Raw genomic sequence first — 57,671 nt, forward strand, 5'->3', positions numbered from 1 at the left:
AGAGAAAGAAGCTGTTTTATCCTATACTTCCTATATGACTTGTGATGAACATAATACGATTATGGGTATCGTCGTGTGTGAGCATAGTATTGATTATAGTTCTTTGAAACGAGATGACGGGATTGGGTGCTTGACAGTTATTTATGATGCTTTAGCTTTTGGAAAAATATACTTACCTGATCTGAGGAAGAGACAAGATTGGGGACTTTGGCTAAAAATTATGAAAAAATGTAAGGTAGCTTATGGGATGAAAGAACCTCTCGCTATCTACAGAGTCCATAGAAATTCTATTTCACATAATAAATTCTCTCTTATAAATTATAATGTAGCGATTTATCAACAAGTTTTGGGGTATTCATTGTTTAAAGCGTATTTAGCATTTATTTTTAGTTATGTACCTTCCTATTTCTTGAAAAAGTTGCGCTTGTATATTATCAATTTGTAATATCGGAATATTCGTTTTTGTATTTAACGATTAGTCTGAACGATTTTAATTAGCTTATGAATATATTAGTTTCCGGAATCCATGGCTTTGTGGGTTCCAATCTTGTTGTTGCTTTAAAGGAATGTCATGATCTTTACGGCTTGGATATTGTCGATCCGAAAAAGGAGGGGGTGATAAAGACTTTCGGTTGGAAAGATTTTGATCTGGCATCTTTGTCGATACAACAATTATCAGCCTTTGATGCTATTATTCATCTTGCGGGTAAGGCTCATGATACAAAAAATCAATTAGCAGCACAGGAATACTTTGATATCAATACGGGATTGACTCAAAAGATATTCGATTTCTTTTTGAAATCATCGGCAAAGAAATTTATCTTCTTTAGTTCCGTGAAAGCCGCTGCTGATAGCGTGATAGGTAATGTGTTGACGGAAGATGTGATACCGACTCCAAAAGGACCTTATGGAGAGAGTAAAATCAAGGCGGAAGAGTATATACTTAGCAAATTGAAAGTTGAAAATGGAGAGTTGAGAGTTCCGGGACAAGGGGAGAAAAAAGTTTATATTCTTCGTCCTTGTATGATTCATGGTCCGGGAAATAAGGGAAATTTGAATTTACTATATAATGTAGTAAAAAAAGATTTTCCCTGGCCTTTAGGAGATTTTGAAAATCATCGTTCGTTTACTTCGATTGATAATCTTTGTTATGTAATAAATGAGTTATTGGTAAGAAATATCCCTTCGGGAGTTTATCATATGGCGGATGATGAAGCTCTTTCAACAAATGAGTTAATTTCAATAATGTGTGAAGCTATAGGACAAAAGCCTCATATCTGGAAAGTAAATAAAGGATTGATAGAGAAAAGTGCCGGATTGGGAACACTGTTGCATTTGCCATTGAATATTGATCGTTTACGTAAACTAACCGAAAATTATGTCGTAAGTAATTCAAAAATAAAACAAGCATTGGATATCGATCGAATGCCTGTTACAGCCCGCGAAGGACTTATTAAAACTATTCAGTCTTTTGAAAAGATAAAGTGATGTATTATTCTGTAATTTTTATACTGCTTTTTCTTATAGAGCTTTCTTATTTTAGTATTGCTGATAAGTTCAATATCATTGATAAGCCAAACGAACGAAGTTCACATACTTATGTAACCCTACGGGGAGGAGGAATCATATTTTATTTTGGTGCTCTTGCCTATTTTCTTGTGAGTGGATTTGAATATCCTTGGTTTATGTTGGCATTGACTTTGATCTCTTTTATCAGTTTTGTAGATGATGCTCATTCTGTTAGTAATTGGATACGGTTGGTATTTCATTTTTTAGCTATGACGTTGATGCTTTATCAATGGGGGGGATTTTTGTTTCCTTGGTGGACTATTTTACTCGCATTGATTCTTTGTACAGGTATTATCAATGCTTATAATTTTATGGATGGGATAAATGGTATAACTGGAGGATATTCATTAGTTGTTCTCACAGCATTCGCTTATATAAATAATGTAATTGTTTATTTCGTAGAACAGGATTTTATTTATACGGTACTTTGTGCGGTGTTGGTGTTCAACTTTTTCAACTTTCGGAAACAGGCTAAATGTTTTGCAGGAGATGTCGGTGCAGTTGGTATTGCATTTATTATTTTGTTTTTGATGGGATTGTTGATTATTAAAACACAAAACCTAAGTTGGATCATTCTGCTGGTGGTTTATGGAGTGGATAGTGTATTGACTATCATTCACCGTTTAATGCTTCATGAAAATATAGGATTGCCACATCGTAAGCATTTATATCAGATAATGGCGAACGAATTAAAGATACCACATTTGGTTGTGGCTACTATTTATATGGTTGTACAAGGGTTGATAATAATTGGTTTTATTTATTTTTATACATACAGTTATTACTACCTGGCTAGTACAATCATTATATTGTCCTTGTGTTATATAGCATTTATGAAAAAGTATTTTCGTTTGCATCATTGTTGTGAAATACATAGTTACTGATCTTTGAGATATCACGGTTGGTAATCCCGGAGAGATCTATACTTTCGGAATGCTTTTAGTAAGCCTTCAATATACAGTCATAGATGGTATATGCTAAGAGAGGACAAAATAATAAATGCAGCTTTTTTACTCTTTCATAAAGATGATAATATTATCTCAACAGTAGAGTTGGGGCGTTTTCAAACGGATATTATTATTAAAGATTCTGCCCGTTCGAAGTCGGATGTACTAACCCAAATCAATGAGGTTTTGGATTTTGTACGAAAGCATATTAACAAAGAAATAATTATTACCGGCAGTGCTTATAATACCGAACGTTGGCAATATCCCCTTGAAGCAATAAGAGAAATTGTTTTGAACATGATCATTCATCGTGATTATCGTTCAGCTTCGGATTCGATCGTGAAAGTGTACGATAATAAAATTGAATTTTTCAATCCGGGTATGCTTCCTGATGATATTACGGTCGATGATTTAATGAATAATCGTTATAAATCGACACCACGTAATAAAATGGTTGCTGATTTCTGTAAAGATTTGGGTTTGATAGAGAAATATGGTTCGGGGATTCGCCGGGTTATCACCTTATTTAAAGAGGCAGGATTGCCATTACCGGAATTCGAACAAATTTCAGGCGGATTGAATGTAACGGTATATTCAAAGACTTTTGAAAGGATAAGTGATAATAAGGTCGGTGATAAGGTCATAGATAAGGTCATAGATAAAGTCATAGATAAGGTCATAGATGATTTAAGTGAAAATCAATCAAAAATCATCTCGTTAATGCGTCAAAAGCCTTCAATTTCAACAAGCGATATGGCTAGTGTAATTGGTATCTCTCAAAGAAAAGTTTTTGAAAATATCCGCATTTTGAAACAAAAAGGAAAAATTATACGAGAAGGAAGTGCAAAATCAGGTCATTGGACAGTTTTGGATTAACTCATACAGAAAAACCTGTCGCCCCTAAATCTAAGGAAGCAACAGGCTTTTCACAATCAAATTACTTTTTCCATTTCTTCCCATCCCGGCTCCGGAAAATACTCGTCAAGGATGAGATAGAACAGATGATACTTGCGGATCACATGCCGAATCCAACGTTCGCTGACCAGGAGTATTTCACTGATAGCGGTAATATCACGTTCGGTGATGCCCGATAGATCTGTTTCCCGGCAATGCCGGTCGTAGGCCAGCAACAGGCAATGATAGATAGCATATCCGGTTGCATTGTTACAACAGATCATACGTTGATAATTTTCTTTGTAGCTCATGCAGTAAATAATTTGTACAGACCACCGATTAGTCCCGCAGCCATCAGACTGTAACCGGCGATGTCTATGGGTTCGACACGTTGTTTGGTTCCCCGGTCGCCCTGGTTGAGAGCGAGAGTATCGCTCCGATAGCTGTCAGCGTCACTTCCGTTTGCTCCATCAGGAGAGACAGCAGGGTGATCGCCATCAGGAAGAGGACGAGGGTAGGGATGGGGACAAGGACAGTCACCGGCTGTCGACTTTTGCTTGCGGGGAAAGATGATCCGGGCAAGGCTGGTGAGGAAGGTGAGAATGGTTTCAAGAACATTCATATGAATTTGAAATTAAAAGTTGAAAATTAATGAGTATAGATCAATGGAATTATCGTATCTTTATCAGATAACCAAATAAAAAGTATTGTCTTATGAAAAAATTGAATGAATACCCAATTCAAGATGAAACATCTTCGGTTAAGGAACCGGAGATAACATATCAACGGGGCAATTCTTCAGAAACATATCCTATTATGCCTTTGGAGGAAGCGTTGAAGACTGGAATGTATTTAGAAGAATCCAGACGATTGATCCTTGAACGAATTCATAAAGACTTTCATCGATAATTATAATTTGTCATGAAAGTCGTTGTTGACCAAAACGTTCTTTTCGATCGACCTGCAGATCGACACCAACATCCTTTGGTAAGCCGCGCGGTTGTCACCGTTCACTTCGCTGATGTATTTGCTGTAAGCGATCTCTTTGGCATAAGCTGAAGGACGGGTGCTTAGTGAGGCAGCTACCGGATAAGCGGTGTGGATCAGACGGGCGAAGTCCATGAAACTGTCTTCCGGCGATTCGTAGGTGCGGAACCATAAGGAAGTATGACCGCAGTTTTCAGAAAGATCGGTCTTTGTTCCTTTCCAGAAAGCATTGAGATGTCCATAGGCGGTGATGCCGAAGAAATTGTTATGTTCCTTTGCCAGGGTACTTTCTCCCCAACCGGTTTCGATGGCCGACTGGGCAAGGATAACGACCGGATTGATTCCGAAACATTCCCCCGCCTTTCGGGCGGGGAAAAGGTACTGTTTGATGTATTCCTGTTTTATCATACTGAATAATTATTACTCGATTTCCGGACGGTCGCTACTGCCACCTTCTTCCGGTTTGCTTTCCGTGCCGGGGATGATGTATTTTTCGAAACTGGCATTGCGGATCGTGTCCGTCAGCATTGTACCCGGATAGAAAACGATATGTGCCCGGTGGAACAGAGATGTATTGAAATCCTTTTCCGTAGAAGAGCCTTTGCTGCCGGCAACCATACGGAAACTACCGAAATCGCCCAGGTGCACCGATTCACCGTCACCCAACGATTCATTCATGACGGACAAGAGGCCGTCGAGTACCAGCAGGATATCACCACGGCTTGCCGTACTGTATTTGCTGATACGGCTGCAAATACGGTTCAGATCGACCTTTTTGGTGATGCTTGTTTGTGCATAGTAAAGTTCGGCTCCTTCGGCCGCATCCTTACTCATGTCCCTTCTTTTGACAAGTCTGAATTTTAATGGCATGGGAAATAATTATTTAATGTGGATAATATGCCAATGTGCCAATGAAAAAACTTTTCCGGCATTCTGGCGGTTAGTTGGTTATCGATAACATTACAAAGATAAATACAGCCGAAAAGTGCCTGCGGGATAGGAGCAGATAGCGATGGTTAACGGCGGATAAAGACAGTTATTTTTGAAAGAAAAAGGAATGAAAAACGCTGTTGAAACATAGGTGTTTTAACGGCAAAACATATATGGTTTGCGAACGAAACATATATGTTTTGAGGAATGAAGAATAGGGTATTTCACAAGAATAAAACCAAGATTACGATTTAAAATCAGAGAATTATGAATACAAATAAAATAAATCGTATAGTGAATAATTTAATTGACGTTTTAAAAAAACAATCAGGGCAATAACAGGAAATCATTTGTCCTTGGAATCCTTGTCAAATTGGCTTGAAAAGCTACCGGATAAAGGACGCTATGTGATGTTGTTGGCGTGGCTTCTGGGAGAACCGGCTATAAAGCAATATGCGACCTGGGAGGTGTTGAGGAAACGTTTTAATAAACACCATCGGGATGATATTCTGGAATATTGCGAAATCGATGCCTGCCGTTTGCTGATCGAACGTATTGTGGTGAACGAGCCGGATTTATTTATCGCTTATATATCGGCTATGCTTCGTTGCGGAATACTGGACGGGACGTATGAACATGTGGCCGATCATATCGATCTGGTTTTTCGTACCGGTAAGGAAATAAATACCATTTGCAACCATCTGAGCGATGCGGATGATGTGTATTTTGACATTTGTGAAGCGGTTAGAGAGACGAAAAGGAAACATAAGAAAAATTGAAGTGACAGATATATTATTTAAACAACTGTAATCGAAGGATTTATAATTGAGAGATACCCTCAAGATATATTTTTCAAGGCGAGTGGTAATGACTAAGTTTGTATCAGAGCGCAAGAGAACGGTTCTGATATCAAAAAATGTTGAGAAGTCGCTAATTATAAATTCTATATAAAAGATACTTCTATCTATATTTAAAGAGAGACCGGCCCATTCGTATAAAGTGTGTTTGAGGATTTATATCAGGCTTTTAAAATTCAACAGTTTCGGCGTATAAGATCCGTATAACTCAGCGTATAATTAGTAACCTAAATTGAATGGATTATGAATGAGATGAAGGAAAGGGTAGAACGCAAATTGGAAAGCCTGGGAAATTCTTTTGTGAAAATGCCTCGCAAAGTGCTTCTCATGTCTTTCAGCCTACAAAAGAAAGACCGCCTGTATGCAAGAATTTTCATGGCCTTGGTTTCTATGTGTTATTTCAAGGATGGTATGGTGAAGCTGGGTAAATATTTTTATACATGCCACCGTGGTGAGTATCTGGGTAACTATCGTGAACTGGCTGACCGTACCGATATCAGTTTCGGATCGGTCGGGCATTATCTGAAAGCATTGTCGGATGACTGCCTGATCGAGTACGAAGCAATAGCCGGAGGCACCCGGATCAAGGTCTGCAATTATGATTTTTTCTCGGGGTATCTGACAGAAAATACGGTAGACAACGGAAACGATATTTCAGCAGCTCAGGCAATGGCTGCCGCTGAACAGACTATGGGAGGACGCAGCAAACAATTTACACCGAAAGGAAAAGGAGGCGAAGCATGAAAGAGGCTGTCGATGAACAGAAAGATTTGACTTTGGCGGAGGTGGAGAACACATTGGTGTGCTGCCTGCTGACCAGTGTGGAGGCACCGGGTCTGGTATCATCCTTATTGCGTAGGGAAATGTTTTCGGATGCCGCGGCAGGATTTGTTTTCCAGGCGATAATGAATTTATACGAACAGGGTGTGCAACCGGATATGATATCGGTCGAAACGGAGATGCGGCGGATGGATGAGGCCCGTTGGAAGGAACTGGACGGGGTGTCGTTTCTGCTTACTACGATGCTGAATGTGCGCCACGGAGGTAATGTGTTGCATTATGCCGGGGAAATCAAGCGGCAGTATACTTTGCGCTGCCTGGCACAGTTGTTTGCTATGCTGAATTTTAAGAGCAGTACTTTCGAAGCCGATCCGGGAGCCATTATTTCGGAAGCGGAGGATTCGCTGCTGAAACTGCAGACGGAAGTGGCCGGAAGCGAACCGATACGTCCGGTGGGTGTGTTGGCTGCCGAAACGGTGGCGTGGCACCGGGAGCGGTTGGACGGGGCGTACGACCGGAACCGTATACGGAGCGGGTTGGGTGAGTTCGATTACGTCACCGGTGGTTTTCATAAAGGCGAACTGTCGGTGTTGGCCGGCCATTCGAGCGATGGAAAGACGGCTGTAGCACTGCATATTGCCGTCCAGGCGGCACGTGCCGGAAAGTATGTCTGCCTTTTCAGTCTGGAGATGTCGAACCTGCAAATGCTGAACCGTATCCTGGCGGGTATGACGGATGTCGATCCGGATCATCTGCGTATCTCGGGACTGACGGCTCGCGATCTGGAAAAATTGGAAAAAGCGGGCAAAGACCTGGAACATCTGCCTTTGTATATCGATTATAAGGCTTGTAATACTTTGGCGGATATCCGTTCGAAAGTAATATTGAAAAGCAAGAAGGGAGAGTGTGATTTCATGATCCTCGATTATTTGCATCTTCTGGGAAGTATCCGCCAGAAAAATGAAACGCAGGAGCAGGTGGTAGGACGTAACATCACGGCATTGAAGCAGCTGGCTTTGGATGCCGATTGTCCGGTCCTTGTCGTTTCGCAGGTGAACCGTGCCAGCGATCAGCGTGCCGACAAGGCGCATATTCCGGTGATGAGCGACCTGCGTGATTCCGGCACTATCGAACAGGTGGCCGATTGTGTATTTTTTGTCTACCGCCCGGAACGTTACGGGATCGTCAAGGACGAACGTACAGAGGAGGACCTCAAAGGAGTAGGCAAACTCTATATTGTGAAAAACAGGAACGGGGCAACCGGCATTGCCCGTTTCCGTTATAATGCTTCCTTTACGAAAATAACGGATTATTAATACCCGGAACGAAATGGCACAATATAATATCGATCATATAAAACGGTCGGTCCGCCTGGAAGAGGTGGCCGGACGTTACGTCAAACTGTCACGCCGGGGGAAGTTGTTTATCGGACTTTGTCCGTTCCACGCTGACCATCATCCGTCGTTGACTGTCGATCCGCAAAAGCAGACTTTCACCTGTTATGCCTGTGGCGAACATGGGGATGTGATTGCTTTTGTACAGAAAGCGGAGAAATGCAGTTTTGCGGAAGCTGCGAGAAAGTTGACAATTGACAGTGGACAGATGACAGATACGGTTACAGGTGGAAGAAAGAAGAAAATAAATAGTGACGCGAAGCAACTGTCACCTGTCACTTGTCCACTGTCACCTGAAAAAAACGTGCAGTTTTTTTCCTCCCTTCTGCCTTACGCTTGTGGTAATTCGGAATTGACACCTGCTTATCTGGATTTTGAGGTGGGCATTTCGCCGGGGCTGGTTCCGAAAGAATGGTATAAGATGCGGAACCGCATCGTTTTTCCGATCCGTGATGAGATGGGACGGTTGATTGCTTTTGCAGCCCGGAAACAATCCGGAGGGAAGCCCGGCGATCCGAAATACATCAATACCTCAGTGGAGGAAGGTTACCGGAAAAGTGAGAACTTGTATGCCCTGAACCTGGCGAAAGGGGCGATCGGGCAGGAGGGGTTTGTTTTTGTGGTGGAAGGGTATAAAGATGCCATAGCCATGCATGCCGCAGGTTTCAGGAATACGGTTGCTTTGTGCGGGACGGCTGTGTGTGACGGGCATGTCGCATTGCTGAAGAAATATACTTCGCAGGTGACAGTCTTGCTGGACGGGGACGGACCGGGCGAGAAGGCTTCGGTTGAGGCCGTGGCAATTCTTCGCAGGGAAGGTCTTTGGGCTGTCAGAGGACATTTGCCTGACGGGGAAGATCCTGATTCGCTGTTCAGGAGCCGTGGCAAAGAGGCTTTTGTCTCTTTTATCCGCGGGGTACGGAGGCAATTGTTATCGTCGGAAGAGTTGGCTTTATTCAACCGGATAAGCGGGCAGGTCCAACGGTTGTTACAGAAGCGTACTGCCGGAGAAAGGGAAGTGTTGCTCGATGGTTTGACGAAGATGCTTGCCTACCGGACAGGATTATCGCTCAGGGATAATTGGCCTGCTACATCAGACTGGAGGTGGCTATGAAAGAGGATCGGGAAAAAAAGCATCCGTTATCGGAGGATGAAGAGGAGGAAAAATGGAAAAACCGTAGTTTCAGTTGGCTGGAACTGGGGATTCTGTACAGTCCGACGCTCACACCTGCCGCAGCATCCCGCCGGTTGAAGGCATGGGTATTGGCTAACAAGGTACTGGTCTCTCTTCTGAATACCGCCGGATGGAACAGGCAGCAACGGATCATGACTCCGAAACAGGTAGAATGTATTGTCGAGATACTGGGGAGACCTTAACAGGTTCATTTGCCAATATGGCAATAGAGATAGTAATAGATTCAGTATTTATCAAAATTGAATGTAGTGTCGTTGGTAGGGGCGGGGTCTGCCCGCCCTTCTCCATCTGTTGTTATATTATTGTCGCAAAGGGCGGGTAAACCCCGCCCCTACAAAACCTGTCATTTGGGTTCAATATTTTCTATTATTGCAACATTGGCTCAAATCTTTCTAAATCGAAAATAAATGAAATTAATATCAAACTTACTTCTTTGGGGAGGTATTTTACTGCTTCCCTGGAATACGTATGCTCAGTTTGCCAAAGGACTGAGTTACCGGGCAGAAACCGGGATCAGCTTTAGCGGAGGGAAACATACGCCTTTCTGGCTGGCGGCTAATAAACAAGGACTTTCATCGATCGAAAAGAATAACGGTTATCTGCGTGCCGGGGTTTTCCGGGATATGGAAGAAGATAAACGCTTTTCGTATGCTTTTGGGGCGGATCTGGCTGTAGCCTATAATTTTACGTCAACATTCATTGTCCAGCAATTATATGCCGATTTGAAATATCGTTGCCTGGGACTGAGTATCGGCAGCAAGGAACGGTATGGTGAATTTAATAATCCGCTTTTAAGTAGCGGGGGATTGACGTTTTCGGGGAATGCCCGACCGATTCCGCAAGTGCGTATCGGTATTCCGGAATACACCGTTATACCGGGGACAAAAGGCTGGCTGGCCTTCAAAGGGCATATTGCTTATGGCATGTTTACGGATGATGATTGGCAGAAGGATTTCGTGGCTCCGGGAAATAAATATACGGAACATGTGCTTTATCATTCCAAAGATCTGTATGTGAAGGTTGGCAATCGGGAGAAATTCCCACTGATCTTTGAAGGAGGACTGGAGATGGCAGCACAGTTCGGAGGGAATGCGTTTATTGGGAATGAGAAGATCGATATGCCGAATGGGATCAAGGATTTCTTTAAAGTATTTATTCCGAGCGGAGGAAGTAGTGAAACTCCGATGGGAGAGCAAACCAACATTTACGGGAATCATTTGGGAAGCTGGAATTTTTCACTCACCTGGTACGCTCCGCAGGATTGGACGGTTCGTCCTTATTATGAGCATTATTTTGAAGACCACTCGCAGATGTTCGGTGAGTATGGCTGGAAGGACTGCCTGGCAGGGATAGAGATAACATTTCCCAAAAATCCCGTCATTAGTCGTTTTGTGTATGAATATCTGTCGACAAAAGATCAGACGGGGCCTGTTTATTGGGACCATACGCCGGAGATACCAGAGCAGGTAAGTGGGGCGGATAATTATTATAATCATGGTATTTATACCGGTTGGCAACATTGGGGAATGGGTATCGGAAATCCTTTGGTGATGTCTCCTGTCTATAATACTGACGGTGATATCAGTTTTAAAAGTTCACGTATGCAGGGACATCATTTCGGGGTGATGGGGAATCCGGTTAGCGACTTACAGTATCGTATTCTTCTGTCGGTTACTCGTAACTGGGGAACATATAGTATGCCTTTTTATGAGATCAAAAAGAACGGGAATGCGTTGATTGAATTACAATATACACCGCATCAACTGAAAGGCTGGAGCTTTACAGCGTCGTTGGGTATGGACCGGGGTGCGATGTTGGGGAAAAGTGCCGGAGGAATGCTAACAATCAGAAAAACAGGATGGATACGATGAAAAGATATATGATAGCAATATTGCTGATGTTGATAGTCGGAGCTTGTGGTAAAATGCCGATCAATGGGGATCTGGATGGCCGTTGGCAGATCATGAAGATAAAATATGCTTCCGGAGAGGAAGAAACACCGGAACGGGCATATTATAGTGTGGCATTGCATACGATCAATCTGATGCAAGTCGGTGTGACAAGTCAGACAGGAAATATGGAATATACCGGGGATTCATTGTTCGTCGAAATGCCCATCAGTAAAATTGAAAATCTATTGCCTTTCGGCATGAACGGAACGGAACAACGTTTCGGAGTAAAAGAATTAACCTCTAAACAGTTGGTTTTGCAATCGGATTATGCCCGGTTGGAGTTCAGAAAGTTTTGAAAACAACAAAAACAAATAACAATATGAATACCGTAATCAGAAATGTATTATTAGGGGGATTGGTGTGGCTGGCTGTACCATTGGTGGCACAGGTACCCCAGGAGTTGATAGACAAGGCGAAAGCCTCGGGTATGACGGACGATCAGATCCGTCAGGAGATAAATAAACGGATGGGGCAGTCTGGTGCTGAACAGAGTAGCCGTACGGCATCGGATGCTGTGGTTACCGATCGTACGGTTATGGCTCCGGAAGGTAAGGAAATACCTCCTTTGGAGATCCAGCGGGAAGCCAATCGTCCGGCAGGAGATTTAAGCGGAACGGTGTTCGGGCGTGAAATATTTTCGAACAAGAACCTGTCTTTCGAACCGGATTTGAATGTGCCGACTCCCAAAGGGTATATTCTGTCTGCCGGAGATGAGTTACTGATCAATGTATGGGGCGATTCCGAGTTGAATCTGAAACTGAAGATTTCCCCCGAAGGAACGATCCTGATCCCTAACCTGGGACCTGTCTCTATCAGCGGATTGACGATCGGTGCAGCCGAGAACCGTATCCGCCAGGAGTTGGGACGGATTATGTCGACCTTGTCCGGAGATACGGACGGGGCCAATACGTTTGTATCGGTCAGTTTGGGCCAGATACGCAGCATCAAAGTGAATATAGTGGGAGAGGTGGTTGCTCCGGGAACCTATACGCTTCCATCTTTTGCGACCTTATTCAATGCGTTGTATGCTGCCGGAGGGGTGAATGAGATCGGTTCGCTTCGCGGAATCAAAGTATACCGGAATAGTAAGGAAGTCGCCTGTCTGGATGTGTATGATTATCTGCTTAATGGCAAATACGATACGAATATCCGCCTGGAAGAGAACGATATGGTGATCGTTTCCCCTTACGATCAGTTGGCGGTCGTGCGGGGGAAGGTGAAGCGTAACCGTATTTTTGAGTTGAAGAAGGGGGAAACGTTGTCACGGCTATTGAATATGGCAGGTGGTTTCACAGGAGATGCCTATACGAAAGATGTCCGTGTAAAGCGTAAGGCGGGTAGCCGTTACCAGATCGCCACTGTTACAGCGGATAAATATCCCACTTTTGCGATGATGGACGGCGATTCTTTGTTGGTGGATTCTGTGATTCCTTTCTATGAAAATCGCCTGATAGTGACAGGTGCAGTCTGGCGTCCGGGAGAATACGAATTAAATGCGAACGTGCATACAGTAAAAGAATTGATCGACCAGGCAGCCGGTCTGAAAGGAGATGAGTTTACCGGCCGTGCCCAGATCATCCGGTTGAATCCGGATTTCACAACGACTGTTATAGCCGTCGATATCCGCAGTATCCTCAATGGAACTTCTCCGGATATGGAACTCAAGCCGGAAGACCAACTGAATATCCCCTCTCTGTTTGACCTTCGCGAACCTTATACGATCAAAGTGAGCGGAGCTGTCAATTATACGGACACGGTTCTTCCTTACCGGAATAATCTGACGGTGGAAGATGCTATTATGATGGCAGGAGGGTTGAAGGAATCGGCAGCGACTGTTAATGTGGAAGTTGCCCGTCGGATAAAAGATGCGAAGACTCACGAGAATACGAACCGTACGGCCGAGGTCTTCAATTTTGAATTGAACGACAATCTGGGGTTGATATCTATAGATGGAAAGAAGAGTGATACAATTTTTACGTTGGAGCCGTTTGATGAAGTTTATGTGCGTTTCTCACCGGGATATCAGGAACAACAGGTGGTAAAGGTCGATGGTGAAATCACTTTCTCCGGCGATTATGTGTTGGCGGAAAAGAACTCCCGTCTGAGTGATATCATTGCTAAAGCCGGAGGGATAACTCCGGATGCTTATGTAAAAGGAGCGAGCTTGAAACGTCGGTTGACAGAGGATGAAATGCGCCGCCTTGAAACCTTGCTACAATTGAGTTCCAATAAACAAAGCCGTGACTCGGTTGCCTTGTCTCTGGAAAATATTAAAGACTATTCAGTCGGTATCGATCTGGAAAAGGCCTTGGCTAGTCCGGGAAGTGCCCATGACGTTGTGCTTCGTGATGGGGATGCACTTTATATCCCGCAGTTACAAAGTACGGTTAAGATAAACGGTGCTGTCACTTACCCGAACAGTGTCACTTATACAAAGGGTATGTCAGTAGGGAAATGCCTGTCTCAGGCAGGAGGATATAATGATATTGCCCGTAAATATCCGATCGTGATCTATATGAACGGGAAGGTGGCGACAACCAAAAGGTGTTTTATCTTCTTCAAACGTTATCCGAAGGTAGAGCCGGGTTGTGAGATCGTTGTCCCGACCAAGACACAACGCGATCGGAAGACAAGCCTGGCGGAAGTATTGAGTATTGCCAGTTCAACGACTTCAATGGCTGCAATGGTAACATCCATTATAAATACTCTCAAGTAATTTTCAATTTTCAATTATCAATTAGAAAGATGTCTATGGTTCAAAATAATGTTCCTGATGTAGAAAACGATGCTCAGGAGATCGATTTGGTAGAGTTGGCAAAACGGTTATGGGGTGAACGCCGGTTTCTTTTGAAATGTGGCGGTATAGCTGTTGTTGTCGGTTTGGTGGTGGCTTTCAGTATTCCAAAAGAATATAGTACGACTGTAAAACTGGCCCCCGAAACTTCCGACCCATCCAAGAAGATGGGAAACCTGGGAGGATTGGCTGCGATGGCTGGGATCAATTTGAATACATCTTCCGGAGCGGATGCTATCTCTCCGGATTTGTATCCGGATGTGGTCGGCAGTGTTCCTTTTTTGCTGGAATTGTTTCCGGTACAAGTGACGGATGAGGATGCGACACTTTCTACTTCTTTTTACGAATATATGGATGAACATCAGAAAAGTGCATGGTGGAGTTTTGTTTTGCGGGCTCCGTTCAAACTGCTGGGTGTAGTGAAAGACATGTTCTCCAAAGAGAAAGAAAAAGATAGTAATGAGTTATCCTCTTTTCTGTTGACTCAGGAGCAATCGGATGTCATTGAGGATTTGCAGGAACGTATATCGGTGTCCGTCGATAAAAAAACGTTGGTTATAACCGTATCTGTTCAGATGCAGGATCCTTTGATATCGGCTAACGTTACGCAGGTCGTTTTGAATAACCTTCAGAACTATATCACCAGTTACCGTACGCAGAAAGCCAAACAGGATTTGGAGTTTACAGAGAAGGTATTCGGTGAGGCACGCGAATCTTACTATAAAGCACAACGTGCATATGCAGCTTTTGAAGATGCCAATAAAAATATCATTTCCGCCAGTTACCGGACAGAACAGGAACGACTGAAGAATGAAATGACACTGACCTTCAATGTTTACAACACATTAGCCCAGAAGCTGGAACAGGATAAACTCCGTGTTCAGGAGCAGACACCGGTTTATACCGTCATACAGCCTGCCACTGTCCCGCTGAAAGCATCATCCCCAAAGAAACCACTGATATTGATAGGCTTTGTGTTCTTGGCCATATTCGGAGCAGTAGGATATTTATTCATCAAAGACATGTTCAAACCAGAGGAGTTTAAATAATTTTCTAATACTGTAATGTGCCAATATGCAATATGCCAATGGGGATGGCAATAGGTTCAGTATTTATCAGAAATGAATGTAGTGTCGTTGGTAGGGGCGGGGTCTGCCCGCCCTTCTCCATCGGTTGTTATATTATTGTCGCAAAGGGCGGGTAAACCCCGCCCCTACAAAACCTGTCATTTGGGTTCAATATTTTCTATAATTGGCACATTGCCACATTATTTTCAATGTCCCTTCGCGATCTTTACCATTCTTATAATTATTTTGTAACCGAAGAGTCCGGCTGTTTGCTGGTTGGGTTCAGGGAAGATTCCGTTACTTTCATTGTGAAAGAAATATGGAATAAGGAGCCTGTCGGTTTGACGGAAGTGGACCAGTTGTATACTGAAATGCAACAGGTAGGGGAAATGTGCGGCTGTAACCAGTTCCGTATCCTGGCTCATGGAGGGTATTTGCCGGAAGCTCTTTCTTTTGAGCTGCACGGACTGACAGTATCGGATGAGAGCTATTTGGAAAGCCTTGCCGGTGGAGAGCATGTTGAACTGTTTTCACATAATGAAGCTGCTTACCGGGCAATTGAAGAAGGGTTTAAAACGAACCGTATCGGAGCTGTCGTACAGGCAACCGGAACGGGAAAATCTTACCTGATTGCCAGGTATATCGTGAATCACGCGGCAGACGATATATTGGTTGTAGCTCCCAACGTGACGATCATCGAGGAGATCAAAAAAGCAATCGGCAGAACGATGCCACAGGTTACCTACCGGACTTTTCAGGCACTGGTCCTGAATCGGGAGAATGCCGGAAAACTCAAGGCGGATCATATCATTATCGACGAGTTTCATCATTTCGGGGCGGAAGTATGGGGAAAAGCCGTACAGGAGGTGATCGATCTTAATCCCGATGCCCGTGTACTGGGAATGTCGGCTACTCCGATACGTCCCGAAGAGATGCTCGACACTGTGGAGGTCTATTTTAAAGGTAACCTGTTTCATGAGTTATCCCTCTCGATGGCCTGGTATTATAAGATACTTCCTGTCCCTGTCCTGGTACAGAGTGTGTTCGACCTGAACAACCAGTTGGATAAGGTGCAACGGATATTGAACAGGAGTGACTGTACTTCTGAAAGACGGAAACGTATTCAGGATAAGATAGATTTTGCCCGGTTGGATTTTCGCGGATCGTTGAGTGCTTCGGAACTGATCCGGCGGTATCTGCCGAAAGAGGTAAAGAAGATGCTGGTCTTTTGTAAAGATAAGGAGGATCTTCGGAATATGATCCCGGAAGTGTCCCGTTGGCTTGGACAGGCCGGATTTGAAACGGAGACCTTCGAGATCCATAACGGATTGAGTAGCCGGGAGAATGAAAAGACACTACGGGGTTTCCGCCGGGAAACAGGAAAACTACATGTCCTTTTCTCTATCAATATGCTGATCGAAGGACTGCATGTGGAAGGGGTGGATGCCGCCATGTTCCTGCGCCGGACAGAATCGTATGTGGTTGCCTTGCAGCAGCTGGGCCGTTGTCTGAAAGCCGGGTCGGACCGTCATCCGGTGGTACTCGATTTTGTGAATAACCTTTCCGGGCGTTCGGTTTATGAGGCCATGTCGAGGGAACTGGCCTATCATCCGGCCATCCGTGCCCCGAAGAGTTTTAAAGGCTTTGTGGAGTTTCAGGTGACCGGATTCCTTTCCGATATCCGTGCCCGGGTGGATGATATGCTGTCGGAGCTGGATGCCTGGCCGGTGATGTATGAACGGCTGGTCGAATATAAGGAGCAGGAAGGCCGCTGGCCGCTGGTAGCTGAAGGGAAGCTGGGTAACTGGTGCAACACACAACGGATTGCCCGGAAGAAAGGGACGCTGTCGGACAATTATATCTCACATCTGGACCGGATCGGTTTTGAGTGGGAAGTGCAGGACAGCCGTTGGATGAATTGCTTTGAAGAACTGAAAGCATTTATGGCATCGGAACACCGTTGTCCCAAACGTGGCGAACACAATCTGAATACCTGGTGCAACACGCAACGTCAGGCATGGAAAAAAGGACTTTTGTCGGACGAAAGAACCCGGTTGCTCGATTCGATCGGTTTCAGGTGGGAGCAGGATCTGGATTCACTCTGGACGGAGAACTGGCAGCAGGTGCTTGCTTACTACAAGAAATATGAACGCTGGCCCAAAAGCAGGGAAGGGCGTTTGGGGGCGTGGTGTAATACGCAACGCAAAGCCCGTAAACAGGGATTGCTGTCTGCGGTTCGTATCGCCCAAATGGATGCGGAAGGTTTTATCTGGACAGTAGATGAAAAATGGCAGGAGAATTATGAGATGCTTAAACGTTTTTATGCGGATAATAAACGTTGGCCAACTGCCCGTGAAAACAAACTGGGCAGTTGGTGTTTTGTACAACGAAGAAGCCGGAAGAAAGGCGAGCTTTCTCCCGAACGTAAGGAACAGCTTGAACGAATCGGCTTTCCCTGGAGCCTAAAGTGATCTGCTTAACCTGTTATGCGTTGATCCCTTTATAATGTAAGGGCAGTGTAAACCAGAAAGTAGAACCTTCACCTTTCACCGAATCCACCCCGATAGTACCTCCCAGATATTCGATGATCGTTTTGCTGATCGTCAATCCGAGGCCTGTGCCCTGATGGAAATCGTTGATCTTGATGAAACGTTCGAATACACGCGGCCTGTTCTCTTCCGAAATACCGATCCCGGTATCTTTGACACTGACTTTCAGTGTATCCTCTGCCGTCTCGTAATAAATAGTAATACTGCCTTCCTCGGTAAATTTGATTGCATTGTTGAGGAAGTTTGTAACTACCTGTGTAATTCGTTGCGGGTCTGTCCGGACAATGACCTGGGGCGAATTTCTGTCATAGAGAAGTTTTACCCCCGGTTTTACTTTCAATGTGCCCCCCATGTAGACCTCCGTACACAGATCCCTGATGCTGACATCTTCGATATTGTATTTCAGCATACCAGACTCTATTTTTGAAAAGTCCAGAATGTCCCCGATCAGGTTCAGCAGCAGATCATTGTTTTTATGGATAATATCCAGGTAAGTAGCCTGTTCCTCCGGGTCGTCCGCCTCCGCTACCAGGTCGGAGAAGCCGACGATCGCATTCAAGGGAGTGCGTATTTCATGACTCATGTTTGCCAGGAAAGCCGACTTCAATTTGTCTGCTTCCTTCACTTTCAGCAGTTCCAGCTCTATCTCGCGTTGATCTGTAATATTGGATGTATAGCTGATTATCTTGCTGGGCTTCCCGTCTTCGGTATATCTGTAAGCGCGGACATTTGAGTTAAGCCAGTACACTTTGCCATCGAATATCCTGCGGTATACCGACACATATTTATCGATCTCTCCGGTGAGGAGACGTTTAAACTGACGGTTGTAAACTTTGTACTGGTCATCCGGATGCAAAGTCTCTATGAAGTCAGCCATACAACCGAATCTGTCCTGTTTCAGGTAAGTCAGGAAGAGGCTGTTTTCCACGTCGTCATTCAGGCTGAAATCCACTGACAGACTATCTGTTGCGATATCATATTCCCAGATAACTGATTCGCCGGTATCGACGGCCGCTTTCAGTTTGGTCAGGTTATATTGTATTTCTTCGGTCTTATGGTAACTTTCGGTATCGTCAAAAACGATATAGAAGAAACCGAGTTGTTGTCCCTGCGTATCTTTCAAAACGACACCTTTCACCCTTAAATGTTTGATCTGGTCGGTTACGGTGCTGGAATAATATCCTTTTTCCGCTACTTTTTTGAAGTTATATTTCAAAAGGAACTCAACGTCTTCCCCGTTTTTAAGCTTTACGTTGGCCCAATCCGGGATATTGGGATTTTCAAAGGCATTCAATCCGATCGCCTCTTCGCGTGTAGTCCCGAATATTTCCAGGTCGGCATTATTGATATCCAGTAGAATACCTTTTTCATCATACAGTTCGACCCCCCATGGGAGTTTGTCGAAAATGATCTGGAACTTGGCTTCACTTCTCAACACTTGTTTCATGGAGTGTTCCATCATTCCTTGCGCCATCTCGCGCTCGATAGCGATAGATATGATATCGGTAAGCATCCGCAGGTTCTCTACATCCAACGCACTCCAGTTACGTCGTTTTTTTACTGAATCCAGTCCGATAAAACCATTGATGTCCCCTTCGAAGAAGATAGGGATCACAAGCAATGATTTCACTTCCTGGAGCATTAATATCTTCTGTTCGGCGATAGCCTCTTCCGGCATCCGGGTAACGTCGTCGATGACAATATCTTTCCTGTCGTTGATCGTTTTTATCCACCAGGGAAAATCTTTCTTGGGCATGCCTACCAACAGATCTTCACGCATGGAAATAACACCTTGTCCGGTTACTTCATGCGTGAAGTCGAAAGTTGGTTTATCATCTTCGTAATTTCCGATATATACTCTGTCTACATCAAAAAATTTCAAGACGATCAGGAGTGACTGGTCAATGACATCTTTTTGTCCGGACTTCATTAATAATGACAAAACATCCGAGAAGGTTTTCCTCAATGCTATTGCATTGTTCAGAATACGATTTCTATATGCTTTTTCATCAGTAACGGAGGAGCCTTTTGCTTCTAATCTCTCGATTTCGCGGATCAGGTCTTCTCTCGAATAATTAGCATATACGCTGCTCATTTAGGTATATCAAGTTTATATGTTCGTGTATAAGGAACAAATGTACATATAATAATTGATTTTCAAATGATGTTCAACGTTTTCATGCTAATTATATTTTGTTTCTTACAATTTCGGCAATTCCCAGGGTGCCCGATAATAGGCCTTCGATAAGGCAGTCGCTTCATTATCACCGATAAACACGCTGTTGGTGTCATCCCATCGTACTTCGCGTTGCAGGCGGCAGGATATATTCGCCAGGTGCGACATCTTGGCTACCCGTGCGCCGATAGCAATGTCGGCATGAGGCAATTCCCGGCTCTTGATGCAACTCAGGAAGTTCCCGACATGATTATACAATCCTTTCCCTTCCCCTTTTTTGAACGGTACAGCTTCCATACGCGCTTCTTTTCCGGCAATGACAGGAAGGACTTCCCAGCCGGCACGGGTAAGTACCAATGTACCGTTTTCACCGAAGAATGCCAGTCCTTCTTTCTTATCGAACGGGCCGTGGTTGATTCCGCAGGCATGATCCCAGATGATATTGAAATCCTTGTAAGCATAAGTAGCCATCAATGTATCGGGCGTTTCCATCGCATCGTCGGGATAAGCGAACTTGCCGCCTCCGGAGCAAACGCGGCTGGGCAGGTCGGCATTCATGCCTTCCAAAGCATAATCGAGCAGGTGAACACCCCAGTCGGACATCAGTCCTCCGGCATAGTCCCAGAAGAAACGGAAGTTGTAATGGAAACGGTAGATGTTGAACGGACGTTTCGGGGCCGGGCCCAGCCACATGTCGTAATCCACTCCGGCAGGAACGGGGCTGTCGGCAACAACCGGCAAGGTCGGTTTTCCATCCTGGTAAGCCCAAACTTTTACCGTGCGGATGCGTCCTATATTTCCGGCTTTCAGGAAATTGGCTGCTTCGTCCCAGTGCGGGTCGCTACGCTGCCATTGTCCTACCTGGACCACCCGGTTGTATTTGCGGGCCGCCTTTTCCATCAGGTTGCATTCTTCGATCGTGTTGGAAAGCGGTTTTTCCACATAAACGTCTTTCCCTGCCTGGCAGGCATAGATGGTCGGCAGGCAATGCCAATGGTCGGGAGTTCCGATAATGACTGCATCTATGTCCTTATTGTCGATCACCTTACGCCAGTCCTTGTAGAGGTGGGGGACCTTCTTCTCGGTACTTTTTTCCACATCGGCAGCTCGTTTGTTCAGCCATTCGTCGTCGATATCGCAGAGAGCTACGCACTCCACTTCGGGATACTTCAGGAAATTACTCAGATTGGAGAATCCCATCGAACGGCATCCTATCAGGGCTACCTTCACTTTGTTGCTTGGAGCAGTCTGTCCGAAAATAGCTCCGTGTGCACTGCCGAATAACGGCGAAAGACCAAGTCCTGCAGCTGATAATGCGGACTTTTGCAAAAAATTTCTTCTATTCATGGTATTTAAATTATGTGTTCGCAAACAGTTTTGCAATTATACGAAAAATAGTCCTATATTTGTGCCCTTAATCAAAAAAAGATAATGACACCTCCTTTAAATACAACCAATTGGAATGTACTATACACTGCCCCCCGGGCAGAAAAACAGGTAAAAGAACGCATTGAAGCCCTTGGGGTTGAATGTTTTTTACCTTTGCATCGAACGCCACGTGTCTGGTCCGACCGCGTAAAAATCGTCGAAGTTCCTTTATTCACTTCCTATATTTTTGTCCGTTGTCCGGATGATGTATTGCGCGACCTGCTTCGTGTATACGGCGTTATCCGTATTGTTTTTTATAATAAGAAACCGGCTATAGTCCGTCAGAAAGAGATAGATGCCATTCAGGAATTTCTAGACCAGGCTGCCGAACATGCTCTTTGTCCGGGAGAAGAAGTGGAGATATTGGCGGGAGCCATGAAACATGTTTCCGGCAAGGTCAAGAAGATAAAGAAGAATCATTTGCTGCTTTACCTCGAACAGCTGGGTGCAACTGTTTGTGTGAAGATGGATGATGTGGCACGGGTAAATCGTCTTAAATAACTATTTTATATTTCCTGGAAGAGTGAAAAGTTTACAATTTACCCATCACTCTATGTATCAGTGGCTTTTTATTTTAGCTCGTGGTATTGGTCAAGTGATGTTTCAGAATAATGTGTTTTCCGGTTTATTGATGTTGATCGGAATATTATGTAATTCATGGCTATTGGCATTATTGGCTGTAGCTGGGAACTTTATCAGTACGTTGACTGCCTGGTTATCCGGATATGACAGGCAGGAGATCGAGGATGGTTTATATGGATTTAACGGAACTTTGGTGGCTATTGCCATAGGGGTATTTATGCCGGTTTCGGTTAGCTCTATGTTGCTATTGTTGGTTGGCTCTGCGTTATCCACATGGATAGCTCATTATTTTAATCGGTGGAATAAAATACCGGGATTTACTGCTCCTTTCATTTTTACTGTCTGGCTGATATTGGGCGGATGTATTTATTTGTTTCCCTCATTATTACTCCCTTCTGTAAAGGCAGATACGGAATCATTTATTGATTTTTTTCGTGCTTTCAGTTTGAATATCGGACAGGTGATGTTTCAGGGAGGGACGGTCTTATCGGGATTGTTTTTTCTGATAGCTATATGTGTTAATTCGCGCCGGGATGCTTTGTATACGGTCTGGGGTGCTTTATTGCCGATATTTATTATTCTGCCATTCTGGACGGATTATGCGGTGCTGAATACCGGATTATTGGGGTATAATGGTGTATTGTGCGGGATTGCGCTTGGGAGAAACAACTGGCAGAGTGCAGGTTGGGCTACTATTGCGATCATATTTTCCGTATTATTGCAGATTGCCGGTATGAAGATTGGCTTGACAACATTAACAGCCCCTTTTGTCCTTTCTGTATGGATTGTATTAGGAATGAAATATTTGTGGAAAACTTATACAAAATAAAAATGGCATCGCTTTCACAAGTAATGCCATTCGGACATTTTCCTTTATAAACAGTAAAATAATAATTCTCTATAGTTATTTACGATACAAACTAATATTTCAATACAAATGTATATATTTTGAAAATACACAGATCAAATATATGTGGATAATGGATGTTTGGTATGACTTTAGAGAAATTTGGTACTTAATATAATGTCGTTGCCCGGAAAGTGTCTGTAGTGGTTAATGTGGTAAAAATGGTGTACCTTCGGGATGAAGGTGTTACGGAATCGTTTGGTGAATGGCCTATTTTGATTACTTTTGTATGATTTATTATTCAATAGAGTAGAGAATTATGTGTGCATTATTTTCCTCGTTTTTTTCTCAGAAAAAAGATATATGGCCCGGTATGACGGATGTTCATTCTCATTTGTTGCCGGGAGTGGATGATGGGTTTTCCTCTTTGGAAGATAGTAGGGAAATGCTTGCTTTTCTGCAGGAACTCGGTGTGAAACGTATGTTTCTGACTCCCCACATTATGGCTGATCTGGCGAAAAACAGGGCTGTGACTTTGAAAGAACATTTCGGGACTTTCAGAGAAAGTTGTGAAGGCATAAGTGTAGATATGCATCTGGCGGCCGAGTATATGCTGGATGAATGTTTCTATGAGCGGATGGAGGAGGGGCTGTTGTCGTATGACGGAGAACATGTCCTTGTGGAAGTCTCTTGCCTGCAGGCTCCGGGTGATTTGTTTGAAAAGTTGTATGCTATTCAGTTGAATGGGTTTATCCCGGTGATGGCACATCCGGAACGGTATCCTTTCTGGGATATAAGCGGGCTGATGAAGCTGAAGGAACATGGCTGTAAATTCCAGTTGAACCTGTTTTCGTTAGCCGGATTTTATGGTACGTTACCTCATAAGACCTCCTTGTCGTTATTGAAAAAAGGATATTATGATTTTGCCGGAACTGATATTCATTCGCTGAACTACCGTCGTGGTTATGACACTCTTTCACTGAAAAAAGACCAATACGAAGCGGTTGAAAAGTTGCTGCATGGGAATGAGACATTGTGGAAGCAATGACTGATGATTACATCAACGTGCTATAAATATACTCCATATCCACATGCTCCCTGACCAGTTCCGCTAATTTATCATATTGCTCTTCCTTGAATGCTGCATAATCGAACGGAGCCGAATCGGTTTCTTTGTTGAAACCTTCGGCTAGGTTGTCGAGCACCTCCGGGTTGTCGAGGATACCGTGCATGTAGCTTCCCCAACAACGGGCATTCAGGTAATAACCGTCTTTTCTTCCGTCTTCAAGCAACGCTACCGGACTTTCAGGGGCATTACCCAGGAGAGTTGTCTGTCCCATATGTATCTCATATCCTTTACAAGCCATCTGTGAACCGGAGCGGAACGTGAAACGGCTTTGCTTCGTTATCTTTTCCTGTTCGATAACAGTACATTGGGGGAGTAGTCCCAATCCCGGTACGGCAGGCAGGTTCCCTTCTATCCCTTCCGGATCTTCCAGACGGGCACCCATCATCTGGTAACCACCACAGATACCGATCACTTTTTTCCCTTTCTTGGCTGCACGTACAACGGCATCGGCTATGCCGTTGGCACGGATGCTTTGCAGGTCAGCAAGTGTATTTTTAGAGCCTGGCAACAGGATGATATCAGCTTTCTCTATTTCGTCTATATTACTTGTGTAGTAAGGATTGAAGCGTGGGTCCATGTCCAGTACGTCGAAATCTGTAAAGTTCGACATGCGTTTCAGCAGGATAATGGCGACATTGATCTTTCCATCCTGCCAGGTATTCGTTTTCATATCCAGCGCGACCGAATCTTCTTCTTCTATCTTGATATCGCGGAACCAGGGGATAACACCTACGACAGGTATTCCTGTCAATTCTTTCAATATCGTCCTGCCTTCCTCGAACAGCGATGCGTCTCCACGGAATTTATTGATGATGACCCCTTTCATCTGTGCCCGTTCCTCGGGTTTGAGCAGGGCGATCGTGCCGTAAACGGAACCGAATACGCCACCCCGGTCGATGTCGGCAACCAGATAGGTGGAGGCATCTGCCTGTATCGCCATCCGCATGTTGGTGATATCACGGTCGCGGAGATTCAGTTCGGAGATGCTGCCTGCCCCTTCCAATACGATCGGGTTATAGCGTGCTTCCAGACGTTTGAATGCTTCGATAGCCTCTCTGAAAAGGGCTTCTTTCTGATTCTGGACACCAAAATAGTCTTTGGCGGACATGTTGCCGACCGGACGGCCGTTCAAGACCACCTGCGAACTTTTGTCATTGGTCGGTTTCAGCAAAACCGGGTTCATATCCGTATGCGGGGCAATGCCGCATGCCTCCGCCTGTACCACCTGGGCACGACCCATTTCGCCCCCTTCTGGGGTGGAGAAAGAGTTCAACGACATATTCTGCGCCTTGAATGGAGCAGGTTGATATCCGTCTTGTTTAAAGATACGGCAGAAGGCTGCGTTGATCACACTCTTTCCTGCATCGGAACAAGTGCCAACGAACATGATCGGTTTCAAGTGCTGTTTCATAATGGCTGCAAAACTAATGAAAAAGCAGGATAGTTCTTATATTATTTTCTATATTTGCGTTTACTTATTTCTAAATTATATACGATTTAAATTAAATACCATGGAAAAACAGAAACAGAGCCAGCGGCTTCAGTCGCTGGATGCTTTACGGGGATTTGATATGTTCTTTATTATGGGAGGTGGTGCGCTGTTCGTTGCGCTGGCAACATGGATACCTACTCCTTTCTTTCAATCGATAGCGGATCAGATGAGCCATGCCAAATGGGGGGCGGGGTTTACGTTCGAGGATATTATCTTTCCGTTGTTTTTGTTTATTGCCGGTATTTCTTTTCCTTTTTCGCTGGAGAAACAGCGGGAGCGGGGAATGTCGGAGGCGGCTATCTATAAGAAGATCATCCGGCGTGGCATTACACTTGTGGTACTCGGATTCGTGTATAACGGATTACTCAATCTGAATTTTGAAACGCAACGGTATGCCAGCGTACTGGCCCGTATCGGTCTGGGATGGATGTTCGGTGCATTGATCTTTGTCAATACACGGACAATCACACGGGTATGGATCGTGGCGGCCATCCTGATAGGGTACTGGTTGTTGCTGTTCATTCCGGCACCCGACGGGAATGGGGCGGAGTTGTTTACACGTGAAGGAAATCTGGCTTGTTATATCGACCGCCTGCTGTTGCCGGGGCGTTTGCATGGAGGAAATTATGACCCGGAAGGCCTTCTGTCTACCTTACCGGCTGTCGGTACTGCTTTGCTGGGCATGTTTACCGGCGAATTCGTCAAACTCAGGAAAGAAGGGTTGAGCGAAAAGAAAAAGGTGGTGTATATGTTGGTGGCAGGCTGCTGCCTGTTGATAGTCGGACTGTTGTGGGGATTATTCTTTCCGATCAATAAATATTTATGGACCAGTTCGTTCGTTTGTACGGTGGGCGGTATCTCTGCTTTGTTGTTCGCCACCTTCTATTATATTGTCGATGTGAAAGAGTGCCGGGGATGGACACTTTTCTTTACGGTGATCGGAACGAACTCGATCACAATTTATCTGGCACAGGTATTTATCAACTTCACCTTTACTGCGAATGCAATTTTCGGAGGCTTTATCGGTTTGTTTCCTGAAACAGTCCAGCCTTTGCTGGGAGCGATGGCTTATATCGCCGTCTGCTGGGGATTCTTGTATTTCCTTTACCGTCAACGTATCTTCTTAAAAGTCTAAAATAATTACAAATGGAAAAAACTACTTACAAGCGATTGGAGTCGCTTGATGCTTTACGCGGATTTGACCTTTTCTTTCTGGTCGCTTTGGGACCGCTTGCTCATTCGTTGGCGAGGGCCGCTGATGTGGGATGGTTGAACGATTGTATGTGGGCATTCGACCATGTACACTGGAAAGGTTTCTCTCCCTGGGATCTGATCATGCCGTTGTTCCTGTTTATGTCGGGGGCATCCATGCCTTTTGCCCTGTCACGTTTTAAAGGTGTTTCCGATAAAAAAGGACTTTTCCGGCGCCTGGGAAAACGTATCCTGTTGCTCTGGATATTCGGTATGATGTGCCAGGGGAATCTGCTGGGACTCGATCCGGATCGTATCTATCTATATTCAAATACATTGCAGTCGATCGCAGCCGGTTATCTGATCACGGCCGTGTTGTTCCTTTATACCAGCCGACGGACCCAGATCGGGGTGGCGGTAGCTTTGCTGCTTGTCTATTGGGCGGCGATGCAGTTTATCACGGTCGGTAGTTATGGCGGAGGCAACTATACGCCCGAAGGGAACCTGGCGGAATGGATAGACCGTGCCGTGCTGGGGCGTTTCCGCGATGGGGCGAAAATGGTGGACGGTGAAATCGTTTTTGCACCGTGGTATCATTATACATGGATTTTGAGTACCCTGAATTTTGGAGTGACGGTGCTGACTGGTCTGTTTGCCGGTTACATAGCCAAGGATAAAACGAGCGATATTTATAAACTGAAATGGTATTTTGGTGCAGGTGCCGTAATGGTTGCTGCCGGATGGTTATGGGGATTGCAGATGCCGGTGATCAAAACGATCTGGACCAGTTCGATGGTGTTGGTAAGTAGCGGCTATTGCTTCTTGCTGATGGGGTTGTTCTATTATCTGATAGACTATAAAGGATATAATAAGAATATCACCTGGCTGAAGGTATACGGAATGAATTCGATCTTGGCTTATATGCTGGCAAATGTCATTAATTTCAGCTGTCTGGGACAGTCCTTATTTTATGGCTTCGAACAATATCTGGGCAATTATTATTCCTTTTTGATCAGCTTGTCAAACGTATCAGTTATTTATGTAATTTTGTGGCTGCTATATAAACGTAATATATTTCTTAAAGTATAGAAAACACAAAATTAGGGAAAAGAGAAATGGAATCAATCAGACAGATATACCGGATTGGACACGGTCCGTCGAGTAGTCATACGATGGGGCCGATGCGTGCTGCACAGATGTTTCTGGAACGTAACAGAGGAGCCGTACGTTTTAACGTAACATTGTATGGTAGCCTTGCTGCTACAGGAAAAGGTCACATGACCGATGCCGCCATCCTGGAAGTGTTGCAACCGGTTGCCAAAACGAATATTACCTGGGAACCAAAAATATTCCTGCCGTTCCATCCGAACGGTATGTTGTTCGAATCGTTCAACGAGAAAGACGAAGAACTGGAATCATGGACAGTCTACAGTATCGGTGGCGGAACACTGGCGAATGAAAGTTTTAACGAGCTGAAGACGGCTCAGGTCTACGAGATGAGTACCATCAAGGATATACAGGCCTGGTGTGAAAAGACCGGACATTCTTACTGGGAATATGTGGAACAATGTGAGGGTCCTGAAATATGGGATTACCTGGCAGAAGTATGGGATGTGATGCAAAAGGCTGTGCAGAATGGTCTGGAAGCGGAAGGTATCCTGCCGGGTGGCCTGGGAATACGCCGGAAAGCGTCTGATTATCTGATACGTGCCAAAGGATACGGCAGCAGTATTAAGAGTCGTGGCATGGTTTATGCTTTTGCTCTGGCTGTTTCCGAAGAAAACGCTTGTGGCGGTAAGATCGTGACGGCTCCGACCTGTGGTTCCTGCGGGGTGATGCCTGCTGTATTATATCATCTGAAAGATACCCGCGAGTTCCGTGACTCCCGTATCCTGCGTGCATTGGCGACAGCGGGGTTGTTCGGCAATGTGGTACGTACGAATGCCTCCGTATCCGGGGCGGAGGTAGGTTGCCAGGGTGAAGTCGGAGTCGCTTGTGCGATGGCTGCCGGAGCTGCCAGCCAGTTGTTCGGCGGAACGCCTGCCCAGATCGAGTATGCTGCCGAAATGGGGTTAGAGCATCACCTGGGGTTGACCTGTGATCCGGTTTGCGGACTGGTGCAGATCCCGTGTATCGAACGTAATGCTTTTGCTGCGGCGCGTGCATTGGATGCGAATACATTCTCAAACTTCTCGGATGGAAAGCACCGGGTAAGTTTCGACCAGGTGGTAGAGGTGATGCGTCAGACCGGTAACGACCTGCCCAGCTTGTATAAGGAGACTTCCGAAGGCGGCCTGGCTAAAAAGTATGGCGATTAAGTGTATTAATATTAATTGTATATGAATAAAAGTTGTGTTATTGCTGTTTGTGCCGCAGCCTTGATGGCGGCTTGCGGACAACCGAAACAGCAGTCTGAAGAGGTGGCTACGAGTGGCAACCCTGTATTTGAAGGATGGTATGCAGATCCGGAAGGTATTATTTATGATGATACATACTGGATCTATCCAACCTGGAGCGATCTGTATGAGAATCAGACATTCTTCGACTGTTTCTCTTCTAAAGACCTTGTAAACTGGACGAAGCATTCTTCTATCCTGGATACGACCGAGGTGAAGTGGGCAAAGCGGGCTATGTGGGCACCGTCGGTTATCCGCAAGGATGGCAAGTATTATTTGTTCTTCGGTGCGAACGATGTGCATGAAGGGGAAATAGGTGGTATCGGTGTGGCTGTCAGCGACCGCCCTGAAGGTCCGTATAAGGATTTGCTGGGTAAGCCGTTAATCAACGAGATTGTGAACGGGGCGCAGCCTATCGATCAGTTTGTTTTCAAAGATGACGATAATCGTTATTATATGTATTACGGTGGTTGGGGACATTGTAATGTCGTACAACTGAACGACGACTTTACCGGATTGGTACCGTTTGAAGACGGAGAGATTTATAAAGAAGTGACTCCGGCTAATTATACCGAAGGACCATTTATGTTCCGGAAGAACGGTAAATATTATTTCATGTGGAGTGAAGGTGGTTGGGGTAATCCCGACTATTCGGTTGCGTATGCCATTTCTGATTCGCCTTTCGGACCGTTTAACCGGATAGCCAAGATTCTCCAGCAGGATTCGACGGTAGCGACCAGCGCCGGGCACCATTCTATTATGCATGTACCGAATTCGGAAGATTATTATATCGTTTACCACCGCCGTCCGCTGAACGATACGGCACGCGACCACCGTGCGACTTGTATCGACCGGATGACTTTCGATAAAGACGGATATATCAATCCGGTCAAGATGACCTTCGATGGCGTAGCGGAAAGAAAGATAAAATAGCTTTCTTCAATTGTATAAAATATATTAAAGTAAGGGTGCAATAGTTGCATCCTTATTTTTTTATATTACTTTTGACACATCTGTCAAACAAAAGTGTCAAACATATTTGACAGACAGTGTAGACAAATGAAGTAAAACTAGATATACAATGGGTACAGAAGAAGTAATCACAATGGAGAACCGGATCCTGGAAGCGGCAAAGCAAGTCTTTGTAAGGAAAGGATACGAAGCGACAAAGATGGGCGACGTGGCGGCCGAGGCCGGAATAGGGCGTACGGCTTTACATTATTATTATCGCACAAAAGATATGCTGTTCGATGCGATCTTCGACCAGTTGATGGACAGCCTGCTGCCTGACCTGGGAATTATTATCGATGAGAAGCTCCCTTTCCTGGAGAAGCTGCCTAAGATTATCGAACGATACGTAAATACGCTGCAGAGAAATCCTTTATTTCCAATTTTTGTTTTAAATGAGTTGCAGCGGGATCCGGAGCATATCTATCGTTCAGTGTTGAAAGACCTGCCGCGGGTAGAGCCGATCATGCATCTGCATACCCAGTTGATGGATGAAATGGAGAGAGGGCTGATAAAGAAAATGCCATTGTATTATATGGCGACAACCCTGATCAGCCTGTTGGTCTTCCCGATGCTGATACGGAATCCGGTTACCGCCATATTTATGAATGGCGATCCCGGGGAATACGATAAATTTCTGCAGGAACGTATCCCTTTTGTTACCGATATAATGATCCGGTTGCTGACTCCGGACGATCATACACAAAATAAATAAATACCTCTATGAAACGGATTTGTGTAATTCTATTCTTATGTTTACCCCTGCTACCGGGAATTGCGAAGGGGCAGGAGAAGATAACACTGGCGCAATGCTACGAATGGGCACGGGCTAATTATCCCCAGATACGCCAGTACGGGCTGATAGGGCAGACCGAGCAGTATAATCTGTCGAATGCCGTAAAAGGCTGGTTGCCTCAGGTGACGGTGAATGCGAAAGCTACTTATCAGAGCGATGTGACCAAACTCCCTTTTGATGCGGACAAGCTGTCGGCTGTCATGCCGGGACTGGAAATCCCGGCCTTGAGTAAAGACCAGTATCAGGTAGTAGCCGAACTGAACCAGAATATTTGGGATGGCGGCACGATCCATACTTCCCGCCAACTGACCAAAGCACAGGCTACAGCAGACCGGGAACAATTGGAAAGCGATCTCTATACGTTGAACGACCGGGTGAACCAGCTTTATTTCGGTTGTCTGCTCCAGGAGGAGTTGATCCGCCAGAATGTGTTGTTACAAAAAGAACTGCAGATCAATATCGATCGTATAACGGCGATGATGGCTAACGGGGTAGCCAACCAATCCGATCGCGAAAGCATGGAAGTGGAACTTCTGAATGCCCGCCAGAAAGAGATCGAGTTGAAAGCTTCCCGCGTTGCTTTCGGCAGGATGTTGAGTGCGATGATAGGAAAGCCTTATGATAAAGACCGGATTTTGGAGGTGCCGAACGTACCGGGTAATCCGTTATCGGGAGAAATAAACCGTCCTGAACTGAAGGCGTTGGATGCTAAAAGCTATTTGCTGGAGCTACAGAATAAACAGATCACGAGCGGTTTAATGCCCCGTATAGGTGCGTTTGTTCAGGGCGGATACGGCAGACCGGGATTGAATATGCTGGAGGATAGCTTTGATCCGTTCTATATAGCGGGGGTACGCCTTTCCTGGAATATGGGTAAACTATATACATTGAAGAACGACCGCCGTAAAGTCGCTACGACATTGCAGCAGGTGGAAGTTCAACGTGAGACATTCCTCTTTAATACCTCGCTTGAGCTGATGCAGCAAAACACGGAGATACAGAAGATATCCGACCTGATGAAGGCAGACGATGAAATAATCCGCCTGTGCACCAGTATCAAGAATGCTGCGGAGGTGAAACTGGAGAATGGGGTCATCTCCGTTACCGACCTGATCCGTGAGATCAATGCGGAAGATATGGCGAAGCAGACGGCGGCAGCCCATCGTATCCAGCACCTGAATGCTGTCTATAATTATATGTACACGACGAATAATGAATAATCAAAAAGAATCATGAAAAGTAATATGAAACGATTGAGTTCTTATACCTTGATAGCAACCGCATTATTGGGCCTGGCTGCATGTAACCGGGGAGATGGCAACTTCGATGCGACCGGTACGTTTGAGGCGACGGAGATCCTGGTGTCTTCCGAGGCTAACGGGAAGATCATGGAACTGAATATAGAGGAAGGCGACCGGTTGGATGCCGGAGCAATGGTGGGATATATCGACAGTACCCAGTTATATTTGAAGAAGATGCAGCTTTCGGCGGGCTTACGCTCCGTTGATATCCGTAAACCGGATATCCGCAAACAGATCGCAGCTCTGGAACAGCAGATCGCTACCGCCCGTACGGAGCAGCAGCGAATGGAGAACCTGGTAAAGGCAAAAGCGGGTAACCAGAAGCAGGTGGATGACATTGTAAACAATATCAAATATCTGCAGAAACAACTCGATGCACAATATTCTACCCTGAACAAAACGACCGGGGGAGCTGATGCCGAAGCCGAAAGCATCCTTTATCAGATCATGCAACTGGACGACCAATTACAGAAAAGCCGTATCGTAACTCCCCAGGCGGGAACGGTTCTCGTCAAATATGCAGAGCCGGGTGAAGTGACGGCTGCGGGCAAACCGCTGTATAAAATAGCGGATACCGATCTGCTTTACCTTCGGGCTTATATTACGGCCGATCAGCTTTCGACATTGAAACAAGGCCAGACAGTACGTGTCTTCGCTGATTACGGAGCGGATGAACAGCGTGAATATCCGGGAACGATTACTTGGATATCCGACAAATCGGAGTTCACGCCTAAAGGTATCCAGACGAAAGACGAACGTGCCAACCTGGTTTATGCCATCAAGATCGCTGTCAAGAATGACGGCTATCTCAAGATCGGGCAGTATGGCGAAACGGTGTTTAACTAATAAAGAACGGGATATGAACAACGAAGTGCGGATAGAGGGCATTTTCAAGAACTACGGCAATGTGGAGGCCTTGCAAGATATTTCCCTGGATATACATTCGGGCGAACTGTTCGGCCTGATCGGGCCGGATGGGGCGGGGAAGACGACTTTATTCCGTATCCTGACCACTTTATTACTGGCGGATAAGGGAAAAGCGACCGTCTGCGGATTGGATGTCGTTCGTGATTATAAGAAAATCCGTACAATGGTCGGTTATATGCCGGGACGTTTCTCTTTGTATCAGGACCTAACGGTGGAAGAGAACCTGAACTTCTTTGCAACGGTATTCAATACGACGATAGCCGAAAATTATGAACTGGTGCGCGACATCTATGTCCAGATAGAACCGTTCAAGAAACGGAAAGCCGGAAAACTCTCAGGAGGTATGAAGCAGAAACTGGCGTTAAGTTGTGCTTTGATCCATCGTCCGGAGGTGCTTTTCCTGGATGAGCCGACGACTGGTGTCGATCCGGTTTCCCGTGTGGAATTTTGGGATATGCTGGACCGTTTGAAGAAACAGGGTATTACCATCCTGGTCTCTACTCCTTATATGGATGAGGCTTCCCGTTGCGACCGCATTGCCTTGATGCGTTCCGGCCGATGCTTGTCCGTCGATACACCGGTAGGCATCCGTTCCTCTTTCGGCAGGCATCTGTGGACTGTACGGGCTTCGTCTATGTATAAACTGTTGGTAGATCTTCGGAGTTTTCCGGGCACTTATTCCTGCTATGCTTTTGGTGATGCGCATCATCTGACATTGAAGGAGGATGGACGTGAGATGGATGACTTGATGCAGTTCCTGAAAGGAAAAGGTTATACCGATGTGACCATAGAATCTGTTGAGCCAAGCGTGGAAGATTGCTTTATGGCATTGTGATTAGAAAGAGTTGAGTCAATGTTGCAATAATAGAAAAATATGAACTTTCATATAAATATATAATGAACGTAATAGAAACAAACAACCTGACTAAGAGTTTCGGAAGCTTTACGGCAGTCGACCATATTAGCTTTGAGGTGGGCGAAGGGGAGATATTCGGTTTCCTGGGTGCTAACGGCGCTGGGAAAACGACTGCTATGCGTATGCTTTGCGGACTGTCGACTCCTACTTCCGGTCAGGCTCGTGTTGCCGGTTTCGATGTCTATAAAGAGACGGAACAGATCAAACGCCATATCGGTTATATGAGCCAGAAGTTTTCTCTTTACGGTGATCTGAAAGTATGGGAGAATATCCGTTTGTATGGTGGCATTTACGGCCTGTCGGAGAAGAGGCTGGCGGAAAAGACGGATGAATTGCTTGCTGTGCTGGATCTGGAATCAGAACGGAATACGCTGGTCGATGCACTCCCTTTGGGATGGAAGCAGAAGCTGGCATTCTCCGTTGCTATCATCCATGAGCCTCGTGTCGTCTTTCTGGATGAACCGACCGGAGGTGTCGACCCGGTCACCCGCCGTCAGTTCTGGGAACTGATCTATCAGGCTGCCGAACGGAATATTACTGTTTTTGTCACGACCCATTATATGGACGAGGCCGAGTATTGTAACCGGGTTTCCATTATGGTGGACGGGAAGATCGAAGCGCTGGATAGTCCGGCTGCCCTGAAATCTTCTTTCCATGTCGATAATATGAATGACGTTTTCCATGCTCTGGCACGAAAAGCGAAAAGAGGAGAATAGTATGAAGCAATTTATATCTTTTATACAAAAGGAATTTTATCACATTTTCCGCGATAAACGGACGATGTTGATCATTTTGGTTATGCCTGTTGTCCAGATATTACTTTTCGGATATGCCATAACGACGGAAATCAAAAGCGTACCGATCGCCATATTCGACCAGAGCCGGGATGAGGTTACGACAAAGATCGGTGCCCATCTGGCGGCCAGCGAATATTTCGAGCTTTATAAGATGATAGATAATCTGTCCGAGGCCGAGTCCCTATTCAAGCAGGGTAAAGTGAAACTGGTCGTGGTCTTTCCTCCGCAGTATGCTTCTTCGCCTGATGCCGATGCCCAGCTTTTGGCGGATGCAACCGACCCGAATGAAGCAACCCAGTTGACTTCCTATGCAACGGCTGTTATTGCTTCTGCAAAGGCAGAGATACAAGGGCAACTATTGCAACCGGCTGAAAGGGCGGCGTTAATGCAAGCTGGTGTTACCCCCGTCACTCATCTGCTTTATAACCCGACGATGAAAGGGGCCTACAATTTTGTTCCCGGTGTGATGGGATTGATCCTGATATTGATCTGTGCCCTGATGACTTCGGTCGGTATCGTGAAGGAGAAAGAGATGGGGACGATGGAGATATTGCTGGTTTCTCCGATGAAGCCGGTTTATATTATCGTGGCAAAAGCGATACCTTATTTATTATTAAGTATAGTGAATGTGGCGACGATCCTCTTTTTGTCTTATTTTCTGCTCAAGGTGCCGATTGCCGGCAGTCTGGCTTTGCTGGTGGCTGTATCTATCCTGTATGCTTTGGTTTCTCTTTGCCTGGGGCTGCTGATCTCGACCATTGCCGATACGCAGCAGGCTGCTATGTTGATCAGTGCGATGGTACTGATGCTTCCGGTTATTCTGCTCAGTGGTATGGTTTTCCCGATAGAGAATATGCCCGATATATTACAATGGATCTCGAATATCGTACCGGCTAAATGGTATATCATCGCTGTGAAGGATATCATGATAAAAGGCCTGAGTGCCGGTGCTATCATGAAAGAGATGGGGATATTGTTGTTTATGGTAGTTTTTCTGGTGATACTGAGTGTGAAACGTTTTAAGATCCGTTTATAACAAGAAAGTTATGAGAACATTACGATATTTACTTGAGAAGGAGTTCAAACAGATCAAGCGCGACCGGTTCCTGCCGCGTATTATCTTTCTGGTTCCACTGATGCAGCTGATCATTCTGCCTTTTGCTGCGAATTTTGAAATGCGTAATATCAACCTGGGTGTGATAGACAACGATCATTCCGTCCTGTCTGCCCAGTTGGTCGAAAAGGTTGTGGCCTCAGGTTATTTCCGTCTGACGAATGTTTCAGACAGTTACGACCAGGGAATCACATCTATCGAAAGCAATGAATCGGATTTGCTGCTGGAAATACCGGTGAACTTCGAGCAACAACTGGGACGGGAAGGAGCGGTTGAAGTGCTGATCGCTGCCAATGCTGTGAACGGGACGAAAGGAGGGATGGGAAGCTCTTATCTCTCCCAGATCATTCAGGACTTTAATCAAGAGAAAGGTTTTACTTCCGGTTTACGATCCGGCGGAATACGTTCTACGAGTCTCTTTAACCCGCATCTGAATTATAAGAATTATATGGTTCCGGGTATCATGGTCTTTTTACTGACGATCATCGGAGGATTCCTTTCCGCCCTGAATATTGTCAGTGAAAAGGAAAAGGGGACGATCGAGCAGATCAATGTGACCCCGGTTCCCAAAACACTGTTCCTGCTCTCGAAACTGATCCCTTTCTGGGTCATCGGTTTTATTCTCCTGACAATCGGGGTTATTGTGGCCTGGATCGTTTACGGTTTGTTGCCTGTTGGTAATATCGGCATCATCTATTTGTTTGCGGCGGTTTACCTCATTGCCTTTACTGGTTTGGGATTGGCCATTTCCTCCATTTCTTCCACCCAGCAGCAGGCCATGTTTACGGCTTTCTTTTTTTTAATTATCTTTGCATTGCTGAGCGGTCTTTTTACACCTATTAGCAGTATGCCCCACTGGGCGCAACAAATAACCCTGTTCAATCCGGTGCGTTATTTTGTGGAAGTGATGCGTATGGTTTACCTGAAAGGTAGCCAGTTTGCTGATTTAACAGGGCATTTTGTGGTCGTATGTTTATTTGCTCTCTTCTTTAATGTTCTGGCTGTGGCTAGCTATAGGAAGAAATAATATGCTTTACAGCAGACTTAACCAATTTTTACACCAAATATGCACTTTATTAACGCTACTCTTTTATATTTGATTCAAATCTGAAACAATATTTCAAATATGGAAAGCGTTATTCCAAATATGGAAAAAGGTGAAGAGAATTATAAAGTGCCGAATCTGGAGAAAGGAATTGCGGTGCTTGAATATCTTTCGCTCCGTCCACAGGGTGAGACGCTGCAGGATATTAAAAGTAAGCTGGATATTTCCCAGACTACTGCATACCGTATTTTGAATACATTGGTTCGTTTGGATTATCTTAACTATAATGAAGATACGAAGCGCTACAAGTTGTCGCGAAAATTGCTAACTTTGGGTTTCAGATCGTTGAATGAGCATAATTTGTTGGAGACAGTGCTGCCTTGTTTACGCGATTTACGCGATAAAGTAGGGGAGACTGCCTGCTTTGGTGTACTAGGAGATCAAAAGGGTATTTTTATAGAACAGGCACAGGGACATCATACGTTCCGTTTTGTATTATCACCGGGAAAACCATTTGAGCTGCATTGTTCAGCACCCGGTAAAGCGATTATGGCTTATCTGCCAAACACGGTCCGCGACCGTTATCTGTCGTATATGGCATTTGAGAAATATAACTCGCGGACAATTACTACCCGGGAAGCCTATCTGGAGGAATTGGAAAAGGTCCGTAAGTTAGGTTATGCTATGGATAATGAAGAAGAATTGAATGGAGTGATATGTGTTGGTGCTCCTATTTTTAATTACACAGGATATCCTTGTGGGGCGATTTGGATATCCGGACCGAAAGACAGGTTGACGAAGGAAATATTCCGTTCGACGGTTGCGAGTATTAAGGAGGTGGCACAGAACATCTCGGGAGAATTAGGATATAGTAAAACACAAAAAAAATAACAACATACCATGAACACAAAGAAATACATATTAAAAACTTCATTGATGGCTTGTTTTGTCAGTTGTTGCGTCTCGTTTGCATCGGCAGACAATCCTCCGTTTTTTACAACCGATATTAAACTGAATGACAAAGGAGAAATGCTCCTGACGGAAAAAGGGTTGAAACGGGTGGATATTTTTTCTCCTGACGGTAAGTTGTTACGTTCTTTCCCGATGGATGAAACGCCGACCGGTATTCTGGTTGACGGTGATAAAGCCTATGTGACGACGTTTGAGAAGACTGGAAAACTACAGATCTTATTATTGGAATCAGGCCGGATAGAAGCTGCTATCCCAACAGGTTCCGGTGCTTGCCATCCGATGTTCGGACCGGACAAGAAGACTATTTATGTCTGTAACCAGTTTGATGACAGTGTATCGGAGATCGATCCGGTAAATCATAAGATACTGCGTACCGTAAAGGTGCTGCGCGAACCGAAATCTGCCGTATTCAGCAAAGACGGAAAATATATGTATGTGACAAATTTCCTTCCTGCACAGCGTGCGGACCTGGATTATGTGGCTGCCTGCGTTTCCGTAATCGAAATGAATGGTTTTACCAAAATAAAGGATATTAAGCTGGCTAACGGTAGTAATGCTTTGCGTGGTATTTGTATTACACCGGACGGAAAATATATTTATGTTTCCCATAATCTGGGACGTTTCGCCGTGCCGACTTCACAGTTGCAGCAGGGGTGGATGAATACGAGTGCATTCAGTGTGATCGATACGGAAAAGCAGGAGTTTGTCGGTGCTGTTGTTGTCGACGAACCGGAAAGAGGTGCTGCCGGTATCTGGAGTATCGACTGCAATGACGATCATATCTTTATTTCTCATTCAGGAACTCACGAAGTCAGTGTGATCGACCATCCGGCTTTGCGGGAGAAGTTTGAATCGTATCCTAATAAAGCGATGTTGGACTATGACTTGAACTTCCTGTATGGTATCCGCGAACGTGTTCCTTTGCAGGGTAACGGTCCGCGTTCGATGGTGCTTACCAATGAGAAGCTGATAGTTCCGACTTATTTTGCAGATGTTCTGAACGTAATGGATATAAATACACGGGAAATAACTTCTACGGAACTGAATCCGGGACGTACGGAATCTGACATCAATAAAGGAGAAAAATATTTCAATGATGCCTCTCACTGTTTCCAGAACTGGCAGAGTTGTAACGGTTGTCATCCGGGAGATGCCCGTACGGACGGTATGAACTGGGACCTGATGAATGACGGGGTTGGTAACTCCAAGAATTGCAAGAGTTTGTTATTTAGCCATGTGACACCGCCTAATATGATTTCCGGTATCCGTGCCCATGCAGAAATCGCTGTACGCGCAGGATATAATTTCATCCAGTTCTTCGATATTACGGAAGAGGATGCAGTCTGCGTGGACGAATATCTGAAATCGTTGCGTCCGGTGCCGAGCCCTCTTCTGGTAAATGGCGAACTGTCGGATTTGGCAAAAGAAGGACGTAAAGTATTTGAGAAACTGAAATGCGGCGAATGTCATAGCGGACCTTATTATACAGATATGAAATATCATCGTATCGGTGAGGATATTGAATTTGAAAAGGGATGGGATACTCCGACTTTAAGAGAAGTTTGGCGTACGGCTCCTTATCTATTCGATGGTCGTGCGGCTACAATGGGAGAAGTATTTGAAGTGCACAAACATGGAATCGATAAGAAAGTGTCCAAGAAAGATATTGAGGCTTTGGTTGAATATGTAAACTCACTCTAAAAGGAGGGATCGATGAATTATTGCGATAAGATAAACTATAACATTTATTCTACAGAAAAAGCGGGTTTTGAGGAAATGGTGGATAAACTGCTTGCTCAGTTGCCCCGTGATAAACAAATATTCAGGTTGGCCTTTTTCGGCACACCGAGTGATAATGAACAGTATGTTTCCCGTCGTATATTATTACGCGAGAAGGTACGTAAATATTATGGGAACCATGAGCCGGTATTGACTTATGTCTCTCAGCCGCCGTTGAACGGAGGGTTGTTGTTGGAAGCTCATATGTATACACCGGATGAAGGTGACCATATTACATATAAACATATCGGAACATTTCCGTATGTGTTGCTGGAAAATGGCAGTGGCCGTTTCCTGTTTGCCGGAGGTTTCCACGGTGATGTAATCAATTTTGGTATCGAACAGCAGTCGAAGGAAGTGTTCAAGCTGGTATCCGACCTGTTGAGAAAGGAAGGATTCCCGATCAACAGTATTATCCGTCAGTGGAATTATATCGAACAGATCACGAAGTTTGACGGTGAAGACCAGCATTACCAGATATTCAATAATGCCCGTAGCGACTATTACGCTATGACAACCTGGGAAAACGGATATCCGGCAGCAACGGGTATCGGTGCGAACCTGGGTGGTATATTGGTAGACTTGGATGCAGCTTTGTTCTCGAATCCGGATTGTTATACGACACCGATCGACAATAAGCTGCAGGTTGCTGCACATGCTTACTCCGACGGTGTGCTGGAAGCTGCCCATTGTAAGAAAACAACTCCGAAGTTCGAGCGTGCCAAGAGCATGACGTTCGGAGATCGTGAGTTGGTTTATATATCAGGTACGGCAGCCATTCGCGGCGAAGAAAGCCTGATAGGAGTGGGGCTGGAGCGCCAGCTTCATATCACGATGGAGAATATCGCGGAACTGATCGGTGAAGCGAAACTTAAAATGCTCCGGGTTTATCTAAAAGATAAATCTTTCTATGAAGAGTCTGAAAGACTTTTGAATGCGTATGAGTTGAACATCCCCATATCTTATATGTGGGCTGATGTTTGCCGGGATGAATTATTAATTGAGATTGAGGGAATAGCAGTGTTGTAATCCTGCCGGATCATGTTGACCGTTTAGCGAAAAATAGCAAATATTACTAACATAAATTAAAACAAAAATGAAAAAAGGATTAAGTATTAAATCAATGGCAGTGGGGCTATTATTAAGTTCCATGGTGGCATGTACCGGTAACAAGACAACGAGTGATGCAACTTGCTGTAATGGGGAAAACGGATGCACTGAACAATGCAAATGCAGTAACGATTCTAATTGTAAAAATAAAAAAGAAATGACTTATTCTAAGAAGTACACAAACGCCGACTTCTACAAAGACGGCAAATTCGATCAGCAAGTGGCTATCGAAGCAATGAAAGACATGTTCAAGTTCTATGATGTTCCTTTCACAGAACTGATGGCTAAAGACATGTGGGTAACCGACTTCGGTCTGGGTGACTTTGAAAACGTTGGTATGGGCGGTATTTTCTGGATCAACGATGCAGAACACGGATACTTTGCTCACGCTATCTATCTGCTTCCGGGACAGATGATCCCTGAACACGCTCACGTAAAAACCAAATTCCCTGCAAAACACGAATCATGGATGGTTGAAAAGGGATGGGTTTATAACTTCTCTGTAATCGGTGATGAAACTCCGAATGCTCCGGCAATCCCGGCTAGTCATGGTCCTATCAAGAGCAAAAACTTTGCAGTTCAGAAAGTAGGCGATGTTTTGCGTTTGAAAGAATTGGAATCATTCCACTTCATGATGGCTGGTCCGGAAGGTGCTATTGTTGACGAATGGGCATGTTATCATGATAACGATGGTCTTCGTTTTACAAATCCTAAGGCTTCTCTTTAATGATATTCAATCTTAGTTGTTATTACCTTATTTAAAAAGATACATGAATAAATATTTTTTATTGGTATCACTCTTTTTATCTACTTCCTTCCTTGTTTCGGCAGGTCCGAAACAAAAGAAGGTAGATACTTGGATTGATGCATCAATTAAAGCAAAAACGGAACTGCAGACCCAGCTTCAGAAGGCTAATATGCCTGTTATTTCCACCTGGAAGAAGCATAAGGAAAAAGCAGAACCTTTTGCTGTGGATTTGAAAGGCGTGGATAAGCTGGTGCTTATCACTGCCGGAGGTCCGGATGGTTCGGATTACGACCAGGCTGTTTGGGGTAACGCTCGTTTGATTAAGGCGGACGGTACTGCTGTTTGGTTGGATGAAGTTCCTTACGAATATGGTGTTGCCGGTTGGGCAAAGCCTAAAATGAATATTAACGCTTACGACCATGAGATCTTTATTGGTGGCAAGGAATACAAACACGGTGTTTTCTGTCATGCAAACGGTACATTGGTTTATCCGATAAAAGGTGAATATGTTCGCTTTGAAGCAGAAGTTGGTATCGACGATACTTCTTCCGGCGGTAGCGTTTATTTCCAGGCTTTGAACGTTGTTCCGAAATTTGTCGGCGACGAACTGATCGCTAAATATCCGGGACAGATCGGTATGCTGGGCGCTATGATGGACGGCTTGGATACCTGGTTGATCACTCCGGATGCTTCTGTTGAAAAACAAGCTGTAGAAGCAATGGTGGATAAGTTGAAAGACGGTTCTTATTATAAGAATGTCGTTCAGCAGATCGCTAATGAAAAAGAAGTGAATACCCAGATCCGTAAATATCTGGAATTGTTTGAAAAACTTCAGGATGTTTATGCATTGCAGGGTGACCTGGAATGGTTGAATATCGACGCTATCAAACTGGCATTTGCCGATATGAGCAAGCAGAAAGGTTTTGATGCTGCTAAATATCAGCCGATGTTGGATGAGTTGGTAAAACTCCAGCAGAAAGGTTTCAGCGGTATTTACAAAGGTGACGAACAAGCGATAACCGATGCCCGCAAAGCATTGGAAAACAAAAAGGCTATCCTGTTGGGTAATCCGCTGCTGGATGCCGACAAGATCGTTGCCGTTCGTTATAAATTAGGTTCAAGAGCACGTCAGGCAATGGCTCCGGATCTGGGAACACAGGCTAATAACTGGAGTAACCAGGAATCTGCACGCCGTAGCGGTTTCGATGCTGAGATTATCGAATTGACAGACCTGCGTGGTGATATGCAGATGAAGAGCATCTTCAAACCGATCGTTGCCGACGCTTCTATCGCTGACCTGAGATTGCACTGGAATGCCGACCGTGTGATGTTCACAACTTTAATGGGTGACAACGACAAACGTTGGAACGTATATGAAGTAAAACTGGACGGAACAGGTTGCAAGAAACTGGTAGAAAACGAAGAACCGGATCTGGAATTTTACGACGGTACTTATCTGCCGGACGGACGTATTATCGCTAACTCTAACATCGGTTATCAGGGTGTTCCTTGTGTAAGCGGTGATGACCCGGTAGGTAATATGGTTCTTTACACACCGGAATCAAAGGACCTGCGTCGTCTGACTTTCGACCAGGATGCTAACTGGAACCCGGTTGTTATGAACAACGGACGTGTTATGTACACTCGTTGGGAATATACCGACCTGACTCACTATTACTCTCGTATCGTTATGCACATGAATCCGGACGGAACAGAAAACAAGGCACTCTATGGTAGCGGTTCCATGTTCCCGAACAGTACATTCGATATCCAGCCGTTGCCAGGTCATGGATCTGCTTTCGTAGGTATCATTTCCGGTCACCACGGTGTAGCTCGTTCCGGTCGTCTGATCATCTTCGATCCGACAAAAGGACGTAAGAATGTTCAAGGTATGGTGCAGGAAATCCCTCACCGCAATCGTCAGATTGTTGAGCTGATCAAAGACGAACTGGTAAATGGCGTATGGCCGCAGTTCGTAAAACCGACTCCGTTGAATGACAAATATTTCCTGGTTGCTGCCAAATTGAATCCTCAGTCATTGTGGGGACTTTATCTGGTCGACATTTATGATAACGTAACTTGTCTGCAACAGGCAGAAGGCGAAGGTTACATCAGCCCGATCCTGGTGAAAGAAACAAAAACACCTCCGGCAATTCCTGATCGTGTGAAGCTGAATGAAAAAGAAGCTACTATCTTTATTCAGGATATTTATGAAGGTGAAGGTCTGCGCGGTATTCCTCGCGGAACAGTAAAAGAACTTCGTCTGCATGCTTATGAATATGCTTATGTGAAGACTCGTTCCGACCATAACTGGCATGGTATTCAGAGTGGTTGGGATATCAAACGTTTGTTAGGTACTGTACCTGTTGAAGAAGACGGTTCGGCTATCTTCAAGGTACCGGCTAATACTCCGATCTCTATCCAGCCGATCGACAAGGATGGTGTTGCTATCCAGTGGATGCGTAGTTGGGTAACCGGTCAGCCGGGTGAAGTGGTTTCTTGTATCGGTTGTCACGAAGACCAGAACCAGATTCCTATTCCTAAACGTGTGATCGCTTCTCAGAAAGCTGCTGCTCCTTTGAAAGCGCCTGTAGGTGGTGTTCGTTCATTCACCTTCGACCTGGAAGTTCAGCCGATCCTGGATCGTGCTTGTATCGCTTGTCACAATGGCGAAGGCAAAGCATTCGACCTGCGTGGTGGTAAGAAAGACAGACTGGGTTATGGTACTTCTTATCTGAATATCCATCCGTACGTACACCGTCAGGGTGGTGAAGGTGATATGGTTGTTCTTCAGCCGTATGAATATCATCCGAACACCAGCGAATTGGTTCGTATCCTGAAGAAGGGTCACCATAACGTGAAACTGACAGACGAAGAATGGTTGAAACTGTATAACTGGATCGACTATAACGCTCCTGATAAAGGTTACTTCGATGCCAACGTTCTGGGTAAGGAAATCATTCCGTACCAGGGATTCGATCAGATCGAACGTCGTAAAGAACTGACAGACAAGTATGCTAACGGTATGGGTGTAGACTGGAAGAAGGAAATCGCTGACTATGCTTCTTATTTGAAAGCACAAGGTCCGATCACTCCGGTTATGCCTGAAAAAGCAGCTCCTGTAAAGGTGAAAGAAGTGAAAGCGAAAGGATGGCCGTTCGACAAGGCAGCTATCAAAGACATGCTTGCTAAGGAAACCAGCAACCGTAAAGAGATCGAAATCGCTCCGGGTGTGAAGATCAACTTCGTTCGTATCCCTGCAGGTGAATTCGTAATGGGTAGCTATAACGGCGAATCGGATGCTTATCCTACAGCTAAGGTAAAGATCGACAAACCGTTCTGGATGGGTGAAATGGAAGTAACCAACCAGCAGTTTGGTGTTATTTATCCTGAACACGACAGCCGTTTCGTTGACCAGTTGTGGAAAGACCACGTACACCAGGGTTATCCGGCTAACGAGCCGAATCAACCGGTTATCCGTGTAAGCTACAACGACGCTATGGAATATTGCAAGCAACTGAGCGAAAAGACAGGCTTGAACATTACGCTTCCGACAGAAGCACAATGGGAATGGGCTTGCCGCGCAGGTAGCGATAGCGATTTCTGGTATGGCGATATGAATACTGACTTCGGTAAATATGAAAACCTGGCTGACAAGACAACGTTGTTGTTTGCTGTTAGCGGTATCGACCCGCAACCTATGTCTCCGAACTCTATGTGGTATAAGTACTATACTTATCTGCCGAAAGAAGAAGGTGTAGACGACGGACAGTTGATCCAGACAGGTGAAAAGGTTTACGAAGCCAATCCGTTCGGTTTGTATAACATGCACGGTAATGTTTCAGAATGGACCCGTTCAGATTATGTGCCTTATCCTTATAATCCGAAGACTAAACTTACTTCAGATCATAAAGTGGTTCGTGGTGGTTCATACATCGAACGTCCGAAATTCTCTACAGCTTATGCACGTAAAGCATACTATCCGTATCAGCGTGTATTTAACGTAGGTTTCCGCGTAATAATCGAAGACTAATCCCTGAGATATGTCCTAGATATAGATAAAATCTATTAGGTGGCCCCGGTGTGGCCGGGGTCACTTAATTGAAATTTCTTATCTTTGGCGGCATAACTTAATTAAAACAACAAATGAAAGCAACTCTTGAAAGAATACTCTCTTCCTTTGTAACAACAATCGTTTTGTTACTTCTTTATGGTTTTGGTCTGGCTGTCGCCACTTTTATTGAAAAGTATCATGGTACGGCTGCTGCCAAAGCGATGATCTATTATTCCCCTTTATTCTTTTTGTTGCAATTTCTTCTGGTGGTTAATTTTCTTGTCATAGCTATTAAGTACCAGTATCTAAAACTCCGCAGATGGGGGTTGATGCTCGTTCATACCTCCTTTATTATTATCCTTCTTGGAGCCCTTGCTTCTTTCCAGTTCGGCGAAGAGGGAATCCTTCATATCCGCGAAGGAGAATCGACTGATCAGATGGCGGTCCGCCAGGGCGATCTGACCACTTTCCATACCTTACCTTTCACTGTAGAACTGAAAAAATTTACTTTGACCCGTTATCCCGGTTCATCCAGCCCGTCTTCTTATGAAAGCGAATTAGTGGTGCGTGTAGACGGTCAGACACGTCGCGAACGGGTATTTATGAATAATGTATTAGATATAAAAGGGTACCGTCTCTTCCAGGCTTCTTACGATCCGGATGAACAGGGAACCGTACTTTCCGTCAATCGCGATGTAGCCGGACGGAACATAACGTATACCGGTTACCTGTTGTTGGTGATCGGACTTATTATTTCATTGGTAGGGAAGAATTCCCGCTTTATGACGTTGAGCCGTCGCTTAAAAGAATTACGTTCTGTTGCACAATCGGCAACAATGATCCTTGCGTTACTGACCCTGTCGGTATCAGTGAATGCAAAAGAAGAAACTTCGCCCATGCTGGATGCCGTGCAGAAATATACGGTATCTCCTGAACATGCGGCAAAATTCGGGGCATTGCCCATTCAGTCCCATAGCGGACGTATGATGCCTATCAATACATTCTCTTCGGAGATCTTGCGTAAACTACATAAAGCAGATAAGATCGGTAAATTGGATTCCGATCAGTTCCTGTTGAGCCTGTTGGCTATGCCGGATATGTGGATGCGTGTACCTTTCATCGCTTTATCCAATCCGGAACTGGCAAATTATTATGATCTGACAGACGGTGAATGTGCTTATCTGCAGGTGTTCGATAACAATGGCGATTATAAATTGCAGGAAAAGTTGGAAGAGGCATATAACAAGATGCCTGCCCAGCGTACCCGTTTCGATAAAGACTTGCTTAAACTGGATGAGCAGATCAATATATTCCACCAGCTGATCAATTACCAGATGTTGAATCTTTTCCCGAAAGAGGATGATCCTAATCACAAATGGTATGCGGCCGGTGACGACCTCTCTGCATTTACAGGAAAAGATTCCATGTTCGTTTCCCGTATTATGGGATGGTATCTGGCGGAAGTGCAGGATGCTTTGCAGAAAGGCGACTGGTCGAAGGCCGACGAGGTGGTCGATATGATCGGTACGTATCAGCAGGCAAAAAATAAGACACTCGATATCTCGGCTAAAAGGATTGAAGCCGAGCTTAAGTATAACAAGATGGATATATTCCGTCAGTGTAAGATCGGTTATCTGATTTTGGGTGGTTTGTTACTGGTCCTTTCGTTCGTTATGCTGTTCAAGCAGCAGAAGTGGATGAAATTCGGTATCTGGATATTGGGGGTAGGCGTGTTGCTCGTGTTCCTTTACCATATGTATGGAATGGGAATGCGCTGGTATATCGGCGGATATGCTCCGTGGAGTAATTCGTACGAAACAATGGTGTATGTGGCCTGGGCAACTGTCCTGGCTGGTTTGTTGTTCGTACGTCGTAGTACGGTGACCTTTGCATTGGCTACTTTGTTCGGTGGAATTATCCTGTTCGTTTCCGGACTGAACTGGATGGACCCGGAGATCAACCCGCTGGTTCCCGTATTGAAATCGCCGTGGTTGATGTTCCATGTGGCTGTTATTGTAGCTGCATACGGTTTCTTCGGTATCAGCTGCCTGATCGGACTGACCAATCTGGTGCTGACAAGTATTGCCGGAAAGAAAAATACAGCCTTGTTGAAAGCCCGTATCAAAGAGTTGACCATCGTAAACGAAATGGCACTTTGGGTCGGTCTGGCTTTGATGACGATCGGAACCTTCCTGGGAGCTGTCTGGGCGAATGAATCGTGGGGACGTTACTGGGGATGGGACCCGAAAGAAACCTGGGCGCTGATCACGATGGTAGTGTATGCAGTCGTTACTCACCTGCATCTGGTGAAACGCTGGTGTAGTGACTGGCTGTTCAACCTTTGTTCGGTGGTGGCTTTCTCTTCTGTTCTGATGACATTCTTCGGAGTGAATTATTTCCTGAGTGGAATGCACTCATACGGACAGAACGATAATGTACACGGAATCTTTACATATCTCTATATAGCCGGGGTCGTAGTGGTGATCCTGGGGATCTTATCGAGGATCGGATATAATAAAATAAAGGGAAATGAATGAATTATTAATATACAAGTTAAACATTAAATTTTAGTGATCATGAGAACATTTAATCATGTAGGTATCCTTACCAACGAAAACCAAGAAGGTGCAATGTTCAACGAAGGTTTGAACGTGTGGCTAACCGATTACAGCAAGAGCCCTAACAAGATCGAATATCTGAAGTTTGACGATCCTGCTAAGAGCTGCCTGCCTGATCTGGTTAAAACGAATGGTCATATCGCTTATACGGTTCCTTCATTGGAGGAAGCGCTGAAAGATGCAAAAGTTATCTTTGGCCCAGCTGTATGCGACGAACATTTGACTATTGCTTTCATCGAAGAAGAAGGTATCGCTATCGAATTAATGGAAATTAAATAATTTATAAACCTAAACGAAACAAGGAGGAAAAACACCATGGCAGAAATTAAGACTAAATTTATAAATGATCCTGAACAAATAACTCCGGAATTACTGGAAGGTTATGTATTGGCTTATCCTGATCAGGTAAAACTGGCTGCAGAAAATATTGTTGTACGTGCAAATCCGAAAAGCGAAGACAAAGTAGCTATCGTTACATTAGGTGGTTCCGGTCACGAACCTGCATTGAGCGGTTTCGTTGGCGACGGTATGCTGGACTGCTCTGTTGTGGGCGACGTATTTGCTGCTCCGGGTGCACAGCGTCTGTTCCAGGCTTTGCAGTTGATGAAACGTGAAGCAGGTATCTTGTTGGTTGTATTGAACCATTCTGGTGACGTGATGAGTGCAAACATGGCTTGTCAGTTGGCTGAACGTGTTGGTATCAAAGTAAAACAGATCCTGACTCATGACGATATCAGTGCAGGTATCGGTGCTCCGACAGACGATCGTCGTGGTTTGGCCGGTTGCGTTCCTTTGTATAAAATCCTGGGCGCTGCTGCAGACGAAGGCAAATCTCTGGACGAACTGATCGAGATCGGTGAACGTTATAACGATAAGGTGGCAACCCTGGCTGTTGCTATGCGTTCTTGTACGCATCCGCAGAATAATGCTACAATCACTGACCTGCCTGCCGGTGTAATGGAAATCGGTATGGGACAGCATGGTGAAGGTGGTGGCGGTCAGAAACCGTTAGTGTCTGCCGACGCTACAGCTGCTGAAATGGTTGACCTGCTTTGCCAGCAACTGCAACCGAAAGCCGGTGACAAGATGATGCTTATCATCAACGGTGTTGGTGCAACTACTCACATGGAATTGAATATCATCTTCCGCAAAGCTTACAAAGAACTGGAAGCACGTGGTCTGGAAGTAGTATTCGGCCGTATCCAGGAAATCCTGACAGTTCAGGAACAAGCCGGTTTCCAGATGATCATGGGTATTTTGGATGCAGATCACATCGATTATTTGAAGAACAAGAGTGCAAACGCACCGTATTGGACAACTATTGGTAAATAAACAAATAACATGAAACAACTGACTATTGAGGCTTTCAAAGGTATGCTGAATAACGCCTTAACGCATATCAAAGCCCGCGAAGACGAATTCTCTAAACTGGATGCGGTAATCGGTGACGGCGATCACGGACAGGCTATCGTTACGGCTTTTTCTGTTGTCGTTAAAGGCTCGGAAAAAGGAACGGAATTCAAATCTATGCTGAATGATATGGGATTTGGTGTGATGCTGGAAACAAGCGGATCGACAAGTACCCTGTTAGGTGCATTCTTCCTTGGAATGAGCGACAGTGCTTCCGGAACCGAACTGGATGCCGAAGGTGTGAAGAAAATGTTTGCCGGTGGCCTTGCCAACGTGCAGAAACAGACGAAGGCACAACCGGGCGACAAAACGATGATGGACGCTTTGGTTCCTGCCGTAGAAGCTATGCAAGCTTGTGCGTCGGACGATATCAAAGAGATCCTGACAGCCGGTGCTAATGCAGCTCTGGAAGGTGCGAAGAAAACAGTAGATATGAAAGCGAACTTCGGACGTGCCCGTAATTACGGCGAACGTTCTATCGGTTATGCCGATAGCGGTGCTACATCATGGAGCTGTATGTTGGCCTCTTTTGCAGAAGCATTATAATTGAATAATTCACTTTTTTAATATAGAAAATAGAAAAATGGCAGATTTAGATGATTTGAGAGAAGGCAGTAACTTCGGTTTAGGTGTTAGCTCTCAACAACAAAGTTTCCATGTGAAGGGTGCTGAAAACCTTCCCTGGGGTATGAAAGATCGTTTATCCCGTATCTTTAACCCGAAGACAGGCAAAGCCGTAATGCTGGCATTCGACCATGGTTTCATTATGGGACCGACTTCAGGTTTGGAACGTATCGACCTGAATATCGTACCGCTGATTGAGTATGCCGACTGTATCATGTGTACACGCGGTATCCTTCAGTCTGCAATCCCGACTACAACAAACAAACCTATCTGTTTGCGTTCGGATGCAGGTACTTCTATCCTGACAGACTTGAACGACAACGTTCTGATCGATATAGAAGATGCTATCCGTATGAACGTTTCAGCTATGGCTGTTATGTTGGCTATCGGCGATGAAGCTCACGAAGCTAAAACGATCGCTAACCTGTTCAAGGCTGTAGATAAAGGTACCCGCTATGGTATTCCTGTAATGGGTGTGACTGCTGTTGGAAAACAGATGGCTCGCGACGCCCGTTATTTCGGTCTGGCTTCTCGTATCTGTGCTGAAAACGGTGCAAATATCGTGAAGACTTACTATTGCGAAGGTTTCGAAAAGGTGGTTGCTGCTTGTCCGGTTCCTGTAGTGATCGCAGGTGGTAAGAAATTACCTGAACTGGAAGCATTGGAACTGTGTTACAACGCTATCAACGACGGTGCTGCCGGTGTCGATATGGGACGTAACGTATTCCAGTCAGAAAATCCGATCGCTATGATCCAGGCTGTTCATGCAGTAGTGCATGAAGGATTGACTCCGCAGCAGGGATTTGAAATGTTCCAGGATTTGTCTAAATAATTGATAAGTATACTTCAAAGGGGCGGGGCGCTACTCTGCCCCTTGTTGTATCCAAACATAATTAATACATATATTGAATTGCCATGAAGAAAATATTCACATTATTATGCTCGGCTCTTTTCTTGTTTGCTGCCACTTCCTGCCAGCAAAAGGCCCAGAAATTATTGTTGGCAGGTTCCGGTTGGAATAAGATCGTTATCATCGACAAGAATACAAAACAAATAGAATGGGAACATCCTTTGCAAAAAGGTTGGGAATGTAACTCGGCTGTAGCTACTCCCGACGGTAACATCTTGTTCGCCTATGCAAAAGGAGCTAAACTGATCACTCGCGACCAGAAAGAAATATGGAACATCTCTGCCCCGGAAGGCTGCGAAATGCAGACGGCGCGTGTCCTGCCCGATGGCAACTACCTGTTGGCATGGTGCGGACACCCGGCAAAGGTTATGGAAGTAAGCCCGAAGGGTGATATACTTTCGGCAACAGAATACGAAACAGGTATCGATCATCCGCATGCCCAGTTCCGTCAGGTGAATAAGAACAAGGCTGGTAATTACCTGATGCCTCTGTTCGCCACTTCTGAAGTACGTGAGATATCTCCTGCCGGCGAACTGGTTAAAACGACTAAACTGGAAGGTACTCCGTATAGCACTGTATTGCTGAACAACGGCAACTACATGGTAGCCTGTGGTGACGGTCATTCTTTGATGGAAGTAAATCTGGACAAAGGCGAAGTGATCCGTAAAATAGGTGCTACCGATATCGACGGTGTTTCTCTGTTCTTTGTAGCCCAGTTGTTGCCGACATCTAACAACGGTCTGTATATCTGTAACTGGCAGGGACACGATCCGAGTGCAAAAGAATCGAACAATCCGCAGTTGATGGAGATCGACGGTAATAATAAAGTTATCTGGAGCCTGAATGATAATGATACATTCGGCATGATCTCTTCTGTTTGTCCGATCGACTAACAAGTTGACAAGTGACAGTTGACAGTTGGCAAGTATTGATAAGTAACAGTTTGTTTCATGAAAATGAACCTATTCGGCTGAAAGCCGGAATAACTGTCAACTGTCACTTGTCAACTGTCAACTATTTATATATCTTTGCCAAACGTTAAACCTAAAAACAAAATCAATATCATGAAATTGCAACCAATCGACATCTTTATCATCGGACTCTATCTGGTGGCGATGATAGTCATCGGACTGATCCTGAAGAAAAGAGCGTCGAAAAACATGGACTCCTATTTCTTAGGAGGTAAAACTCTACCTTTTTATATGTTAGGCTTGTCTAACGCATCCGGCCAGTTCGATATTTCCGGCACTATGTGGATGGTTACGCTAGCCTTTATTTATGGAATTAAAAGTGCCTGGGTACCCTGGTTGTGGCCGGTGTTCAACCAGATCTTTCTGATGGTTTATCTATCTGTCTGGCTGCGCCGTTCAAATGTGTTGACGGGGGCCGAATGGATCCAGACACGTTTCGGAAAGAACAAAGGTGCTAATTTGTCGCATACAATTGTCGTTATCTATGCCCTGATCGGTGTGCTGGGTTTCCTTAGCTACGGTTTTATCGGTGTAGGTAAGTTTATGGAAATATTCTTCCCCTGGGACTATGTTTCCCAGTTTGTCCCGTTCGATATTCCGGCTGAATACGTGCCGCATGCTTATGGTATCTTCTTTACTGCTATTGCCACTGTCTATGTGATGTTGGGCGGTATGTTGAGTATCGTGTGGACCGACGTGGTGCAGTTCGCCATTATGACTGTTGCTGGTGTAACGATTGCCGTTATCGCTATGATGAAGGTAAGTCCGGAAATGCTTGCCTCTATCGTGCCTGCCGGATGGGATAGCCTGATGCCCGGATGGACGCTCGATTTGAAGTGGACCGATATCTTCAGCGATGTGAATGAAAAGATCATGAACGACCAGTACGGCTTGTTCGGTATCTTCATTATGATGATGCTCTTTAAAGGAGTATTCAACAGTATGGCTGGTCCTGCGCCTAACTACGATATGCAGAAGATCCTTTCCTGCCGTAGTGGTAAAGAGGCAGCTTTAATGAGTGGCTCGGTTCCCGTAATCTTGCTGATCCCGCGTTATCTGATGATCATGGGCTTCACGATCCTTGCCCTGGCCTTTTTCAAAGACCTCGATCTGACAACGAAGACAGGTGCGATCGACTTTGAGCTGATCCTTCCGAATGCGATCAATGAGTTCGTTCCCGTAGGTGTATGCGGTTTGTTGTTGGCGGGATTGCTTGCTGCGTTTATGTCTACTTTCGCATCTACAGCCAATGCGGCTCCTGCTTATATTGTGAATGATATTTACAAGAAATATATCAATCCGAATGCCAGCAACAAGACGATGATCCGTGCCAGCTACATTGTGACGGTCGGCGTGGTGGTCGTTAGTATTGTGATTGGATTCTTTGTTGAGAGTGTGAACTCTGTACTGCAATGGATCACTTCTGCATTGTATGGCGGATATATCGCTGCAAACTTGTTGAAATGGCACTGGTGGCGTTTCAATGGCAATGGTTATTTCTGGGGAATGATCACGGGTATCCTGGCTGCTATGGTATGTCCGTTTATCTTTGACGGTTACACAATGGTGGACGGTCATTTTGTAGAAAGAGTGGGAGAATATGCTAATAATGCTCCGATGTTGCCGTTGTTCTATTTCCCTGTATTACTGGTCGTATCTTTGATCGGGTGTGTGGTCGGCACTTACTCCGCCCCTCCGGTAGAAGACGAAACGCTGGAACGTTTCTATATTACCATACGTCCGTGGGGATTCTGGAAACCGGTTCACGATAAGGTGGTTGCCAAATATCCGCAGGTGAAAGCTAACAAAAACTTCAAACGTGATATGTTCAATGTGGCTGTGGGGATTATCTGGCAGATGTGCCTGACCATTATTCCGATGTATATCGTGATCCGTGAAGGAATGCCGTTGTTGACCAGTGTCCTGATCCTTGCTATCACGACGCTTGTTCTGAAGAAGAACTGGTATGATAAGATGAGCAAAGATGAAGTGGAATATAATGAGCTGATGAAAGAATTAAAACTGGACGAAAAGAAGTAACTTTGTATTGTCAAATAAAACAAATCAAAAGAAATGGATAAACTGAAAATTATTGGCGAACCGTTGCCAGATATGCCTTGGGAAGACCGCCCGGCCGATTGTAAGGAAGTACTTTGGAGATATTCGAAGAATCCGGTGATACCGCGTGATATCATTCCGACATCTAACAGTGTATTCAACAGTGCGGTCGTTCCGTTCAAGGGAGGCTATGCCGGTATATTCCGTTGTGACGACACAAACCGCCGTATGCGTTTGCATGTAGGTTTCAGTGCCGATGCTATCCATTGGAATATCTCCGAAACAAAGCTGGAGTTCGAATGTGAAGACGAAGAGATCGGAAAGTTTGTTTATGCCTACGATCCGCGCGTGTGTTTCATCGAAGACCGTTATTATATTACCTGGTGTAACGGCTATCATGGTCCGACGATCGGCGTAGCTTATACGTTCGACTTCGAAACATTCCACCAGTTGGAGAATGCGTATCTGCCTTTCAACCGTAACGGCGTGATGTTCCCGCGTAAGATCAACGGTAACTTTGCTATGCTGAGCCGTCCGAGTGATAACGGACATACTCCGTTCGGAGATATCTTCTATAGCGAATCTCCTGATATGTGTTTCTGGGGAAAGCATCGTCATGTGATGGCTCCGGCTCCGTTTGAAGTGAGTGCATGGCAGTGCCTGAAGGTTGGTGCAGGTCCTATTCCTATCGAAACATCGGAAGGTTGGTTGCTGATCTATCACGGCGTATTGCAGTCTTGTAACGGCTATGTATATAGCTTCGGTGCAGCTTTGCTGGATCTGGATCAGCCCTGGAAGATTAAATATCGTACAGGTCCTTATCTGCTTTCTCCGCAGAAGGATTATGAATGTGTTGGGGATGTGCCTAATGTTACTTTCCCATGTGCTGCGTTGCATGATCCTGAATCGGACCGTATTGCGATCTATTATGGTTGTGCCGATACGGTAACGGGGCTTGCTTTTGGTCATATCAGTGAGATCATTGAATTTACAAAGAAGAATTCTATTGTATAAAGAAATCCTTTCGGGGATATTGAAATAGAATTTGTCTTTATATGAAACTTCTAAAATCAAAGTATATCCACTTTGATCTTAGAAGTTTTTTATCGGAGAGTTTCAAAAGTCTCAAAAATCTCTACCCAGTTTTTAAAAATCGGTATTTTAGAGGGTAAGGTTTTTGTCATTTGTCTGAATATCATTTTTGTTGTATGTGTTTTTGCTGTATCTTTTCTCATGGTTTATAATCACAAAAAGCCTTCCCTGAGGGTGTAATGCCTACCGATTTATTCTAAAGTAAAAACACCCTATTCCTTGCCAATTTATGGTCTTATTTTACAAAAAAGATTTATTATGGAATAAATATCAGTATGTATAGTTCGTTATCCAAATAGTTTCCGTTACTTTGCATCAGAAACAATAAGAGATTTATTTCGATCTTACTCTAACATGTATCTTTCCGGTTTTCAAACACCGGGTATTTCCATCTCTGATAAAGACCTTCCTAAAGTTTTATTGTTAAATTATTAATTTTTTATTTTTATATTTATGAACATGTATATTGGTAACCTTAGCTACAATGTTAAGGAATCAGATTTGAGAGATGTAATGGAAGAGTACGGAACAGTTGATTCTGTAAAACTTATTGTAGATCGCGACACAAGAAGATCAAAAGGTTTTGCTTTTGTAGAAATGCCTGAAAGTTCAGAAGCTATCAAAGCTATCAACGAACTGAACGGAGCAGAATATGAAGGCCGTGCAATGGTAGTAAAAGAAGCACTTCCTAAGAATTAATGAACTGACACATTATAATTAATACATCACTAAAATAAAAAAGGATATCCGGTAATGGATATCCTTTTTTATTTTAGTGATGCATACTTTATTTTCCTTCTCTCATTCTGACTTCAGACTATCTGCCGGATTGGCATTGAATATCCTCTAACTCTGGGAAGTGGCAGTGTCGAAATAGGATTCCTGCTTTTGTCAATCCCGATTATCGGAACAGGATAGTATATAAAACAAAAAACCTCAGAAATAAATTCCTGAGGTTTCTGTGGGCAGTGATGGATTCGAACCACCGAAGTCGAAAGACAGCTGAGTTACAGTCAGCCCCATTTGGCCACTCTGGTAACTGCCCCGCTAAAGTTGACAGTTGATAACTAATAATTGACAGATTAAAATCGGAGAGTGACATTAACTGTCAATTGTCAACTTTCCACTGTTAATTTTTTGAGCCTCTTGTCGGATTCGAACCAACGACCCCGAGATTACAAATCACGTGCTCTGGCCAACTGAGCTAAAGAGGCATTCAGTATTTCTGTTTTGCGAGTGCAAAGGTAGTGATTATTTCTAATCTCGCAATAGGGGAGTGCATTTTTCTACGCATTTTTTTTCATTGCCTATGTAAGATCGAATCTATCTTCCTGATTAATAATAAGAAAAGAATCTATATTTTTTTTAGAAAAATAGCAGATGTGAAAATTAATTCTTATTTTGCCAACTCATATAATCTCACTTAATCTAAAATCTATTATCATGAGCATTAACAGAAGACAATTTCTAAGAAGATCATTGGCTGGAAGCGCGGCTATCGTTGTAGGTAAAGACATGAATGCTGCTTCGACACCGGCTGTTGCCCCTTCTTTTTCTCCCATGGAGGATTTATCTCCCCCTGCAAAAGGAAAATCCGTTTTAGGATTACGTTGCAAACCATTGAGCACCGTTCGTGTCGGTGTTGTTGGCCTGGGTAGGGGAGCCGGAGCCGTAAAACGGTTGGCACAGATTGAAGGCGCGGAGATCGTTGCTATCTGTGATCTGGATCCGGAACGAGTTGCCAACAGCCAGAAAACCCTTAACAACAGCAAACGGAAAGAAGCCATTGCTTATACAGGCGAAGAAGACTGGAAGAAGATGTGCGAACGCGATGACATCGACCTGATCTATAATGCTACTCCCTGGGAATTACATGTACCGATTGCCCTTTACGCCATGGATCATGGAAAACATGTAGCTATCGAAGTCCCTGCCGCACTCACGGTAAAAGATTGCTGGGCGTTGGTCGATAAGGCAGAAGAAACTCAGCTTCATTGCATGATGCTGGAAAATTGCTGTTATGATTTCTTTGAACTGGCAACACTGAATATGGCACGCCAGGGATTACTGGGAGAGATTATCCACACCGAAGGCGCTTATATCCATGATCTGAGAAGTTCTAAATTTAAAGGTTATTATAAACACTGGCGCCTGGAATATAGCAAATACCATACAGGCAATCCGTATCCTACACATGGACTTGGCCCGGTAGCCCAAATACTGGGAATTAACCAGGGGGACCGTATGGATTATCTTTCGTCTGTT

The 57,671-nt window shown here is 44.8% G+C and carries 51 protein-coding genes and 2 tRNA genes (2 of these 53 only partly in view); 44 read left to right on the plus strand and 9 right to left on the minus strand.

Annotated features, from left to right (window positions below):
* The 4 genes from DWX23_RS09715 to DWX23_RS09730 form a co-directional block, all read left to right on the plus strand.
* Positions 1-445 carry the 3' portion of a glycosyltransferase family 2 protein gene (locus tag DWX23_RS09715; protein ID WP_122374332.1) on the plus strand. The gene continues 332 nt to the left of window position 1, outside the view, so only the last 445 of its 777 coding nucleotides appear in the window; its start codon lies beyond the left edge, outside the window; its stop codon occupies positions 443-445.
* 56 nt (positions 446-501) lie between these two features.
* Complete coding sequence (locus DWX23_RS09720; protein ID WP_122374333.1) at positions 502-1,488, plus strand: NAD-dependent epimerase/dehydratase family protein; 987 nt, start codon at positions 502-504, stop codon at positions 1,486-1,488.
* A complete protein-coding gene (locus DWX23_RS09725; RefSeq protein WP_122374334.1) occupies positions 1,488-2,453 on the plus strand; it encodes a glycosyltransferase family 4 protein in 966 nt (321 codons plus the stop codon). Before DWX23_RS09720 ends, DWX23_RS09725 begins: the two co-directional genes overlap by 1 nt.
* 90 nt (positions 2,454-2,543) lie before the next feature.
* Complete coding sequence (locus DWX23_RS09730) at positions 2,544-3,392, plus strand: ATP-binding protein (RefSeq protein ID WP_122374335.1); 849 nt, start codon at positions 2,544-2,546, stop codon at positions 3,390-3,392.
* A gap of 56 nt (positions 3,393-3,448) precedes the next feature.
* Here the strand turns inward: DWX23_RS09730 and DWX23_RS09735 are convergent, their stop codons facing one another.
* Both DWX23_RS09735 and DWX23_RS09740 read right to left on the minus strand, forming a co-directional pair.
* A complete protein-coding gene (locus tag DWX23_RS09735; protein ID WP_122374336.1) occupies positions 3,449-3,721 on the minus strand; it encodes a hypothetical protein in 273 nt (90 codons plus the stop codon).
* The gene (locus tag DWX23_RS09740) at positions 3,718-4,032 is read right to left on the minus strand and encodes a hypothetical protein (protein WP_122374337.1); all 315 of its coding nucleotides are present in this window, start codon (positions 4,030-4,032) and stop codon (positions 3,718-3,720) included. The genes DWX23_RS09735 and DWX23_RS09740 overlap by 4 nt, the downstream gene beginning before the upstream one ends.
* A 92-nt stretch (positions 4,033-4,124) precedes the next feature.
* Between DWX23_RS09740 and DWX23_RS09745 the strand changes: the two genes are divergently transcribed.
* Positions 4,125-4,319: a hypothetical protein gene (locus DWX23_RS09745; RefSeq protein ID WP_122374338.1), complete on the plus strand. Its 195-nt coding sequence runs from the start codon at positions 4,125-4,127 to the stop codon at positions 4,317-4,319.
* Here DWX23_RS09745 and DWX23_RS09750 read toward each other — a convergent pair whose 3' ends face one another.
* Both DWX23_RS09750 and DWX23_RS09755 read right to left on the minus strand, forming a co-directional pair.
* The gene (locus tag DWX23_RS09750) at positions 4,320-4,805 is read right to left on the minus strand and encodes a glucosaminidase domain-containing protein (RefSeq protein WP_122374339.1); all 486 of its coding nucleotides are present in this window, start codon (positions 4,803-4,805) and stop codon (positions 4,320-4,322) included.
* Between the two features lie 12 nt (positions 4,806-4,817).
* Positions 4,818-5,267, minus strand: a complete 450-nt coding sequence (locus tag DWX23_RS09755; RefSeq protein ID WP_122374340.1) for an HU family DNA-binding protein — start codon at positions 5,265-5,267, stop codon at positions 4,818-4,820.
* A 416-nt stretch (positions 5,268-5,683) separates the two neighbouring features.
* Between DWX23_RS09755 and DWX23_RS09760 the strand changes: the two genes are divergently transcribed.
* The 10 genes from DWX23_RS09760 to DWX23_RS09805 all read left to right on the plus strand — a co-directional run bounded on the left by DWX23_RS09760 (position 5,684) and on the right by DWX23_RS09805 (position 17,837).
* Positions 5,684-6,106, plus strand: coding sequence for a hypothetical protein (locus DWX23_RS09760; protein WP_122352486.1), 423 nt, complete (start codon positions 5,684-5,686; stop codon positions 6,104-6,106).
* Positions 6,107-6,427: 321 nt separating this feature from the next.
* Positions 6,428-6,928: a hypothetical protein gene (locus DWX23_RS09765; protein ID WP_122374341.1), complete on the plus strand. Its 501-nt coding sequence runs from the start codon at positions 6,428-6,430 to the stop codon at positions 6,926-6,928.
* Complete coding sequence (locus DWX23_RS09770) at positions 6,925-8,280, plus strand: DnaB-like helicase C-terminal domain-containing protein (RefSeq protein ID WP_122374342.1); 1,356 nt, start codon at positions 6,925-6,927, stop codon at positions 8,278-8,280. The genes DWX23_RS09765 and DWX23_RS09770 overlap by 4 nt, the downstream gene beginning before the upstream one ends.
* 13 nt (positions 8,281-8,293) lie before the next feature.
* Entirely contained in the window at positions 8,294-9,472 is a 1,179-nt protein-coding gene (locus DWX23_RS09775) for a DNA primase (RefSeq protein WP_122374343.1), read from the plus strand.
* Positions 9,469-9,735 carry a DUF4248 domain-containing protein gene (locus tag DWX23_RS09780; RefSeq protein ID WP_122374344.1) on the plus strand — a complete coding sequence of 89 codons (267 nt, stop codon included), beginning with the start codon at positions 9,469-9,471 and terminating at the stop codon, positions 9,733-9,735. The genes DWX23_RS09775 and DWX23_RS09780 overlap by 4 nt, the downstream gene beginning before the upstream one ends.
* 225 nt (positions 9,736-9,960) lie before the next feature.
* Positions 9,961-11,424 (plus strand): capsule assembly Wzi family protein, encoded by a 1,464-nt coding sequence (locus DWX23_RS09785; RefSeq protein ID WP_122374345.1) that lies wholly within the window; start codon positions 9,961-9,963, stop codon positions 11,422-11,424.
* The gene (locus tag DWX23_RS09790) at positions 11,412-11,801 is read left to right on the plus strand and encodes a lipocalin-like domain-containing protein (RefSeq protein WP_122374346.1); all 390 of its coding nucleotides are present in this window, start codon (positions 11,412-11,414) and stop codon (positions 11,799-11,801) included. The genes DWX23_RS09785 and DWX23_RS09790 overlap by 13 nt, the downstream gene beginning before the upstream one ends.
* 23 nt (positions 11,802-11,824) lie before the next feature.
* Positions 11,825-14,221, plus strand: a complete 2,397-nt coding sequence (locus tag DWX23_RS09795; protein WP_122374347.1) for an SLBB domain-containing protein — start codon at positions 11,825-11,827, stop codon at positions 14,219-14,221.
* A gap of 35 nt (positions 14,222-14,256) precedes the next feature.
* Positions 14,257-15,348 carry a GNVR domain-containing protein gene (locus tag DWX23_RS09800; RefSeq protein ID WP_122374423.1) on the plus strand — a complete coding sequence of 364 codons (1,092 nt, stop codon included), beginning with the start codon at positions 14,257-14,259 and terminating at the stop codon, positions 15,346-15,348.
* A gap of 227 nt (positions 15,349-15,575) precedes the next feature.
* Positions 15,576-17,837, plus strand: a complete 2,262-nt coding sequence (locus tag DWX23_RS09805; protein ID WP_122374348.1) for a Helicase associated domain protein — start codon at positions 15,576-15,578, stop codon at positions 17,835-17,837.
* 13 nt (positions 17,838-17,850) lie between these two features.
* Here DWX23_RS09805 and DWX23_RS09810 read toward each other — a convergent pair whose 3' ends face one another.
* Together DWX23_RS09810 and DWX23_RS09815 are read right to left on the minus strand one after the other, a co-directional pair.
* Positions 17,851-20,010: an ATP-binding protein gene (locus DWX23_RS09810; protein WP_122352496.1), complete on the minus strand. Its 2,160-nt coding sequence runs from the start codon at positions 20,008-20,010 to the stop codon at positions 17,851-17,853.
* Between the two features lie 105 nt (positions 20,011-20,115).
* Complete coding sequence (locus DWX23_RS09815) at positions 20,116-21,438, minus strand: Gfo/Idh/MocA family protein (RefSeq protein ID WP_122374349.1); 1,323 nt, start codon at positions 21,436-21,438, stop codon at positions 20,116-20,118.
* An 84-nt stretch (positions 21,439-21,522) separates the two neighbouring features.
* Here DWX23_RS09815 and DWX23_RS09820 point away from each other — a divergent pair, with 84 nt between their 5' ends.
* The 3 genes from DWX23_RS09820 to DWX23_RS09830 all read left to right on the plus strand — a co-directional run bounded on the left by DWX23_RS09820 (position 21,523) and on the right by DWX23_RS09830 (position 23,996).
* A complete protein-coding gene (locus DWX23_RS09820) occupies positions 21,523-22,020 on the plus strand; it encodes a UpxY family transcription antiterminator (protein WP_122352498.1) in 498 nt (165 codons plus the stop codon).
* A gap of 52 nt (positions 22,021-22,072) precedes the next feature.
* Positions 22,073-22,930: an urea transporter gene (locus tag DWX23_RS09825; RefSeq protein ID WP_122352499.1), complete on the plus strand. Its 858-nt coding sequence runs from the start codon at positions 22,073-22,075 to the stop codon at positions 22,928-22,930.
* 337 nt (positions 22,931-23,267) lie between these two features.
* A complete protein-coding gene (locus tag DWX23_RS09830; protein WP_122374350.1) occupies positions 23,268-23,996 on the plus strand; it encodes a tyrosine-protein phosphatase in 729 nt (242 codons plus the stop codon).
* A gap of 7 nt (positions 23,997-24,003) precedes the next feature.
* On the opposite strand, the gene DWX23_RS09835 is transcribed toward DWX23_RS09830, so the two are convergent.
* The gene (locus DWX23_RS09835; protein WP_122352501.1) at positions 24,004-25,488 is read right to left on the minus strand and encodes a cobyric acid synthase; all 1,485 of its coding nucleotides are present in this window, start codon (positions 25,486-25,488) and stop codon (positions 24,004-24,006) included.
* A gap of 100 nt (positions 25,489-25,588) precedes the next feature.
* On the opposite strand from DWX23_RS09835, the gene DWX23_RS09840 reads away from it, so the two are divergent.
* The 25 genes from DWX23_RS09840 (at position 25,589) to DWX23_RS09960 (ending at position 56,105) form a co-directional block, all read left to right on the plus strand.
* The gene (locus DWX23_RS09840) at positions 25,589-26,704 is read left to right on the plus strand and encodes an acyltransferase family protein (RefSeq protein ID WP_122374424.1); all 1,116 of its coding nucleotides are present in this window, start codon (positions 25,589-25,591) and stop codon (positions 26,702-26,704) included.
* Positions 26,705-26,715: 11 nt separating this feature from the next.
* A complete protein-coding gene (locus DWX23_RS09845; RefSeq protein ID WP_122374351.1) occupies positions 26,716-27,849 on the plus strand; it encodes an acyltransferase family protein in 1,134 nt (377 codons plus the stop codon).
* A 26-nt stretch (positions 27,850-27,875) separates the two neighbouring features.
* Positions 27,876-29,078 (plus strand): L-serine ammonia-lyase, encoded by a 1,203-nt coding sequence (locus DWX23_RS09850; RefSeq protein WP_122352505.1) that lies wholly within the window; start codon positions 27,876-27,878, stop codon positions 29,076-29,078.
* Positions 29,079-29,141: 63 nt separating this feature from the next.
* Positions 29,142-30,089, plus strand: coding sequence for a glycoside hydrolase family 43 protein (locus tag DWX23_RS09855; protein WP_233587572.1), 948 nt, complete (start codon positions 29,142-29,144; stop codon positions 30,087-30,089).
* A 148-nt stretch (positions 30,090-30,237) separates the two neighbouring features.
* Entirely contained in the window at positions 30,238-30,879 is a 642-nt protein-coding gene (locus DWX23_RS09860; protein WP_122374353.1) for a TetR/AcrR family transcriptional regulator, read from the plus strand.
* 8 nt (positions 30,880-30,887) lie between these two features.
* Positions 30,888-32,180: a TolC family protein gene (locus DWX23_RS09865; RefSeq protein ID WP_122374354.1), complete on the plus strand. Its 1,293-nt coding sequence runs from the start codon at positions 30,888-30,890 to the stop codon at positions 32,178-32,180.
* 12 nt (positions 32,181-32,192) lie between these two features.
* Positions 32,193-33,107 carry an HlyD family secretion protein gene (locus tag DWX23_RS09870; RefSeq protein WP_122374355.1) on the plus strand — a complete coding sequence of 305 codons (915 nt, stop codon included), beginning with the start codon at positions 32,193-32,195 and terminating at the stop codon, positions 33,105-33,107.
* Positions 33,108-33,120: 13 nt separating this feature from the next.
* Positions 33,121-34,023: an ABC transporter ATP-binding protein gene (locus DWX23_RS09875; protein WP_122374356.1), complete on the plus strand. Its 903-nt coding sequence runs from the start codon at positions 33,121-33,123 to the stop codon at positions 34,021-34,023.
* A 62-nt stretch (positions 34,024-34,085) separates the two neighbouring features.
* Entirely contained in the window at positions 34,086-34,820 is a 735-nt protein-coding gene (locus tag DWX23_RS09880; RefSeq protein WP_122374357.1) for an ABC transporter ATP-binding protein, read from the plus strand.
* Position 34,821: 1 nt separating this feature from the next.
* The gene (locus tag DWX23_RS09885) at positions 34,822-35,937 is read left to right on the plus strand and encodes an ABC transporter permease (RefSeq protein WP_122374358.1); all 1,116 of its coding nucleotides are present in this window, start codon (positions 34,822-34,824) and stop codon (positions 35,935-35,937) included.
* Between the two features lie 10 nt (positions 35,938-35,947).
* Entirely contained in the window at positions 35,948-37,042 is a 1,095-nt protein-coding gene (locus tag DWX23_RS09890) for an ABC transporter permease (protein WP_122374359.1), read from the plus strand.
* 99 nt (positions 37,043-37,141) lie between these two features.
* Complete coding sequence (locus DWX23_RS09895) at positions 37,142-37,951, plus strand: IclR family transcriptional regulator (RefSeq protein WP_122374360.1); 810 nt, start codon at positions 37,142-37,144, stop codon at positions 37,949-37,951.
* Between the two features lie 9 nt (positions 37,952-37,960).
* Positions 37,961-39,733: a YncE family protein gene (locus DWX23_RS09900; RefSeq protein ID WP_122374361.1), complete on the plus strand. Its 1,773-nt coding sequence runs from the start codon at positions 37,961-37,963 to the stop codon at positions 39,731-39,733.
* A 12-nt stretch (positions 39,734-39,745) separates the two neighbouring features.
* Positions 39,746-40,840 carry an endoribonuclease L-PSP gene (locus DWX23_RS09905; protein ID WP_122352516.1) on the plus strand — a complete coding sequence of 365 codons (1,095 nt, stop codon included), beginning with the start codon at positions 39,746-39,748 and terminating at the stop codon, positions 40,838-40,840.
* A 67-nt stretch (positions 40,841-40,907) separates the two neighbouring features.
* Positions 40,908-41,648 (plus strand): hypothetical protein, encoded by a 741-nt coding sequence (locus DWX23_RS09910; RefSeq protein ID WP_122352517.1) that lies wholly within the window; start codon positions 40,908-40,910, stop codon positions 41,646-41,648.
* Between the two features lie 43 nt (positions 41,649-41,691).
* Complete coding sequence (locus DWX23_RS09915; protein WP_122374362.1) at positions 41,692-45,702, plus strand: SUMF1/EgtB/PvdO family nonheme iron enzyme; 4,011 nt, start codon at positions 41,692-41,694, stop codon at positions 45,700-45,702.
* A 113-nt stretch (positions 45,703-45,815) separates the two neighbouring features.
* Complete coding sequence (gene ccsA / locus DWX23_RS09920) at positions 45,816-48,260, plus strand: cytochrome c biogenesis protein CcsA (protein WP_122374363.1); 2,445 nt, start codon at positions 45,816-45,818, stop codon at positions 48,258-48,260.
* Between the two features lie 39 nt (positions 48,261-48,299).
* Positions 48,300-48,620, plus strand: coding sequence for a hypothetical protein (locus DWX23_RS09925; RefSeq protein WP_122352520.1), 321 nt, complete (start codon positions 48,300-48,302; stop codon positions 48,618-48,620).
* A 36-nt stretch (positions 48,621-48,656) separates the two neighbouring features.
* Complete coding sequence (locus tag DWX23_RS09930) at positions 48,657-49,673, plus strand: dihydroxyacetone kinase subunit DhaK (RefSeq protein ID WP_122374364.1); 1,017 nt, start codon at positions 48,657-48,659, stop codon at positions 49,671-49,673.
* 9 nt (positions 49,674-49,682) lie between these two features.
* Entirely contained in the window at positions 49,683-50,297 is a 615-nt protein-coding gene (locus tag DWX23_RS09935; protein ID WP_122374365.1) for a DAK2 domain-containing protein, read from the plus strand.
* A 37-nt stretch (positions 50,298-50,334) separates the two neighbouring features.
* Positions 50,335-51,207 (plus strand): 3-hydroxy-5-phosphonooxypentane-2,4-dione thiolase, encoded by an 873-nt coding sequence (gene lsrF, locus DWX23_RS09940; protein WP_122352523.1) that lies wholly within the window; start codon positions 50,335-50,337, stop codon positions 51,205-51,207.
* 83 nt (positions 51,208-51,290) lie between these two features.
* Positions 51,291-52,178, plus strand: coding sequence for a hypothetical protein (locus DWX23_RS09945; RefSeq protein WP_122374366.1), 888 nt, complete (start codon positions 51,291-51,293; stop codon positions 52,176-52,178).
* 171 nt (positions 52,179-52,349) lie between these two features.
* Complete coding sequence (locus DWX23_RS09950) at positions 52,350-54,296, plus strand: sodium:solute symporter family protein (protein ID WP_122374367.1); 1,947 nt, start codon at positions 52,350-52,352, stop codon at positions 54,294-54,296.
* A gap of 33 nt (positions 54,297-54,329) precedes the next feature.
* Complete coding sequence (locus tag DWX23_RS09955) at positions 54,330-55,328, plus strand: glycoside hydrolase family 130 protein (protein WP_122374368.1); 999 nt, start codon at positions 54,330-54,332, stop codon at positions 55,326-55,328.
* 531 nt (positions 55,329-55,859) lie between these two features.
* Positions 55,860-56,105: an RNA-binding protein gene (locus tag DWX23_RS09960; RefSeq protein ID WP_122352527.1), complete on the plus strand. Its 246-nt coding sequence runs from the start codon at positions 55,860-55,862 to the stop codon at positions 56,103-56,105.
* Between the two features lie 263 nt (positions 56,106-56,368).
* Here the strand turns inward: DWX23_RS09960 and DWX23_RS09965 are convergent.
* Both DWX23_RS09965 and DWX23_RS09970 read right to left on the minus strand, forming a co-directional pair.
* Positions 56,369-56,451: transfer RNA gene (locus DWX23_RS09965), tRNA-Tyr, on the minus strand.
* 95 nt (positions 56,452-56,546) lie between these two features.
* A tRNA-Thr gene (locus DWX23_RS09970) sits at positions 56,547-56,620 on the minus strand.
* 229 nt (positions 56,621-56,849) lie between these two features.
* Between DWX23_RS09970 and DWX23_RS09975 the strand changes: the two genes are divergently transcribed.
* Positions 56,850-57,671, plus strand: the 5' portion of a protein-coding gene (locus DWX23_RS09975; protein WP_122352528.1) for a Gfo/Idh/MocA family protein. Its footprint extends 585 nt past the window's final position; 822 of the gene's 1,407 nt are visible here — the first part of the coding sequence; its start codon is at positions 56,850-56,852; the stop codon falls past the right edge of the window.

The sequence above is a fragment of the Parabacteroides sp. AF18-52 genome (assembly GCF_003479145.1).
Lineage (GTDB): Bacteria > Bacteroidota > Bacteroidia > Bacteroidales > Tannerellaceae > Parabacteroides > Parabacteroides faecis.

What these genes read in the sequence shown, in the direction of transcription:
- DWX23_RS09825 (WP_122352499.1), top strand. Translation starts at nt 22,073, where the DNA reads ATGTATCAGTGGCTTTTTATTTTAGCTCGTGGTATTGGTCAAGTGATG.
- DWX23_RS09740 (WP_122374337.1), bottom strand. Translation starts at nt 4,032, where the DNA reads ATGAATGTTCTTGAAACCATTCTCACCTTCCTCACCAGCCTTGCCCGG.
- DWX23_RS09750 (WP_122374339.1), bottom strand. Translation starts at nt 4,805, where the DNA reads ATGATAAAACAGGAATACATCAAACAGTACCTTTTCCCCGCCCGAAAG.
- DWX23_RS09955 (WP_122374368.1), top strand. Translation starts at nt 54,330, where the DNA reads ATGGATAAACTGAAAATTATTGGCGAACCGTTGCCAGATATGCCTTGG.
- DWX23_RS09885 (WP_122374358.1), top strand. Translation starts at nt 34,822, where the DNA reads ATGAAGCAATTTATATCTTTTATACAAAAGGAATTTTATCACATTTTC.
- DWX23_RS09735 (WP_122374336.1), bottom strand. Translation starts at nt 3,721, where the DNA reads ATGAGCTACAAAGAAAATTATCAACGTATGATCTGTTGTAACAATGCA.
- DWX23_RS09850 (WP_122352505.1), top strand. Translation starts at nt 27,876, where the DNA reads ATGGAATCAATCAGACAGATATACCGGATTGGACACGGTCCGTCGAGT.
- DWX23_RS09855 (WP_233587572.1), top strand. Translation starts at nt 29,142, where the DNA reads ATGGCGGCTTGCGGACAACCGAAACAGCAGTCTGAAGAGGTGGCTACG.
- DWX23_RS09815 (WP_122374349.1), bottom strand. Translation starts at nt 21,438, where the DNA reads ATGAATAGAAGAAATTTTTTGCAAAAGTCCGCATTATCAGCTGCAGGA.
- DWX23_RS09805 (WP_122374348.1), top strand. Translation starts at nt 15,576, where the DNA reads ATGTCCCTTCGCGATCTTTACCATTCTTATAATTATTTTGTAACCGAA.
- DWX23_RS09870 (WP_122374355.1), top strand. Translation starts at nt 32,193, where the DNA reads ATGAAAAGTAATATGAAACGATTGAGTTCTTATACCTTGATAGCAACC.
- DWX23_RS09930 (WP_122374364.1), top strand. Translation starts at nt 48,657, where the DNA reads ATGGCAGAAATTAAGACTAAATTTATAAATGATCCTGAACAAATAACT.
- DWX23_RS09875 (WP_122374356.1), top strand. Translation starts at nt 33,121, where the DNA reads ATGAACAACGAAGTGCGGATAGAGGGCATTTTCAAGAACTACGGCAAT.
- DWX23_RS09720 (WP_122374333.1), top strand. Translation starts at nt 502, where the DNA reads ATGAATATATTAGTTTCCGGAATCCATGGCTTTGTGGGTTCCAATCTT.
- DWX23_RS09960 (WP_122352527.1), top strand. Translation starts at nt 55,860, where the DNA reads ATGAACATGTATATTGGTAACCTTAGCTACAATGTTAAGGAATCAGAT.
- DWX23_RS09890 (WP_122374359.1), top strand. Translation starts at nt 35,948, where the DNA reads ATGAGAACATTACGATATTTACTTGAGAAGGAGTTCAAACAGATCAAG.
- DWX23_RS09765 (WP_122374341.1), top strand. Translation starts at nt 6,428, where the DNA reads ATGAATGAGATGAAGGAAAGGGTAGAACGCAAATTGGAAAGCCTGGGA.
- DWX23_RS09785 (WP_122374345.1), top strand. Translation starts at nt 9,961, where the DNA reads ATGAAATTAATATCAAACTTACTTCTTTGGGGAGGTATTTTACTGCTT.
- DWX23_RS09775 (WP_122374343.1), top strand. Translation starts at nt 8,294, where the DNA reads ATGGCACAATATAATATCGATCATATAAAACGGTCGGTCCGCCTGGAA.
- DWX23_RS09915 (WP_122374362.1), top strand. Translation starts at nt 41,692, where the DNA reads ATGAATAAATATTTTTTATTGGTATCACTCTTTTTATCTACTTCCTTC.
- DWX23_RS09800 (WP_122374423.1), top strand. Translation starts at nt 14,257, where the DNA reads ATGGTTCAAAATAATGTTCCTGATGTAGAAAACGATGCTCAGGAGATC.
- DWX23_RS09835 (WP_122352501.1), bottom strand. Translation starts at nt 25,488, where the DNA reads ATGAAACAGCACTTGAAACCGATCATGTTCGTTGGCACTTGTTCCGAT.
- ccsA (WP_122374363.1), top strand. Translation starts at nt 45,816, where the DNA reads ATGAAAGCAACTCTTGAAAGAATACTCTCTTCCTTTGTAACAACAATC.
- DWX23_RS09905 (WP_122352516.1), top strand. Translation starts at nt 39,746, where the DNA reads ATGAATTATTGCGATAAGATAAACTATAACATTTATTCTACAGAAAAA.
- DWX23_RS09770 (WP_122374342.1), top strand. Translation starts at nt 6,925, where the DNA reads ATGAAAGAGGCTGTCGATGAACAGAAAGATTTGACTTTGGCGGAGGTG.
- DWX23_RS09865 (WP_122374354.1), top strand. Translation starts at nt 30,888, where the DNA reads ATGAAACGGATTTGTGTAATTCTATTCTTATGTTTACCCCTGCTACCG.
- DWX23_RS09795 (WP_122374347.1), top strand. Translation starts at nt 11,825, where the DNA reads ATGAATACCGTAATCAGAAATGTATTATTAGGGGGATTGGTGTGGCTG.
- DWX23_RS09810 (WP_122352496.1), bottom strand. Translation starts at nt 20,010, where the DNA reads ATGAGCAGCGTATATGCTAATTATTCGAGAGAAGACCTGATCCGCGAA.
- DWX23_RS09730 (WP_122374335.1), top strand. Translation starts at nt 2,544, where the DNA reads ATGCTAAGAGAGGACAAAATAATAAATGCAGCTTTTTTACTCTTTCAT.
- DWX23_RS09845 (WP_122374351.1), top strand. Translation starts at nt 26,716, where the DNA reads ATGGAAAAAACTACTTACAAGCGATTGGAGTCGCTTGATGCTTTACGC.
- DWX23_RS09820 (WP_122352498.1), top strand. Translation starts at nt 21,523, where the DNA reads ATGACACCTCCTTTAAATACAACCAATTGGAATGTACTATACACTGCC.
- DWX23_RS09840 (WP_122374424.1), top strand. Translation starts at nt 25,589, where the DNA reads ATGGAAAAACAGAAACAGAGCCAGCGGCTTCAGTCGCTGGATGCTTTA.
- DWX23_RS09790 (WP_122374346.1), top strand. Translation starts at nt 11,412, where the DNA reads ATGGATACGATGAAAAGATATATGATAGCAATATTGCTGATGTTGATA.
- DWX23_RS09745 (WP_122374338.1), top strand. Translation starts at nt 4,125, where the DNA reads ATGAAAAAATTGAATGAATACCCAATTCAAGATGAAACATCTTCGGTT.
- lsrF (WP_122352523.1), top strand. Translation starts at nt 50,335, where the DNA reads ATGGCAGATTTAGATGATTTGAGAGAAGGCAGTAACTTCGGTTTAGGT.
- DWX23_RS09780 (WP_122374344.1), top strand. Translation starts at nt 9,469, where the DNA reads ATGAAAGAGGATCGGGAAAAAAAGCATCCGTTATCGGAGGATGAAGAG.
- DWX23_RS09755 (WP_122374340.1), bottom strand. Translation starts at nt 5,267, where the DNA reads ATGCCATTAAAATTCAGACTTGTCAAAAGAAGGGACATGAGTAAGGAT.
- DWX23_RS09830 (WP_122374350.1), top strand. Translation starts at nt 23,268, where the DNA reads ATGTGTGCATTATTTTCCTCGTTTTTTTCTCAGAAAAAAGATATATGG.
- DWX23_RS09910 (WP_122352517.1), top strand. Translation starts at nt 40,908, where the DNA reads ATGAAAAAAGGATTAAGTATTAAATCAATGGCAGTGGGGCTATTATTA.
- DWX23_RS09895 (WP_122374360.1), top strand. Translation starts at nt 37,142, where the DNA reads ATGGAAAGCGTTATTCCAAATATGGAAAAAGGTGAAGAGAATTATAAA.
- DWX23_RS09725 (WP_122374334.1), top strand. Translation starts at nt 1,488, where the DNA reads ATGTATTATTCTGTAATTTTTATACTGCTTTTTCTTATAGAGCTTTCT.
- DWX23_RS09950 (WP_122374367.1), top strand. Translation starts at nt 52,350, where the DNA reads ATGAAATTGCAACCAATCGACATCTTTATCATCGGACTCTATCTGGTG.
- DWX23_RS09925 (WP_122352520.1), top strand. Translation starts at nt 48,300, where the DNA reads ATGAGAACATTTAATCATGTAGGTATCCTTACCAACGAAAACCAAGAA.
- DWX23_RS09935 (WP_122374365.1), top strand. Translation starts at nt 49,683, where the DNA reads ATGAAACAACTGACTATTGAGGCTTTCAAAGGTATGCTGAATAACGCC.
- DWX23_RS09945 (WP_122374366.1), top strand. Translation starts at nt 51,291, where the DNA reads ATGAAGAAAATATTCACATTATTATGCTCGGCTCTTTTCTTGTTTGCT.
- DWX23_RS09860 (WP_122374353.1), top strand. Translation starts at nt 30,238, where the DNA reads ATGGGTACAGAAGAAGTAATCACAATGGAGAACCGGATCCTGGAAGCG.
- DWX23_RS09900 (WP_122374361.1), top strand. Translation starts at nt 37,961, where the DNA reads ATGAACACAAAGAAATACATATTAAAAACTTCATTGATGGCTTGTTTT.
- DWX23_RS09880 (WP_122374357.1), top strand. Translation starts at nt 34,086, where the DNA reads ATGAACGTAATAGAAACAAACAACCTGACTAAGAGTTTCGGAAGCTTT.